The 55,784-nt window shown below is 64.3% G+C and carries 52 protein-coding genes and 1 rRNA gene (1 of these 53 running past the window's edge); 21 read left to right on the top strand and 32 right to left on the bottom strand.

Annotated elements, in window-relative coordinates:
• A protein-coding gene (locus PSEMO_RS14595) for a hypothetical protein (protein WP_075803703.1) crosses the window boundary here: on the top strand, positions 1-135 show its 3' portion. The gene continues 48 nt to the left of window position 1, outside the view; the window shows 135 of its 183 coding nt (coding positions 49-183); the start codon falls outside the window, past its left edge; it ends in the stop codon at positions 133-135.
• Positions 136-202: 67 nt separating this feature from the next.
• Here PSEMO_RS14595 and PSEMO_RS14590 read toward each other — a convergent pair whose 3' ends face one another.
• From PSEMO_RS14590 to PSEMO_RS14560, 7 genes are all read right to left on the bottom strand, one after another.
• Positions 203-742, bottom strand: coding sequence for a DUF2058 domain-containing protein (locus PSEMO_RS14590; RefSeq protein WP_075803702.1), 540 nt, complete (start codon positions 740-742; stop codon positions 203-205).
• Positions 743-769: 27 nt separating this feature from the next.
• Entirely contained in the window at positions 770-1,600 is an 831-nt protein-coding gene (mazG, locus tag PSEMO_RS14585; RefSeq protein ID WP_075803701.1) for a nucleoside triphosphate pyrophosphohydrolase, read from the bottom strand.
• Between the two features lie 50 nt (positions 1,601-1,650).
• The gene (gene relA, locus PSEMO_RS14580) at positions 1,651-3,891 is read right to left on the bottom strand and encodes a GTP diphosphokinase (protein WP_075803700.1); all 2,241 of its coding nucleotides are present in this window, start codon (positions 3,889-3,891) and stop codon (positions 1,651-1,653) included.
• A 99-nt stretch (positions 3,892-3,990) separates the two neighbouring features.
• Positions 3,991-5,349 carry a 23S rRNA (uracil(1939)-C(5))-methyltransferase RlmD gene (rlmD, locus tag PSEMO_RS14575; protein WP_075803699.1) on the bottom strand — a complete coding sequence of 453 codons (1,359 nt, stop codon included), beginning with the start codon at positions 5,347-5,349 and terminating at the stop codon, positions 3,991-3,993.
• The gene (gene cysM / locus PSEMO_RS14570) at positions 5,349-6,251 is read right to left on the bottom strand and encodes a cysteine synthase CysM (protein ID WP_178392006.1); all 903 of its coding nucleotides are present in this window, start codon (positions 6,249-6,251) and stop codon (positions 5,349-5,351) included. The genes rlmD and cysM overlap by 1 nt, the downstream gene beginning before the upstream one ends.
• A 94-nt stretch (positions 6,252-6,345) precedes the next feature.
• Entirely contained in the window at positions 6,346-7,674 is a 1,329-nt protein-coding gene (locus PSEMO_RS14565) for a sensor histidine kinase (protein ID WP_075803981.1), read from the bottom strand.
• A gap of 43 nt (positions 7,675-7,717) precedes the next feature.
• A complete protein-coding gene (locus PSEMO_RS14560; RefSeq protein ID WP_075803697.1) occupies positions 7,718-8,434 on the bottom strand; it encodes a response regulator transcription factor in 717 nt (238 codons plus the stop codon).
• A 172-nt stretch (positions 8,435-8,606) separates the two neighbouring features.
• Between PSEMO_RS14560 and PSEMO_RS14555 the strand changes: the two genes are divergently transcribed.
• From PSEMO_RS14555 to PSEMO_RS14540, 4 genes are all read left to right on the top strand, one after another.
• Positions 8,607-11,360, top strand: a complete 2,754-nt coding sequence (locus PSEMO_RS14555) for a response regulator (RefSeq protein WP_075803696.1) — start codon at positions 8,607-8,609, stop codon at positions 11,358-11,360.
• A 67-nt stretch (positions 11,361-11,427) separates the two neighbouring features.
• Positions 11,428-12,417: a 2-hydroxyacid dehydrogenase gene (locus PSEMO_RS14550; protein ID WP_075803695.1), complete on the top strand. Its 990-nt coding sequence runs from the start codon at positions 11,428-11,430 to the stop codon at positions 12,415-12,417.
• A 30-nt stretch (positions 12,418-12,447) separates the two neighbouring features.
• On the top strand, positions 12,448-12,885 hold the full coding sequence (locus PSEMO_RS14545; protein WP_075803694.1) for a hypothetical protein: 438 nt from the start codon (positions 12,448-12,450) through the stop codon (positions 12,883-12,885).
• A gap of 11 nt (positions 12,886-12,896) precedes the next feature.
• Positions 12,897-13,286: an META domain-containing protein gene (locus PSEMO_RS14540; RefSeq protein WP_086937234.1), complete on the top strand. Its 390-nt coding sequence runs from the start codon at positions 12,897-12,899 to the stop codon at positions 13,284-13,286.
• 159 nt (positions 13,287-13,445) lie between these two features.
• Here PSEMO_RS14540 and PSEMO_RS14535 read toward each other — a convergent pair whose 3' ends face one another.
• The gene (locus tag PSEMO_RS14535; RefSeq protein ID WP_075803692.1) at positions 13,446-13,910 is read right to left on the bottom strand and encodes a TlpA disulfide reductase family protein; all 465 of its coding nucleotides are present in this window, start codon (positions 13,908-13,910) and stop codon (positions 13,446-13,448) included.
• A gap of 86 nt (positions 13,911-13,996) precedes the next feature.
• On the opposite strand from PSEMO_RS14535, the gene arsC reads away from it, so the two are divergent.
• Genes arsC through PSEMO_RS14520 form a run of 3 tightly spaced genes read left to right on the top strand, consistent with a single transcriptional unit; the run spans position 13,997 to position 15,361 of the window.
• Positions 13,997-14,350, top strand: a complete 354-nt coding sequence (gene arsC, locus PSEMO_RS14530) for an arsenate reductase (glutaredoxin) (protein WP_075803691.1) — start codon at positions 13,997-13,999, stop codon at positions 14,348-14,350.
• Positions 14,347-14,952 carry an NAD(P)H:quinone oxidoreductase gene (gene wrbA / locus PSEMO_RS14525; protein ID WP_075803690.1) on the top strand — a complete coding sequence of 202 codons (606 nt, stop codon included), beginning with the start codon at positions 14,347-14,349 and terminating at the stop codon, positions 14,950-14,952. Before arsC ends, wrbA begins: the two co-directional genes overlap by 4 nt.
• Entirely contained in the window at positions 14,945-15,361 is a 417-nt protein-coding gene (locus tag PSEMO_RS14520) for a DUF2069 domain-containing protein (protein WP_075803689.1), read from the top strand. The genes wrbA and PSEMO_RS14520 overlap by 8 nt, the downstream gene beginning before the upstream one ends.
• 102 nt (positions 15,362-15,463) lie before the next feature.
• Here the strand turns inward: PSEMO_RS14520 and PSEMO_RS14515 are convergent, their stop codons facing one another.
• Both PSEMO_RS14515 and ttcA read right to left on the bottom strand, forming a co-directional pair.
• Positions 15,464-16,135, bottom strand: coding sequence for a DNA-3-methyladenine glycosylase I (locus tag PSEMO_RS14515; RefSeq protein ID WP_075803688.1), 672 nt, complete (start codon positions 16,133-16,135; stop codon positions 15,464-15,466).
• Positions 16,136-16,138: 3 nt separating this feature from the next.
• Positions 16,139-16,963, bottom strand: a complete 825-nt coding sequence (gene ttcA / locus PSEMO_RS14510) for a tRNA 2-thiocytidine(32) synthetase TtcA (protein ID WP_075803687.1) — start codon at positions 16,961-16,963, stop codon at positions 16,139-16,141.
• Positions 16,964-17,233: 270 nt separating this feature from the next.
• Here ttcA and PSEMO_RS14505 point away from each other — a divergent pair, with 270 nt between their 5' ends.
• On the top strand, positions 17,234-17,833 hold the full coding sequence (locus PSEMO_RS14505) for a Yip1 family protein (protein ID WP_075803686.1): 600 nt from the start codon (positions 17,234-17,236) through the stop codon (positions 17,831-17,833).
• 108 nt (positions 17,834-17,941) lie between these two features.
• The gene (locus PSEMO_RS14500) at positions 17,942-18,436 is read left to right on the top strand and encodes a SprT family zinc-dependent metalloprotease (protein WP_075803685.1); all 495 of its coding nucleotides are present in this window, start codon (positions 17,942-17,944) and stop codon (positions 18,434-18,436) included.
• A gap of 149 nt (positions 18,437-18,585) precedes the next feature.
• Here PSEMO_RS14500 and PSEMO_RS14495 read toward each other — a convergent pair whose 3' ends face one another.
• From PSEMO_RS14495 to PSEMO_RS14480, 4 genes are all read right to left on the bottom strand, one after another.
• Positions 18,586-19,914, bottom strand: coding sequence for a dicarboxylate/amino acid:cation symporter (locus PSEMO_RS14495; RefSeq protein WP_075803684.1), 1,329 nt, complete (start codon positions 19,912-19,914; stop codon positions 18,586-18,588).
• A gap of 296 nt (positions 19,915-20,210) precedes the next feature.
• On the bottom strand, positions 20,211-21,557 hold the full coding sequence (locus PSEMO_RS14490; protein ID WP_075803683.1) for an ATP-binding protein: 1,347 nt from the start codon (positions 21,555-21,557) through the stop codon (positions 20,211-20,213).
• Positions 21,554-22,231, bottom strand: coding sequence for a response regulator transcription factor (locus PSEMO_RS14485; protein WP_075803682.1), 678 nt, complete (start codon positions 22,229-22,231; stop codon positions 21,554-21,556). Before PSEMO_RS14485 ends, PSEMO_RS14490 begins: the two co-directional genes overlap by 4 nt.
• Positions 22,232-22,314: 83 nt before the next feature.
• The gene (locus PSEMO_RS14480; protein ID WP_075803681.1) at positions 22,315-22,914 is read right to left on the bottom strand and encodes an outer membrane protein; all 600 of its coding nucleotides are present in this window, start codon (positions 22,912-22,914) and stop codon (positions 22,315-22,317) included.
• 142 nt (positions 22,915-23,056) lie between these two features.
• On the opposite strand from PSEMO_RS14480, the gene PSEMO_RS14475 reads away from it, so the two are divergent.
• Together PSEMO_RS14475 and PSEMO_RS14470 are read left to right on the top strand one after the other, a co-directional pair.
• On the top strand, positions 23,057-23,845 hold the full coding sequence (locus PSEMO_RS14475) for a dienelactone hydrolase family protein (RefSeq protein ID WP_075803680.1): 789 nt from the start codon (positions 23,057-23,059) through the stop codon (positions 23,843-23,845).
• Positions 23,846-24,005: 160 nt separating this feature from the next.
• Complete coding sequence (locus PSEMO_RS14470; RefSeq protein WP_075803679.1) at positions 24,006-24,707, top strand: 4'-phosphopantetheinyl transferase family protein; 702 nt, start codon at positions 24,006-24,008, stop codon at positions 24,705-24,707.
• 3 nt (positions 24,708-24,710) lie between these two features.
• Here PSEMO_RS14470 and PSEMO_RS14465 read toward each other — a convergent pair whose 3' ends face one another.
• Both PSEMO_RS14465 and PSEMO_RS14460 read right to left on the bottom strand, forming a co-directional pair.
• Positions 24,711-26,321 (bottom strand): ATP-binding protein, encoded by a 1,611-nt coding sequence (locus PSEMO_RS14465; protein ID WP_075803678.1) that lies wholly within the window; start codon positions 26,319-26,321, stop codon positions 24,711-24,713.
• Positions 26,318-27,043: a response regulator transcription factor gene (locus PSEMO_RS14460; protein ID WP_075803677.1), complete on the bottom strand. Its 726-nt coding sequence runs from the start codon at positions 27,041-27,043 to the stop codon at positions 26,318-26,320. Before PSEMO_RS14460 ends, PSEMO_RS14465 begins: the two co-directional genes overlap by 4 nt.
• 764 nt (positions 27,044-27,807) lie before the next feature.
• Here PSEMO_RS14460 and PSEMO_RS14455 point away from each other — a divergent pair.
• From PSEMO_RS14455 to PSEMO_RS14435, 5 genes are all read left to right on the top strand, one after another.
• Complete coding sequence (locus PSEMO_RS14455) at positions 27,808-30,714, top strand: ribonucleoside-diphosphate reductase subunit alpha (RefSeq protein ID WP_075803676.1); 2,907 nt, start codon at positions 27,808-27,810, stop codon at positions 30,712-30,714.
• Between the two features lie 177 nt (positions 30,715-30,891).
• Positions 30,892-32,139, top strand: coding sequence for a ribonucleotide-diphosphate reductase subunit beta (locus PSEMO_RS14450; RefSeq protein ID WP_075803675.1), 1,248 nt, complete (start codon positions 30,892-30,894; stop codon positions 32,137-32,139).
• A 193-nt stretch (positions 32,140-32,332) separates the two neighbouring features.
• Positions 32,333-32,845: a BRO-N domain-containing protein gene (locus tag PSEMO_RS14445; RefSeq protein ID WP_075803980.1), complete on the top strand. Its 513-nt coding sequence runs from the start codon at positions 32,333-32,335 to the stop codon at positions 32,843-32,845.
• Positions 32,846-33,070: 225 nt separating this feature from the next.
• The gene (locus PSEMO_RS14440; RefSeq protein WP_256721140.1) at positions 33,071-33,376 is read left to right on the top strand and encodes a helix-turn-helix domain-containing protein; all 306 of its coding nucleotides are present in this window, start codon (positions 33,071-33,073) and stop codon (positions 33,374-33,376) included.
• The gene (locus PSEMO_RS14435; protein ID WP_075803674.1) at positions 33,376-34,599 is read left to right on the top strand and encodes a type II toxin-antitoxin system HipA family toxin; all 1,224 of its coding nucleotides are present in this window, start codon (positions 33,376-33,378) and stop codon (positions 34,597-34,599) included. The genes PSEMO_RS14440 and PSEMO_RS14435 overlap by 1 nt, the downstream gene beginning before the upstream one ends.
• 126 nt (positions 34,600-34,725) lie before the next feature.
• Here the strand turns inward: PSEMO_RS14435 and PSEMO_RS14430 are convergent, their stop codons facing one another.
• From PSEMO_RS14430 to PSEMO_RS14375, 12 genes are all read right to left on the bottom strand, one after another.
• Complete coding sequence (locus PSEMO_RS14430; protein ID WP_075803673.1) at positions 34,726-35,592, bottom strand: prohibitin family protein; 867 nt, start codon at positions 35,590-35,592, stop codon at positions 34,726-34,728.
• A gap of 126 nt (positions 35,593-35,718) precedes the next feature.
• Positions 35,719-36,462: a class I SAM-dependent DNA methyltransferase gene (locus PSEMO_RS14425; protein WP_075803978.1), complete on the bottom strand. Its 744-nt coding sequence runs from the start codon at positions 36,460-36,462 to the stop codon at positions 35,719-35,721.
• Between the two features lie 117 nt (positions 36,463-36,579).
• A complete protein-coding gene (katG, locus tag PSEMO_RS14420) occupies positions 36,580-38,718 on the bottom strand; it encodes a catalase/peroxidase HPI (protein ID WP_075803672.1) in 2,139 nt (712 codons plus the stop codon).
• A gap of 245 nt (positions 38,719-38,963) precedes the next feature.
• Positions 38,964-39,542, bottom strand: coding sequence for a TerD family protein (locus PSEMO_RS14415; RefSeq protein ID WP_075803671.1), 579 nt, complete (start codon positions 39,540-39,542; stop codon positions 38,964-38,966).
• A gap of 21 nt (positions 39,543-39,563) precedes the next feature.
• Complete coding sequence (locus PSEMO_RS14410; RefSeq protein WP_178392005.1) at positions 39,564-40,562, bottom strand: TerC/Alx family metal homeostasis membrane protein; 999 nt, start codon at positions 40,560-40,562, stop codon at positions 39,564-39,566.
• Between the two features lie 45 nt (positions 40,563-40,607).
• Positions 40,608-41,057 (bottom strand): tellurite resistance TerB family protein, encoded by a 450-nt coding sequence (locus PSEMO_RS14405; RefSeq protein WP_075803669.1) that lies wholly within the window; start codon positions 41,055-41,057, stop codon positions 40,608-40,610.
• A 50-nt stretch (positions 41,058-41,107) separates the two neighbouring features.
• Positions 41,108-42,280 (bottom strand): TerD family protein, encoded by a 1,173-nt coding sequence (locus tag PSEMO_RS14400; protein ID WP_075803668.1) that lies wholly within the window; start codon positions 42,278-42,280, stop codon positions 41,108-41,110.
• Positions 42,277-42,867, bottom strand: coding sequence for a TerD family protein (locus PSEMO_RS14395; RefSeq protein WP_075803667.1), 591 nt, complete (start codon positions 42,865-42,867; stop codon positions 42,277-42,279). Before PSEMO_RS14395 ends, PSEMO_RS14400 begins: the two co-directional genes overlap by 4 nt.
• Positions 42,851-43,816 carry an HpcH/HpaI aldolase/citrate lyase family protein gene (locus PSEMO_RS14390; RefSeq protein WP_075803666.1) on the bottom strand — a complete coding sequence of 322 codons (966 nt, stop codon included), beginning with the start codon at positions 43,814-43,816 and terminating at the stop codon, positions 42,851-42,853. The genes PSEMO_RS14395 and PSEMO_RS14390 overlap by 17 nt, the downstream gene beginning before the upstream one ends.
• A complete protein-coding gene (locus PSEMO_RS14385; protein WP_075803665.1) occupies positions 43,813-44,910 on the bottom strand; it encodes a cysteine protease StiP domain-containing protein in 1,098 nt (365 codons plus the stop codon). The genes PSEMO_RS14390 and PSEMO_RS14385 overlap by 4 nt, the downstream gene beginning before the upstream one ends.
• Positions 44,903-45,661 (bottom strand): trehalose phosphatase, encoded by a 759-nt coding sequence (locus PSEMO_RS14380; protein WP_075803664.1) that lies wholly within the window; start codon positions 45,659-45,661, stop codon positions 44,903-44,905. The genes PSEMO_RS14385 and PSEMO_RS14380 overlap by 8 nt, the downstream gene beginning before the upstream one ends.
• Positions 45,651-46,778 (bottom strand): phosphoribosyltransferase domain-containing protein, encoded by a 1,128-nt coding sequence (locus PSEMO_RS14375; RefSeq protein ID WP_075803663.1) that lies wholly within the window; start codon positions 46,776-46,778, stop codon positions 45,651-45,653. Before PSEMO_RS14375 ends, PSEMO_RS14380 begins: the two co-directional genes overlap by 11 nt.
• Positions 46,779-47,035: 257 nt before the next feature.
• Here PSEMO_RS14375 and PSEMO_RS14370 point away from each other — a divergent pair, with 257 nt between their 5' ends.
• The 3 genes from PSEMO_RS14370 to PSEMO_RS14360 all read left to right on the top strand — a co-directional run bounded on the left by PSEMO_RS14370 (position 47,036) and on the right by PSEMO_RS14360 (position 50,959).
• Entirely contained in the window at positions 47,036-47,551 is a 516-nt protein-coding gene (locus PSEMO_RS14370; protein WP_075803662.1) for a sigma-70 family RNA polymerase sigma factor, read from the top strand.
• On the top strand, positions 47,548-48,492 hold the full coding sequence (locus PSEMO_RS14365; protein WP_075803977.1) for a FecR domain-containing protein: 945 nt from the start codon (positions 47,548-47,550) through the stop codon (positions 48,490-48,492). The genes PSEMO_RS14370 and PSEMO_RS14365 overlap by 4 nt, the downstream gene beginning before the upstream one ends.
• 76 nt (positions 48,493-48,568) lie before the next feature.
• Positions 48,569-50,959 carry a TonB-dependent siderophore receptor gene (locus PSEMO_RS14360; protein ID WP_075803661.1) on the top strand — a complete coding sequence of 797 codons (2,391 nt, stop codon included), beginning with the start codon at positions 48,569-48,571 and terminating at the stop codon, positions 50,957-50,959.
• 126 nt (positions 50,960-51,085) lie between these two features.
• Here PSEMO_RS14360 and PSEMO_RS14355 read toward each other — a convergent pair whose 3' ends face one another.
• The 3 genes from PSEMO_RS14355 to PSEMO_RS14345 all read right to left on the bottom strand — a co-directional run bounded on the left by PSEMO_RS14355 (position 51,086) and on the right by PSEMO_RS14345 (position 55,088).
• On the bottom strand, positions 51,086-53,542 hold the full coding sequence (locus PSEMO_RS14355; protein WP_075803660.1) for a TonB-dependent receptor: 2,457 nt from the start codon (positions 53,540-53,542) through the stop codon (positions 51,086-51,088).
• Positions 53,543-53,631: 89 nt separating this feature from the next.
• Positions 53,632-54,585, bottom strand: coding sequence for a FecR domain-containing protein (locus tag PSEMO_RS14350; protein ID WP_075803659.1), 954 nt, complete (start codon positions 54,583-54,585; stop codon positions 53,632-53,634).
• Positions 54,585-55,088 (bottom strand): sigma-70 family RNA polymerase sigma factor, encoded by a 504-nt coding sequence (locus PSEMO_RS14345; protein ID WP_075803658.1) that lies wholly within the window; start codon positions 55,086-55,088, stop codon positions 54,585-54,587. The genes PSEMO_RS14350 and PSEMO_RS14345 overlap by 1 nt, the downstream gene beginning before the upstream one ends.
• Before the next feature lie 195 nt (positions 55,089-55,283).
• Between PSEMO_RS14345 and PSEMO_RS14340 the strand changes: the two genes are divergently transcribed.
• Complete coding sequence (locus PSEMO_RS14340) at positions 55,284-55,583, top strand: hypothetical protein (RefSeq protein ID WP_081430261.1); 300 nt, start codon at positions 55,284-55,286, stop codon at positions 55,581-55,583.
• A gap of 99 nt (positions 55,584-55,682) precedes the next feature.
• On the opposite strand, the gene rrf is transcribed toward PSEMO_RS14340, so the two are convergent.
• Positions 55,683-55,784, bottom strand: a 5S ribosomal RNA gene (gene rrf / locus PSEMO_RS14335); the annotation flags it as partial.

Genomic DNA, 55,784 nt, shown 5'->3' with positions numbered 1-55,784 from the left:
GGTGTCGCCGCCGGCGTGCGCATCTGGGATGTGCACCAGCAGGGCCAGTTGGTCGGCATGTTCCACACTGAACACGAAGCCCACCGCTACCGCATGGAACTGGAAGTCTGGGAAACCCGCCGCAACCCGTCCTGACACCGCCCTCCCCCGCAGAAACGACAAACCCCGCCAAGGCGGGGTTTGTCGTTTCTGCGGAGTCAGATCACCACATCAGGTCATCCGGGATCACGTAGGCCGCGTACGGATCGTCGGCATCCGGCTCTTCCACCTGGGTGTTGAGCAAGAGGATGCGCTGCGGATCGCGCTCCTGGATCTTCACCGCCGCTTCCCGCGGGATGATCTCGTAGCCGCCGCCATGGGCGACGATGGCCAGCGAGCCGCTGCTCAGCTTGCTGCGCACCAGGGCGTTGACCGGGATGCGCTTGACCTTCTTGTCATCGACGAAGTTGTAGTAGTCCTCGGTGGTCAGCTTGGGCAGGCGCGAAACTTCGATCAGTTGCTTGATCTGCGCGGCACGGGCCTTCTGCTCGGCCTTTTCCTGCTGCTGGCGGTTGAGTTCCTGGTCGCGCGCGGCCTTCTCGGCCATCGCTTCCTTGGCCAGGCGCTGCTGGCTGTCGTCGACTTCGACCTGGCCTTTTTGCTCCAGGCGTTTCTGTTTCTTCTGGTCTTTGTTGACCTGCTTGACCTGCTTCTGGTTGACCAGGCCGGCTTTGAGCAATTGGTCGCGAAGGGAAAGGCTCATCGTGTTCACTCACTTAATGCATCGCGCTCAGCCGCAGCTGGGCAGGTTCTTTTCCTGACGCTTGGCTTCGCCCCAGAGTGCGTCCAAGTCTTCGAGGGTGCAATCTTCAATCGGACGCCCCATGTCGCGCAATGCCTGCTCGATAAAACGGAAGCGGCGTTCGAACTTGGCGTTGGCGCCACGCAGGGCGTTCTCCGGGTCGATCTTCAGGTGCCGGGCCAGGTTGACCGTGGCAAACAACAGGTCGCCCACCTCATCGGCCAGGGCCGCGGCGTCGTTGTCGGCCATGGCCTCCAGCACTTCGTCCAGCTCTTCGCGGACCTTGTCCAGCACCGGCAGCGGGCCCGGCCAGTCGAAACCGACCTGGGCCGTGCGCTTTTGCAGCTTGGCCGCGCGAGACAGGGCCGGCAGCGCCGCCGGGACGTCGTCGAGCAACGAAAGCTGCTCGGGGACGCCTTTCTCGGCACGCTCCTCGGCCTTGATCTCTTCCCAGCGCTGCTTGACCTGGTCTTCGTCCAGACGCGGAGCGTCCAGCGGCGCGTACAGCTCGCCGGTGGGGAATACGTGGGGATGACGACGGATCAGCTTGCGGGTGATGCTGTCGATCACCCCGGCGAATTCGAAGCGGCCCTCTTCCAGCGCCAGCTGGCTGTAATAGACCACCTGGAACAGCAGGTCGCCCAGCTCGCCCTGGAGGTGCTCGACGTCGCCGCGCTCGATGGCGTCGGCCACCTCGTAGGCTTCCTCGAGGGTATGCGGAACGATGCTCGCGTAGGTCTGTTTCAGGTCCCACGGGCAGCCGTATTGCGGGTCGCGCAAACGGGCCATCAGGTGCAGCAGGTCTTCCAGGGTGTACATCGTGGTCTCTCGCAACAGGCAAGGCCCGCCGTGCTGGCGGGCCTGCTCGGTCAAGGGGTGCGGTTGCGCCGGGTCTCGATGATGTTCGGCAACTGCGAGATACGCCCGAGCAGACGGCCAAGGGCGTCCAGGCCGGGGATCTCGATGGTCAGCGACATCAGCGCGGTGTTGTCTTCCTTGTTCGAGCGGGTGTTCACCGCCAGCACGTTGATCCGCTCGTTGAGCAGGACCTGGGAGACGTCACGCAGCAAGCCCGGACGGTCGTAGGCACGGACCACGATATCCACCGGATAGGTCTGCACCGGCACCGGGCCCCAGCTGACCTGGATGATCCGCTCCGGCTCGCGCCCGGCCAGTTGCAGCACCGAGGCGCAGTCCTGGCGGTGGATGGTCACGCCGCGGCCCTGGGTGATGTAGCCGACGATGGCATCCCCCGGCAGCGGCTGGCAGCAACCGGCCATCTGGGTCAGCAGGTTGCCGACGCCCTGGATCTGGATGTCGCCGCGCTTGCCCGGCTTGTAGCCGGTGGCCTTGCGGGTGATGAGGTCGATTTCCTCGATCCGCTCCGGCTCCACCAGTTGCTGGGCGGCGTTGACCAGGTGCGCCAGGCGCAGGTCGCCGGCACCGAGGGAGGCGAACATGTCCTCGGCGGCGCGCAGGTTGGCCTTTTCCGCCAGGCGCTCGAAGTCCACCTGGGGCAGGCCGAGGCGGTTGAGCTCGCGCTCCAGCAGGGTCTTGCCGGCGGCGACGTTCTGGTCGCGGGCCTGCAGCTTGAACCAGTGGACGATCTTCGCCCGCGCCCGTGAGGTGGTGACGTAGCCGAGGTTGGAGTTCAGCCAGTCGCGGCTCGGGTTGCCGTGCTTGCTGGTGATGATCTCCACCTGCTCGCCGGTCTGCAGGCTGTAGTTGAGCGGCACGATGCGCCCGTTGATCTTGGCGCCCCGGCAGTTGTGGCCGATCTCGGTGTGCACCCGGTAGGCGAAGTCCAGCGGCGTGGCGCCCTTGGGCAGGTCGATGGCGTGGCCGTCGGGGGTGAAGACGTAGACCCGGTCCGGCTCGATATCGACCCGCAACTGTTCGGCCAGGCCGCCGATGTCGCCCAGTTCCTCATGCCACTCCAGAACCTGGCGCAGCCACGAGATCTTCTCTTCGTAGTGGTTGGACCCGGACTTGACGTCGGTGCCCTTGTAGCGCCAGTGGGCGCAGACGCCCAGCTCGGCTTCCTCGTGCATGGCGTGGGTGCGGATCTGCACTTCCAGCACCTTGCCCTCGGGGCCGATCACCGCGGTGTGCAGCGAGCGGTAGCCGTTTTCCTTGGGGTTGGCGATGTAGTCGTCGAACTCCTTGGGAATGTGCCGCCACAGGGTGTGGACGATGCCCAGCGCGGTATAGCAGTCGCGCATTTCCGGGACCAGCACGCGCACCGCACGCACGTCGTAGATCTGGCTGAATTCCAGGCCCTTGCGCTGCATCTTGCGCCAGATCGAATAGATGTGTTTCGCCCGGCCGCTGATATCGGCCTTGACCCCGGTGGCCAGCAGTTCGTTCTGCAACTGGGCCATGACGTCGTTGATGAAGCGCTCGCGGTCGAGGCGGCGCTCATGCAGCAACTTGGCGATCTGCTTGTACTGGTCCGGCTCCAGGTAGCGGAAGGACAGGTCCTCCAGCTCCCACTTGATATGGCCGATACCCAGGCGATGCGCCAGCGGCGCATAGATGTCGAAGACCTCGCGGGCGACGCGGTGGCGCTTCTCGTCGTCGGCGCCCTTCACCGCGCGGATCGCGCAGGTGCGCTCGGCCAGCTTGATCAGGGCCACGCGCACGTCGTCGACCATGGCCACGAGCATCTTGCGCAGGTTCTCGACCTGGGCCTGGGAGCCCAGCACCAGGGAATGGCGCGGGTTGAGGCTGTCGCTGATGGCGGCCATGCGCAGCACGCCGTCGATCAGCTTGGAGACCACCGCGCCGAAGCGCTGGGCGACTTCGGAGAGGGTCGCCTTGCCCTCGCGCACGGCGCGGTAAATGATCGCGGCGACCAGCGAATCCTGGTCGAGCTTGAGGTCCGCGAGGATCTCGGCGATTTCCAGGCCGGCCTGGAAACTCGACGTACCGTCGGCCCAGGAGTGTTTGGCCTGGTTGCCCTTCTTCTCGATTTCCTGGGCGTACTCGCAGGCAATCTTCAGGGCTTCACGGTCCAGCGCTGCATCGACGCTGCATACGTGATCCAGCCATGCTTCGAGATTGATACTGCCGTCGGTGTTGACCGGCTGGTGCACTCTCACCTGTACCATCTTTGTTTACCTTTTCCTGCAGCGCATGCTCGATGCGCCTGATAACTCGGGTGCCGTGCCTATGAACGATGAAGGCACGACACCGGGCGATTAGCGGTGCTAACCCACCTCGAATAACGCCATGGCCTCGACATGTGCTGTCTGCGGGAACATGTCGAGGATCCCGGCCCTTTTTAACCGGTAACCCTGCTTGATCAATTCAAGCGTATCGCGGGCCAGGGTCGCCGGATTGCACGACACATAGACCAGACGCTTGGCACCCAGTGCTGCGATTTTTCTGACGACCTCGTAGGCACCGTCGCGCGGTGGGTCCAAGAGTACCGCAGAAAAGCCTTCAGCCGCCCACTCGGCAACGGCCAGAGGTTGGGATAAATCCGCCTGAAAAAAGCGAACATTATTCAAATTATTGCCAAGGGCATTGGCGGCGGCCCGATCGACCATCACCTGCACCCCTTCCACCGCCACTACCTCGGCGGCTTTCTGCGCCAGCGGCAGGGCGAAATTGCCCAGGCCGCAGAACAGGTCGAGCACGCGCTCGTCATTCTGCGGGGCGAGCCAGTCGAGGGCCTGTTCGATCATCGCCGTATTGACCCCGGCGTTGACCTGGACGAAGTCGCCCGGGCGGTAGGCCAGGGTCAGTTTCCAGGGCTCCAGTTCGAACCCGAGGAACTGATCCGGTTCCACCGCTTCAGGCTCGCCTTCACCTTGCAGCCAGAGCTGCACGCCGGCTTCGGCGCAGAAGGCGTTCAGCTTGCCCAGGTCTGCCTCGCCCAGTGGCGCGGTGTGACGCACCAGCATGGCCAGGGCGGTGCCGCTGAACAGCTCGACGTGCCCGACCACCTGGGGCTTGCCCAGGCTTTGCAACAGCAACGGCAGATGGCGCATCACCGATTGCAAGGGCTGTACCAGCACCGGGCAGTCGTCGATGGCGATGATGTCCTGGCTGGCTTCGGCGCGGAAACCGACGTCCAGCTTCTTCGCCTTCTGGTCCCAGCGCACCGCGATGCGGGCGCGGCGGCGATAACCGAATTCCGGACCGCTCAAGGGCGCGGCCCACTGCTCGGGAGCAACGCCGGCCACCCGCTGCAACTGTTCGGCGAGCAGGCGCTGCTTGAGTTCGAGTTGGTCGGCGTGGGGCAGGTGTTGCAGGTTGCAGCCACCGCAGCGGTCGAAGTGCTTGCAGGGCGCCTCGCGGCGCTGCTCGCTGGCCGTGAAAACCCGCTCCAGGCGCGCCTCGACCACCTTGCCATGGGCATTGAGCACCCGCGCCTCGACCTCTTCGCCACCCAGCGCGCCACTGACGAACCAGGTGCGGCCTTCGAGGAAGGCGATGCCACGACCGTCACCGGCCAGGCGCTCGATGCTCAGGCGCTGCTTCTTGCCCGTCGGCACCTGGGGCGCACGGCTGCCGCCGGCCGGCTGGAAGCGCAGGCCGCCGTTTCGTTTAGCTTTGGACATCAGCGATCCGCGTCGAAAATGCCGGTCGACAGGTAACGGTCGCCACGGTCACAGATGATCGCCACCATCGTGGCGTTTTCCACTTCACGGGACAGGCGCAGCATCGCCGCCACCGCACCACCGGAAGACACACCGCAGAAAATGCCCTCTTCCCGGGCCAGGCGGCGGGTGGTGTCCTCGGCTTCGCTCTGGGCCATGTCGACCACGCGATCGACGCGCTCGGCCTGGAAGATCGACGGCAGGTATTCCTCCGGCCAGCGGCGGATGCCCGGGATGGCCGAACCTTCCATGGGCTGCAGGCCGACGATCTGCACGTTGGGGTTCTGCTCCTTGAGGTAGCGCGAGCAGCCCATGATGGTGCCGGTGGTGCCCATGGAACTGATGAAATGGGTGATGTTGCCGCCGGTCTGGCGCCAGATCTCCGGGCCGGTACTGACGTAGTGGGCCTCGGGGTTGTCGCCGTTGCCGAACTGGTCGAGGACCAGGCCACGGCCTTCGTCACGCAGGCGCTCGGCCAGGTCACGGGCGCCTTCCATGCCCTCTTCCTTGCTGACCAGGATCAGCTCGGCGCCGTAGGCGGTCATTGCCGCCTTGCGTTCGGCACTGGAGTTGTCGGGCATGATCAGGATCATCTTGTAGCCCTTGATCGCCGCCGCCATGGCCAGGGCGATCCCGGTGTTGCCGGAGGTCGCCTCGATCAGGGTGTCGCCTGGCTTGATCTGGCCGCGCAGCTCGGCACGGGTGATCATCGACAGCGCCGGACGGTCCTTGACCGAACCCGCCGGGTTGTTGCCTTCGAGCTTTACCAGGAGCGTATTGCTGGTCTCACCGGCCATGCGCTGCAGGCGAACCAGGGGGGTGTTGCCGACGCAATCGGCGATGGTGGGGTACTGCAAGGTCATGGCGTTTTCGCAATCCAGACTCACGGGGCCGCCTATCATACCGGCAAACCGTCGCGCCCCATATCACGCAATCTGCGGGACTTATAGCGGATGGCTATAACCCCTTGCCCAGGCCAGCCGGATCGGCTGCGCGCAGATGGAAATTCAGGCGCAGGCCGCGGGCGCCGTTCTGCGCCCAGAGCCGTCCGCCCTGGCGCTGCATGGCATTGCGGGCGATGCTCAGGCCAAGGCCGAAGCCGCCATCACCCGGGCGTGAACCATCGAGACGGGTAAAGGCGGCGAAAATCCGTTCCAGCTCCGCTTCGTCCACCCCGCCCCCCTGGTCCTCCAGCCACAGCAGCCAATACTCGCCCTGGCGCTGGCCACCGAGGCGGATCACCCCGTCGGCGGGTGAATGGCGAATGGCATTGCGCAGGATGTTCTCCAGAGCCTGGGCCAGGCTGTTGAGATGGCCCTGCACCCAGCACTCACCGTCCAGCTCGCAGACCAGTTGCGCCCGCGGCCAGGCGCTTTCGAAGCTGGCGTCCTCGCAGAGCATTTCCCACAGCGCCGGAATCTCGATCGGCTCGCAGGGCAGCGGCGCACGCTCGGCATCCAGCCAGGCCAGTTGCAGGGCATCCTCGACCAGACGCTGCATGCCCTCCACTTCCCGGCCCAGGCGCTCGCGCAGGCGGGGCAGGTCTTCTTCCGTGTCGCTTGCCACCTGCAGGCGACTCAGCGGTGTGCGCAACTCATGGGACAGGTCGCGCAGCAGTTGCTGCTGCAAGGCCACCGTGCCTTGCAGGCGCTCGGCCATATCGTCGAAGGCGCGGCCCAGCTCGCCGAATTCGTCATGGCGGCTGGTGGTGGTGCTGGCGACCCGTGCGGTCAGACGCTCGGAGCGCCAGGCATTGGCCTGGTCACGCAACTGGTGCAGCGGGCGGATCAGCATGCGGTACAGGCCGACGCAGAACAGCAAGGTCAGCAGGCCGGGGATCAGGCCATTGGTGACCATGCGCCAGAACAGCAGGTTCCAGCGGTCGGGGATCAGCCGGTGCGGCAGCTCGATCACCAGGCTGCCGAGGGACGAATCACCGGGAAACGGCACGCGCATCCACGGCGCCGTGGACGAATGCCGGCTGACCGGACGATCCACGCCGCGCAGGTTGGTCAGGCGCTCGACCTGGCCATCGGTCAGCGGCAGGCTGCCCAGCGGTTGCAGGTCCGGGCCGATCACGCTGATAAAGCCCTGTTCGCGTTCGCGCATGCCGGTCAGCCACAGGTCGACGCCGGCCGTGCCACCGCTTTCCAGGGCCCGTTCGGCCTCGGCGGCGTAGCCTTCGAGCAGCGCCCGCGCCTGGGGGCCGAGGTAGGCGTTGCGCACCTCCATCTGCTTGCCCCAGGACAGGGTCAGGCCGATCAGCAGCAGGCAGAAGCCCACCATGAGGATCGCCAGCTTCCAGAACAGCGAATGACGGTTGGGCAACTCACTGGTCCTCGCCGGCGCTCAGGATGTAACCCTGGCCCCACACAGTGCGGACCTGGCGCTCCTGGTAGCCGATGGCCTTGAGCTTGCGGCGGATCTGGCTGACATGCATGTCGAGGCTGCGGTCGTGGCGCGAGTAACCGCGCTGCAGCACATGCTGGTAAAGGAAGGGCTTGCTCAGCACCTCGTCGGGGCTGCGCTGCAGGGTATCGAGCACCCGGTATTCGCTGGGGGTCAGCCCGGCCCACTGGCCGTCGTGGCAGACGTCACTGGCCTCGTCGTCGAAACGCAGTTCGCTGGCTGGCGCCTTGCTCACCGGCGAATAGCGCCTTTCCAGGTCGACCCGCCGCAGGATCGCTTCGATACGCACGCGCAGCTCGGTCATGCTGAACGGCTTGGGCAGGTAGTCGTCGGCGCCGCGCTGGAAACCGGTGATGCGGTCCGCCTCGGCGCCGAGGGCCGACATCATGATCACCGGCGTGCCACTACGCTCGCGCAACTGCACCAGGGCATCGAGGCCGGTCATGCCCGGCAGCAGGATATCCATCAGGACCACGTCGAAATGCTGCTGGCGCGCCTGGTCCAGGCCGTCCCGACCATTGCGGCACCAGGTCACGAGAAAGCCACTACGCTCCAGTTGCTCGTGCAGGTAGGCACCGAGTACCGGATCGTCTTCGATCGCGAGAATGTTGGGATTGCGGATGACGGCGGGATTCATTGGCGGCTGCTAGCAATTCTCAATCGCGCGATTATTGAGCAATAAATTGCCCCAGGCAACCCGACCCTAGTACAAAGGCCGGTTCGTCATGAAGCGATAAACCAGTGCAATACCTTGAAACACGCGGTAGCTTTCTTCCCATCCAGCGCCGCGCAGACACAGGAGACCGGGCGTGCTGAATCGATTTGGAATCAGGACCCGCGTGCTCCTGCTCGCCGTGGTGCCCGCCGGGGCCATGGCCCTGGTGCTCGGTGGCTATTTCACCTGGCTGCAGCAGAACGAGCTGCAGACCCAGTTGCTCCAGCGCGGCCAGATGATCACCGAAAGCCTGGCACCGCTTGCCGGCCCGGCCCTGGCCCGCAGGGACCGGGCGCAACTGGAGCGGATCGCCGCGCAGAGCCTGGAACAGGCCGATGTGCGGGCCGTGTCCTTCCTCGGACCGGACCGCGGCAGCCTCGCCCATGCCGGACCGAGCATGCTCAACATGCCGCCGGCCGGCGGTGGTACGCAGATGCTCCAGCGCTCGGGCAGCGATGCCACGCGCTACCTGCTGCCGGTGTTCGGCCATCATCGCGACCTCGCCGACGATCCGGTGCCCAACGAAGCCGATCGCCTGCTGGGCTGGGTCGAAATCGAAATTTCCCATAGCGGCACCTTGCTGCGCGGTTATCGCGCGCTGTTCGCCAGCATGCTGCTGATCCTCCTCGGGCTGATGGCCACCACCCTCCTCGCCCTGCGCATGAGCCGGGCGATCAATGGCCCGATCGGGCAGATCAAGCATGCGGTCAGCCAGCTCAAGGACGGCAACCTGGAAGAACGCCTGCCAAACATGGGCAGCTACGAACTGGACGAACTGGCGGCCGGGATCAACCGCATGGCCGAGACCCTGCACAGCGCCCACGAAGAGCTCCAGCACAGTATCGACCAGGCCACCGAGGATGTGCGCCAGAACCTGGAAACCATCGAGATCCAGAACATCGAGCTGGACATGGCGCGCAAGGAGGCGATCGAGGCGAGCCGGATCAAGTCCGAGTTCCTCGCCAACATGAGCCACGAGATTCGCACACCGCTCAACGGCATCGTCGGCTTCACCCACCTGCTGCAGAAAAGCGAGCTGACCCCGCGCCAGCACGACTACCTCGGCACCATCGAGAAATCGGCCGACAGCCTGCTGGGGATCATCAACGAAATCCTCGACTTCTCGAAGATCGAGGCCGGCAAGCTGGTGCTGGAGAGCATTCCGTTCAACCTGCGCGACCTGATCCAGGACACCCTGACCATCCTCGCGCCGCAGGCCCACGCCAAGCAGCTCGAACTGGTCAGCCTGGTGTACCGCGACACACCGCTGTCGCTGATCGGCGACCCGCTGCGCCTGAAGCAGATCCTCACCAACCTGGTGAGCAACGCGATCAAGTTCACCCGCGAGGGCACCATCGTCGCCCGCGCCATGCTCGAGGACGAGCGCGAGGATTCGGTGCAGTTGCGCATCTGCATCCAGGACACCGGGATCGGCCTCTCGGCCCAGGATGTGCGCGCCTTGTTCCAGGCCTTCAGCCAGGCCGACAACTCGCTGTCGCGCCAGGCCGGCGGGACCGGCCTGGGGCTGGTGATTTCCAAGCGCCTGATCGAACAGATGGGCGGCGAGATCGGCGTCGACAGCACCCCGGGCGAAGGCTCGCAGTTCTGGATCAGCCTGAGCCTGCCCCGCGCCCGCGACACCACCGAGGACCAGCCGCTGCCGGCCCTGCACCAGCGGCGCACGGCGATCACCGACAACCACGAACTGGCCCGCCAGGCACTGGAGCATCAACTGGAGGATTGCGGCCTGGCGGTGAGCACCTTCGGTTCGCCGGAGCAGTTGCTGACCGCAGTGCAAGCCGCGCACCTGGCCGGACAGCCGTTCGAGCTGGCGGTGCTCGGGGTCAACCTGCATGACATGGCCCCGGAAAGCCTCGGCCAGCTGATCCAGCGCCTGGAGCAGTTCGCCTGCCAGGCCCTGGTGCTCTGCCCGACCACCGAGCAGACCCTCTACCACCCGTTCCTGCCCAATGCCCACGGCCAGCTCTACGCCAAGCCGGCGTGCACGCGCAAGCTGCGCCGCGCCCTGCTCGAACTGGTCCAGCCGCGGCGCAGCCAGGGCGAACTCAAGGCCGTCCCGGGCCAGCGTTTGCCCAAGGTGCTGTGTGTCGACGACAACCCGGCCAACCTGTTGCTGGTGCAGACCCTGCTGGAGGACCTCGGCGCCGAGGTACTGGCGGTGGACAGCGGCAAGGCGGCGCTCAAGGCCGTGCAGCAGGACAGCTTCGACCTGGTCCTGATGGACGTGCAGATGCCGGGCATGGACGGTCGCGAATGCACCGAGCAGATCCGCCGCTGGGAAGCCGGGCATGGTGGCCAGGCGCTGCCCATCGTCGCCCTCACCGCCCATGCCATGGCCAACGAAAAGCGCGCCCTGCTGCATAGCGGCATGGACGACTACCTGACCAAGCCGATCAGCGACCGGCAACTGGCCCAGGTGGTGCAGAAATGGACCGGGCTGACGGTCAAGGTCACCCGCGACGACCGCAGCAGCGCCAACCAGTACGGCAGCAACGAGCTGAAAGTCCTGGACCCGGAGGAAGGCCTGCGCCTGGCCGCCGGCAAGCCGGATCTGGCGGCTGACATGCTGGCGATGCTCCTGGCCTCGCTGGAATCGGACCGCCATGCGATCCGCGCCGCCCGCGATACCGGCGACCGCGCCGCGACCATCGAGCGGGTGCACCGGCTCAATGGCGCCACCCGCTACTGCGGCGTGCCGCAATTGCGTGCGGCCTGCCAGCGCAGCGAGACCCTGTTGAAGCAGGACGATCCGGAAGCCCAGCAGTCCCTCGACGACCTGGAACGGGCCATCGACCGCCTCACCCACGCGGCGCGCCAGAGCGCCTGACCTGAGGCAAGGCGGGCGCGCGGCGCTCTGGCTACACTGGCGGTTCGACCGTTAGGGAGCTTGAACGATGCGCGTCCTGTTTTTCAGCAGCCAGTCCTATGACCAGAACAGCTTCACCGCTGCCCGCGCCGTGCGCGGCTTGGAGCTGCACTTCCAGCCCGCCCGCCTGAACGAGGACACCGCCGCCCTCGCCGCCGGCCATGAAGTGGTCTGCGCCTTCATCAACGACGACCTGTCGGCGCCGGTGCTGGAGCGCCTGGCCGCTGCCGGCACGCGGCTGATCGCCCTGCGCTCGGCGGGCTACAACCATGTCGACCTGGCGGCGGCGAAGCGCCTGGGCCTGAGCGTGACCCGGGTCCCGGCCTATTCGCCGCATGCCGTGGCGGAACATGCGGTGGCGCTGATCCTGGCCCTGAACCGCCGCCTGCACCGCGCCTACAACCGCACCCGCGAGGGCGACTTCAGCCTGCACGGGCTGACCGGCTTCGACCTGCACGGCAAGACCGTCGGCGTGGTCGGCACCGGGCAGATCGGCCTGGCCTTCGCCCGCATCATGGCCGGCTTCGGCTGCCAGTTGCTGGCCTACGATCCCTATCCCAATCCGCAAGTCGAAGCCCTGGGCGCCCGTTACCTGCCCCTGGACCAGTTGCTGCGCCAGGCCAATATCATCAGCCTGCACTGCCCGCTGACCTCGCAGACCAAACACCTGATCAATATCCACAGCCTTGCCGACCTGCAGCCCGGCGCCATGCTGATCAACACCGGGCGCGGTGCCCTGGTGGACACGCCGGCGCTGATCGAGGCGCTGAAAAGTGGCCACCTCGGCTACCTGGGCCTGGATGTGTACGAGGAAGAAGCGCAGATCTTCTTCGAGGACCGCTCCGACCAGCCTTTGCAGGACGACGTGCTGGCGCGACTGCTGACCTTCCCCAATGTGATCATCACCGCGCACCAGGCCTTCCTGACCCGCGAGGCCCTGGCGGCCATCGCCGAGACCACCCTGGACAACATCGCCCGATGGATGGTCGGCGAGCCGCAGAATCTGGTGGAGGGATAAGGTAGGATACGCGGCAAATTTGGAGGCCCCATGGTCGAACACGATTTCCGCTACACCCTCTTCAACCCGCAACACACCCTGATCGAATGCCGCGCGCTGGCGGCCGGTCGCTACCAGGTCACCGGCAACGGCGGCTCGATCCAGAAAGGCGACGTCCTGCTGGTGACCCTCAAGGGCAGCAAGGACCTGTCGATGCGCCTCAGCGTCGACAGCGTCCGCCACCTGATCAACCCGCGCGGTCAATGGGTCGCCACGGCCAACGGTCCGGTCTTCGGCGAGCTGGCGATCCACCAGTGGAAAGTGCAGTGCAATGCCTGCGACGCCGAGCTCGGATTCGAATTCGCGGTAGACGCCAAGCTGGGCAAGAAAGCCCAGCAGCCGGCGGCAGTGGCGCGGATTGCCGAGCTGGGTTGGGCGACCAAGGGTGAGAAACACCTGTGCCCGAAATGCCGGGAGCAGGCGCAGTGAACAAGCTGTTGATGAGCGGCGCGGTACTGGCGGCCCTGGCGGGCTGCGCGGCCGAGCCGGTGAAGCTGCAGAAGGAACGCAGCTATGTGCTGGAGTGGATCGGCGAACGTCCGCTGATGGACTACAGCCACCTGACCCTGACCCTGGCCGATGATGGCCGGGCCTATGGCAATGCCGGGTGCAACCACTGGTTCGCCCAGTACAGCCTGCAGGGTGACAAGCTCAGCTTTGGTACCGTAGGCAGCACGCGCAAGCTGTGTGCGCCGGCGTTGATGGAGCAGGAAAAGCGCTTCTTGCAGGCGCTGACCCAGGTCGAACGCTGGGATGTTTCGCCGATCGAGCAGGTCAGGTTCTGGCCGGCCGAGGGCAAGCCGCTGCGGTTCTGGCCTGAAGAAGGCTGATCTCCCTTCTCAAGGCCAGCACAAAACCCTGTGGGAGCTGCGGTTCGGCGCCCCGACTTGCCAGCGATGAGGCCGGCACTGACAAAGATGTTGCCAGATCGGGCCCAATCGCTGGCAAGCCAGCTCCCACAGGGGTCATGTGTTGCCTGCCAGAACTGATCAGGCGCCCTTGAGCGCCTTGATCTTCTCCACCAGCCCCGCCTCGGTCTGCTCACCCATCAACTGCTCGCGCACCTTGCCCTTGTCATCGATGATGTAGGTCACCGGCAGCCCCTCGGCACGCGGCAGGTCATAGCGCTCGGCCGGGTCCTGGGCCAGCACGGTGAAGCCGATGCCCATGGTTTCCACCGACTTCTTCAGTTCCTCACCCTGCAACCCGTCGAAGTTCACCCCGACCACGGTCACGCCCTGGGCCTGCCATTCCTTGGCGAAGTGATTCAGTTCCGGGATCTCCACCCGGCACGGGCCGCACCATTCGGCCCAGTAGTTGAGCACCACCCAGCGCCCGTCGAGTTGCTCGGCTTTCACCGTGTTGCCGTTCTGGTCGAGGCCGTAGTCCGCACCGCAACCACCGAGCATCAGGCTCATGCTGATGGCCAGGGCTGCTGCCAAACGCCTTGTCATGGGTCAATCCTTCTTCAAGATTCAGGCAAAATGCCGGTTTGCTGCGGTTAGAATACCCGCCACTCACAGCCGGATGCGACCCTGACATGACCGACCTGACGCTTTACCACAACCCGCGCTGCTCCAAATCCCGTGGCGCGCTTGAGCTGCTCGAAGAGCGCGGCCTCACCCCCACCGTGGTGCGCTACCTGGAAACCCCGCCGGACGCGGCGACCCTCAAGGCCCTGCTCGGCAAGCTGGGTATCGGCGCACGCCAACTGCTGCGCACGGGCGAAGACGAATACAAGAACCTCGACCTGGCCAACCCGGCCCTGAGCGACGAACAGTTGATCGCTGCCATGGCCGAGCATCCCAAGCTGATCGAACGGCCGATCCTGGTGGCCGGCGACAAGGCGGTGATCGGCCGTCCGCCGGAGAAAGTGCTGGAGATCCTGCCGTGAGCCAGCCGTACATCCTGATTCTCTATTACAGCCGCCACGGCTCCACCAGCGAAATGGCCCGGCAGATTGCCCGTGGCGTCGAACTGGCCGGCCTGGAAGCGCGCCTGCGCACCGTGCCGGCGATCTCCACCGAATGCGAAGCGGTGGCCCCGTCGATCCCCGAGACCGGCGCCCTGTACGCCACTCTCGACGACCTGCGCAACTGCGCCGGCCTGGCCCTGGGCAGCCCAACCCGCTTCGGCAACATGGCCGCGCCGCTCAAGTACTTCATCGACGGCACCAGCAGCCTGTGGCTGAGCGGCGGCCTGGTGGGCAAGCCGGCGGCGGTGTTCACCTCCACCGCCAGCCTGCATGGCGGCCAGGAATCGACCCTGCTGTCGATGCTGCTGCCGCTGATGCACCACGGCATGCTGATCATGGGCCTGCCCTACAGTGAGTCGGCGCTGATCGAAACCCGTGGCGGTGGCACGCCCTATGGCGCCAGCCACCATGCCGGGGCCGATGGCAAGCGCGACCTGGATGCCGACGAGATCGCCCTGTGCCGGGCACTCGGCCAGCGTCTGGCGAGCACCGCGAAACAGCTGGAGAACGGGCGTGGCTAAAAAGCCGAAGATCCTGCCGCCGATGCAATGGCTGGAACCCCGGGTGCGCCTGACCCGGGCCCTGAGCCTGGCGGCCTTTGCCAGCCTGGTGGTGCTGGTGGTGGTGAATACGCTGTTCTTTACCGACCTGCACGGCGCGCGCAGCTGGGTGATCCTCGGCGTGCAACTGCTGCCGCTGGCGCTGGTGGCGCCGGGGATGATCGGCGGCAGTGCCCGGGCCCATGCGTGGATGTGCTTCGTGCTCAACCTGTACTTCATCACCGGGGTGGAAGCGGCGTTCGACCCGGCGCGGGCGCTGTTTGGCTGGCTGGAGGTGGTGATCAGCCTGACGTTGTTCGTCAGTGCACTGCTGTATATCCGCTGGCGGTTTCAGCTGGATCGCAGGTTGGCAGGGGAAGGGTCGGTTTGACTTGAGGGCCTCATCGCTGGCAAGCCAGCTCCCACAGGGATCGCGTGCACCGCAAAACCTGTGGGAGCTGGCTTGCCAGCGATGAGGCCCGGAAGAACACCATCAATGATTGACGGTATGCGCCAGCATCACCGACAACTGGCACAGCGGCCGCCCACTCTCGGCATGCCACTGATTGAAAGCAGCCTGCACCAAGGCCAGGTCCTTCAGACTGGTCGGCTTCTTGTCGATCACTTCCTGGGCAATCAACGCCGCCATCATGTCATCGGTCGGAATGAACGTATCCTTGCCCACCATCCGCAGGAACCGCGGCGCCGACAACCCGCCCAGCTGATTGCCATGCCTGGCCAGGTACTTCCACAGCCCGGTGATATCGGTCACCGGCCAGTCGGCGATCAGCGCCGCGAAGCTGCCCTTCTCCTTCTGTACATCCAGCACCATCTGCGCATTGCGCGGCACGCTCTTGAGCTTGCCCAGGTGGCGGATCAGGCGGGTGTCCTGCATCAGCCGCTCCAGATGCTCGGCGCCCATCAGCACCACCTTCTCCGGGTCGAAGCCGAAGAACACCTGCTCGAACGCCGGCCACTTGGCGTCCACCAGGCTGTGCTTGAGCCCGGCGCGGAATACGCGCAGGGCCAGGGTCGAGAGGTAGCGGTCATCACTGATCGCGCGCAGTTGCGCCGGGCTCTTCGGCTGCGGCAGGTAGGCCTCCAGCGCGGCCGCGGAGCCGAAGCGGTTCAGGCAGTACTCATGCAGCCACTGGTAGTCGCGCATGGGTCAGATGTTCAGCACGTCGAGGAAACGCGGGGTGGCGTTCTCGTCGATGCGCAGGCTGGTGAAGTCGAACAGGTTGCGGTCGGCCAGTTGCGAGGGCACCACATTCTGCAGGCTGCGGAAGATGCTGTCGGTACGCCCCGGCATCTTGCGCTCCCACTCCACCAGCATGTCCTTGACCACCTGGCGCTGCAGGTTTTCCTGGGAGCCGCAGAGGTTGCACGGGATGATCGGGAATTCCTTCATGTCCGAGTAGGCCTGGATGTCCTTCTCCGAGCAGTAGGCCAGCGGGCGGATTACCACGTTGCGGCCGTCGTCGGCACGCAGCTTCGGCGGCATGGCCTTCATGGTGCCGTTGAAGAACATGTTGAGGAAGAAGGTCTCGACGATGTCGTCGCGGTGGTGACCGAGGGCCATCTTGGTCGCGCCGATCTCGTCGGCGAAGGTGTACAGGGTGCCACGGCGCAGGCGCGAGCACAGCGAGCAGGTGGTCTTGCCTTCCGGGACCAGCTCCTTGACCACCGAGTAGGTGTCCTTCTCGACGATGTGGTACTCGATGCCGAGGGTCTTCAGGTAGGCCGGGAGGATCTCCTCGGGGAAGCCGGGCTGCTTCTGGTCCATGTTCACCGCGACGATCTCGAACTTGATCGGCGCCACTTTCTGCAGGTGCAGCAGAACGTCGAGCATGGTGTAGCTGTCCTTGCCGCCGGACAGGCAGACCATGACCTTGTCGCCATCCTCGATCATGTTGTAGTCGGTGATGGCTTCGCCGGCGAGACGGCGCAGGCGTTTTTGCAGCTTGTTCTGATTGACCGAAAGGGTGCCCATGGCGCTTGAATCCGCGAGGTGTGACAAAAGGCGCGTATTTTACGCACAAACCGCCGCGCGACACAGACCCATCCGATAAAGACTGCAAGGAAATGAAGCAGCCCGCTGAGAGCGCGATTTGCTCTAAAAAAGCGGATTTGTGCAGCGAACGCCTTCCTATACTGCGACATAAGACCGCAACAATAGCGGCCTGTCCTGTCCGGCCCGTGCCTTGCGGGCTAGCGAGCGCTCCACTGGGGGGCGATTGGAAACGGCGTAGGAGTGATTGGCATGATCCATCACGTTGTTGGTCTGTTCACCCATCCTGACCAGGAATGGCGGGAAATCCGTGGCGAAGAAGAAACCATCAGCCACATGTACCTCACCCACACCCTGATACTGGCGGCGATCCCCGCCGTATCGGCGTTTATCGGCACCACCCAGGTCGGCTGGGTCATCGGCGAGCGCGCCCCGGTCATGCTGACCATGGACAGCGCCCTGTGGATGACCATCATGTCGTACATCGCCATGCTCGCCGGCGTTGCGGTGATGGGCGCCTTCATCCACTGGATGGCGCGCACCTACGATGCCAACCCGAGCCTGGCGCAGTGCATCGCCTTCGCCACCTACACCGCCACCCCGCTGTTCATCGGCGGCCTTGCGGCGCTGTATCCGCACCTGTGGCTGGGGATGATCGTCGGCACGGCGGCCATCTGCTACACGGTGTACCTGCTGTATGTCGGGCTACCGACCTTCATGAACATTCCGTCGGACGAAGGCTTCCTGTTCTCCAGCTCGGTGCTGGCAGTGGGGCTGGTGGTGCTGGTCGCCATCATGGCCTTTACCGTGATCACCTGGGGACTGGGCGTGGGGCCCGTCTACACCAACTAGAAAAGATGCCAGCATAGGGGCAACACCTCGGGCCGCCTTCGGGCGGCCCGATTTCGTGTGCAGACCGGGTTTGCGGCATAATCGGCCGCCTCAGGAGTACCGTCACGCATGCCAGAGCTGCTCAGAACCCGCGTCGAAGATTGCTACAAGCAAGCCGAAACCTTTTTCAAACGCCCCTTCCAGCGCCCCGAGGTCAGCTTCAAGCTGCGCGGGCAGAAAGCCGGTGTCGCTCACCTGCACGAGAACCTGCTGCGCTTCAACCTGCAACTGTACCGCGAGAACAGCGAGGACTTCCTGCGCCAGACCGTGGCCCACGAGGTCGCACACCTGGTGGCCCATCAATTGTTCGGTGACCGTATCCAGCCCCATGGCGAGGAATGGCAACTGATCATGCGCGGGGTGTATGAGCTGCCGCCGAATCGTTGCCACAACTATGAGGTGCAGCGGCGCACGGTGACCCGGTATATCTACCGGTGCCCGTGTGCGGGGAGTGATTTTCCGTTTTCGGCGCAGCGGCATGGGCTGGTGCGCAAGGGTAGGCGGTATTTGTGTCGGCGGTGCCGGCAGACGCTCGTGTTCACTGGAGAGGTTCGGATGGAATGAGGGCCCTATCGCTGGCAAGCCAGCTCCCACAGGGTTCGCGGTGCACACAAAACCTGTGGGAGCTGGCTTGCCAGCGATGAGGCCCTGGAGGACAACACAAATGAAAAAGCCCATCCGAAGATGGGCTTTTTTTGCATCACGCGATTCGCTTAGCGAACAGCAGGACCTTCAGCCACGCCCAGGTCGTCGACCGGACGGCTTTCAACCAGCGGCGAACCACCGGAATCCAGTTCCTTGTGCAGCTTGTCTTCGTCCAGTTCCTTGACCCACTTGGCCACGACCACGGTCGCTACGGCGTTGCCGATCAGGTTGGTCAGGGCGCGAGCCTCGGACATGAAGCGGTCGATACCGAGGATCAGGGCCAGGCCGGCAACCGGCAGGTGACCTACGGCCGACAGGGTGGCCGCCAGGACGATGAAGCCCGAACCGGTAACGCCCGCAGCACCTTTGGAGGCAACCAGCAGCACCAGCAGCAGGGTGATCTGGTGGGTGATGTCCATGGTGGTGTCGGTGGCCTGGGCGATGAACACCGCGGCCATGGTCAGGTAGATCGAGGTACCGTCGAGGTTGAACGAGTAGCCGGTCGGGATCACCAGGCCAACCACGGATTTCTTCGCACCCAGGCGCTCCATCTTGGTCAGCATGCGTGGCAGGGCGGATTCCGAGGAGGAAGTACCCAGCACGATCATCAGTTCTTCACGGATGTAGCGGATCAGTTTCAGGACGCTGAAGCCGTGGGCACGGGCGATACCGCCGAGGATGACCAGGATGAACAGCACGCAGGTGATGTAGAAGCAGGCCATCAGGTAGCCCAGCTGCACCAGCGAACCCACGCCGTACTGGCCGATGGTGAAGGCCATGGCACCGAAGGCACCGATCGGGGCCAGCTTCATGATCATGTTGATGATGTTGAACATGACATGAGCGAAGCGGTCGATCATTTCCAGCAGCGGCTTGCCGTAGGAACCCAGGCGATGCAGGGCGAAGCCGAAGATCACCGAGAACATCAGCACTTGCAGGATGTCGCCGTTGGCGAAGGCACCGACCACGGTGGCCGGGATGATGTTCAACAGGAAGCCGATGGTGGTCTGCTGCGCACCGGCGGCGGCGTAGGCGGCCACGCTGCTGGCGTTCAGGGTGGACACGTCGATGTGCATGCCGGCGCCCGGCTTGACCACGTTGACGACAACCAGGCCGATGATCAGGGCGATGGTGGAGACGATTTCGAAGTAGAGCAGCGCGTAGCCGCCGGTCTTGCCTACCGACTTCATGCTCTGCATGCCGGCGATACCACTCACCACCGTACAGAAGATGATGGGGGCGATGACCATCTTGATCAGTTTGACGAAACCATCACCCAACGGCTTGAGGGCGACACCGGTTTCAGGAAGGTAGTGGCCGAGCAGGATACCGATGGTGATCGCTACCAACACCTGGATATACAGCGATTTGTACAGTGGCTGACGGGCTGTCGTCATGGCTATGTTCCTCAAGGGTACCGGCCGGTCCTTCCCAGGACGCGTGGCACCTGAATCGCGAACCCTCCTGCACTGGAGGGATTTGTTGTGTCGAGCTGCGTGGCAGAACTCTGCGAGGTTCATAGCAAGCCCGATGCCAATTTGCGCTTTCGCGGTGCAGACCCCGTGTTTACGGGGTTTTCTCGCACAATCAGGTGGCACGCTTGAAGATCAGGGTTGGCGGATTTCCGCCCGGGGCGGAATTTCGCCAGCCCAGGTTGGCGGATATCCGCCTACGAAACGCAGGGAATTAGCCGTCAGTCGGCGGTGAAGCGGATGCGGAACGCGGCGCCGCCCAGCGGTGAATCGTCGAGGGTCAGGCGCGCGTCATAGCTGTCGATGATGTCCTTGGCCACCGCCAGGCCGATGCCCTGCCCCGGGTACTGGCGGTCGAGGCGCTCCCCGCGCTGGAGGATGCGCTCGCGCTGGTCAGGCGGCACGCCGGGGCCGTCGTCCTCGATACACAACTCGAGCGCGCCCTCCGTCTCGTGCAGGCTGATGCGCACCTGGCCCAGGCACAGGCGCCAGGCGTTTTCCAGCAGGTTGCCGAGCAATTCCATCAGGGCGCCCCGCTCCATCGGCACCCGGGCATCGTCGGCCAGGTCGAAGGCGACCTCGACCTGCTTGTCGCGATAGACCTTGGCCAGGGTGCCGCACAGGCTCTCCAGCAGCGGCCGCAACTGCACCTGATGGCGCACCAGGCCGCTTTTGCGCAGGCTGGCGCGCTGCAACTGGTAATCGATCTGCTGGCTCATGCGCTCGATCTGGCTTTGCAGGACCCGCGCCTGCTCACGGTCCGCAGGCCGTTGGGCCATGCCTTCGCTGACGCCCTGCAACACCGCCAGCGGGGTTTTCAGGCTATGGGCCAGGTCGCCCAGGGAGTCGCGGTAGCGCCCGCGCTGCTCGCGCTCGCTGCGCAGCAGGCGGTTGAGAGAGCGGGTCAGGCGCAGCAGCTCGCGGGGATGCTCGCCGCTGAGGCCTTCACGGGCGCCGGACTCGATTTCGTCCAGCTCCACGGTCATCCGCCGCAGCGAGCGCAGGCCCCAGGTCAGCCCGGCCCAGAGCAGCAGCATCAGGACCAGCAGCGCTGCACCGAAACCGAGATAAAGCTTCTCGCGCAGGCCATTCAGGGTTTCCCGGTATTCGCGCACCGGCTGCAGGGCGACGATGCTGTAGGCCGCATTCTTGCCACCGAGCAGCTTGACCTCGACGTCATAGACGAAGAACTCCTCGCCATCGTCCTGGTGGATCCGTGCGAACTCGTTGCCACGCCCGTCATAGCGCGGCTGGTAGTTGATGTTCTCGTTGGCGGTGGCCCGCGAGCGCCAGACCAGGCGGCCGTCGCGGTCATAGATGTAGCCGAGCAGGCGGCTGTCCGGCAGGTTGAAGCGTTCGTCCGGCAGCAGCACCGGCATCATCAGCCGGTTGTTCTCCACCCGGGCGGCGGAAATCAGGGTGGTCACGTCCGAGGCCAGGCGCTGTTCGATGGACTCCTGCAGGGCCAGGCTGAAGGTCTTCTGCAAGGCCGGCAGCAGCGCCAGCATGAACAGCAGCGCCAGCAGCGCCGCCGCCAGCATCAGGCGTACCCGCAGGGAGCGGATCATCGGCAGCGCTCGGTGAACAGGTAGCCGAGGCCGCGCACGGTGTCGATCGGCTTGAAGCCGCAGTCGCCCTCGAGCTTGCGCCGCAGGCGGCCGACCAGCACTTCGATGACATTGGGATCGCGTTCGTCGTCGTTGGGGTAAAGCTGCTCCATCAACCGCTCCTTGGCCACCACCTGCTGGTGATGGCGCATCAGGTATTCGAGGATGCGGTATTCGTAGGCGGTCAGCGCCAGGGGTTGCTCGTCCAGCACCGCCTGCTTGCGGTTCAGGTCCAGGCGCAGGGGGCCGGCGGTGATGGTCGCCTGGGTGAAACCGCTGGAGCGGCGCAACAGGGCATTCAGGCGGGCTTCCAGCTCTTCGAACTGGAACGGCTTGACCAGGTAATCATCGGCCCCGGCGGCCAGGCCCTCGACCTTGTCCTGCCAGTTGCCGCGGGCGGTGAGGATCAGGATCGGGAAGGTCTTGTCGAGGGCGCGCAGGCGGCCGATCAGTTCCAGGCCGCTCATGCCCGGCAGGCCGAGGTCGACGATGGCCAGGTCGTGGTTGAACTGTTCGGCCTGGTACAACGCCTCCTCGGCATCGCCCACGGCCTCGACCACATGGCCGCCTTCGCTCAGACGGCTGTAGAGGTGGTGGCGCAACAGAGCTTCATCCTCGACCACCAGCAATTTCATTGGCATCGCTCCTGGGTAGTGCGTGACGCGCAGAATAGCAGCGAACCGGCCCGTTCCTAGGGGCCGGTTCAGGCAACTGTGGCTCAGAATTTGTAGTTGGCCGACAGGTAGGTCTGCGCGCTGCTGGTCAGGCGCAGGGCGCCGAGCTTGCTGTCGCCGCGCTCGCCCAGGTCGGTGCTGGCGTTGCTGCGCAGGTAGCGGTAGCCCAGCTCCACCGAGGCATTGTCGGTGACTTGCTGGAGCACGCCGCCCTGCAGGCCGACCGCATAGCCGATGTCGCTATCGCGGCTGGCGCCTGGCGAGTCCTGGGTCAGCTTGGTCAGGCCGGCGCTGGCACCGCCGAACAGCTTGGTGGTGCTGCCCACGGGGTAGAACAGGTCGTAGCTGCCGAGGAGGTTTTCCTGACGCAGCTTCAGGCCGTTGTGGGTGCCGGAAACGTTGTCGTAGGTGGCGTAGTAGCGGCCCTCGTCGTTGATCCGGCCGAGGCGGATGCCCCAGGTATCGTCCTTGCCGATGATGCCGTCGGTGTTCTGGTTGCCGAGGTTCTGCTCCAGGCCGCTGGACTTGCGGACCTTGTCGCTGGTCTGGCCGTAGGTGAGGCCGCCGAAGGTATCGTCGGCCTGGACGCTCATGCTTGCGCCGAGGACGGTCAGCGCGGCCAGCAGGGTGTTGATGCTTTTCATGATGATGTTCTCCACGGTGATGCGCGGTTGGGGTATGGGCGCTAGAGTACGAAGCCGGCCCTGAACCGCGGCTGAACCCCGCCTGAACCTGGGCTGAACGAGTTTTCGCTTCTTCATGATTTAGAGAACAGGAGTACCGATCATGCGTTTGATGCTTGCTGCCGCCCTGCTGGGCGCCGCCGGACTGGCCCAGGCCGCCGTGCAGACCCGTGAAATTCCTTATCAGGACGCCGACGGCAAGCGCCTGGTCGGCTACTACGCCTACGACGATGCGGTGAAGGGCCCGGTGCCGGGCGTGGTGGTGGTGCATGAATGGTGGGGCCTGAACGACTACGCCAAGCGCCGCGCCCGCGACCTCGCGGCCATGGGCTACAGCGCCCTGGCCATCGATATGTATGGCGACGGCAAGAACACCGAGCACCCGGCGGATGCCATGAGCTTCATGCAGGCGGCGCTGAAGGATCCGGCCGCGGCAGCCAAGCGCTTCGATGCCGGCGTGGCACTGCTCAAGCTGCAACCGCAGACGGACAAGGAACGGATCGCAGCCATCGGTTACTGCTTCGGCGGCAAGGTGGTGCTGGATGCGGCGCGGCGTGGGGAATCGCTGGCGGGCGTTGCCAGCTTCCATGGCGCGCTGGTGACCAGCACGCCGGCGACGCCCGGTAGCGTGAAGACGAAGATCCTGGTGGAACATGGCGCGGCGGACAGCATGGTCACGCCGGAGCAGGTGCTGGACTTCAAGAAGGAGATGGATGCGGCCGGGGCGACCTATGAGTTCGTCAGCATCCAGGGGGCCAAGCATGGCTTTACCAATCCGGATGCCGATCGCTTGAGCCATGGCGAGCATGGTGGGCCGGATATTGGCTACAACAAGGCGGCGGACGAGAGCTCGTGGGCGGATCTGCAGGCGTTCTTCAAGAAGATCTTCTGACTCCGGGTACACAACAAGACCTGTGGGAGCTGGCTTGCCAGCGATGAGGCCATCAATGACAACATCGGTGTCAGGTCGGGCCCTATCGCTGGCAAGCCAGCTCCCACAGGGTTCTCTGCCAGCCTATCCAGCCAGCATGGCCCACGGCACAATACCCGCCATGAACCGACTCCCCACCTGCTGCTCCCCGCTCCAGCATCACTGGCCCCTGCCCCGCCCGGTCCCCGGCGCGCAGCTGGTCAGTTGCACCTTCGACCCGGCCGCCCTGCGCGCCGACGATTTTCAGCGCGCCGCCATCGAACAGACACCCGCCCTGCAACGCTCGGTGGCCAAGCGCCAGGCCGAATACCTCGCCGGCCGCGCCTGCGCCCGCGCCGCCCTGCAACACCTGGATGGCCGCCTCTACGTCCCCGCCACCGGCGATGACCGAGCCCCCGTCTGGCCAGCCGATATCGCCGGCTCCATCACCCACGGCAAGGGCTGGGCAGCTGCGGTAGTTGCCTACAAGAACGACTGCCAGGGCCTCGGTCTCGATCAGGAAACCCTGCTCGACGACGACCGCGCCGCACGCCTGGCCGGCGAAATCCTCACCGAAGCCGAACTCCAGCGCCTCGACCCGGCTCGCCGCAGCCTGGCCGTGACCCTGACCTTCTCCCTCAAGGAAAGCCTGTTCAAGGCCCTCTACCCGCTGGTGCTCAAGCGCTTCTACTTCGAACACGCCGAAGTGCTGGAATGGTCCGACGACGGCACCGCGCGCCTGCGCCTGCTCACCGACCTGTCGCCAGAGTGGCACCACGGCCGCGAGCTGGAAGGCCAGTTCTGCCTGATGGGCGATCACCTGCTCAGCCTGATCGCGGTCTGAACGCTATTCCCCGCCCGGCCCCTGCTGCTCCCGCGGCCAGCTCAGGCTGAAACAGGCGCCGCCGAGCCGCTGGCTCTGGCCCACCAGCGCCCGGCCGTTGTGCCAGTAGATGATCCGCCGCACGATCGACAGCCCCAGCCCATGCCCGCCGGACGAGCGGGTACGGCTGTCGTCGAGCCGGGTAAAGGGCGTGAAGATCCGGTCCCAGGCGCTTTCCGGAACCCCGGGGCCATCATCCTCGACATCGATCCGGCAACGCTGCAGGCCCAGTTGATAGCTAAGGGTCACCTGCGACTCGGCATGGCGCATGGCATTGCTCACCAGGTTCTGCAAAGCGCGGTGCAGATAGCGCGGCTCGGCCTCGACCCAGGCGCCCTCGCCGCCGCCCTGGGACACCCCGCGCAACACCTGCACTTCACGGCGCAGCGGCGCCAGCTCGGCAATCACCTGGTCAAGCAGCGCATCCAGGTCGACCCGCTGAAAATGCAGGGCCGGCGCGCCCTGTTCGAGGCGGGCGTACATCAGCATCTCGTCGACCAGCTTGTCGAGGTCCTGGATATCGCTGTCCATCCCGGCCAGGTGCTTGTCCCGGGCCTGCTCGGTGCTGGCACTGGCGATCATCTCCAGGCCGAAGCGCAGGCGCGCCACCGGGGTGCGCAGCTCATGGGACACCGCACGGACCAGTTCGCGCTGGATGGTCAGCGAGCGTTGCAGGTGCTCGGCCATGCCATTGAAGGCCTCGGCCAGGCGCCCCACCGAGTCGGCGCCCTCGGCGACCACCCGGGTGTCGAGGCTGCCTTGGGCGATCTGGGTGGCGGCCACCTCGACCTGGGACAGGCGCCGCTCCAGCTGGCGCACCAGCAGGTAGACCACCAGGCCGATCAGGCTCAGGCCAAGGGCGGCGATCAGGATCAGCAACTGCGGCGGATAGGGGTTCATCTGGTACAGCGGGCCGATTTCCAGGACCCAGGGCGTGCCGGCGATGCCGGCGAAGACACGGATCGAGTCACCGTCCTTGCCCAGGGCCATCACCGTGTCGCCCTCCTCGACCCGACGGCGCTGATCGTCATCCATATCGGCATCGTTCTGCGCCAGCAGGCGCAGGTCGAAGCCGAAGCCCTTGCTCTCTTTCAGCTCCGCCAGGCGCCGGCCCTGCTCGGCCACGGGATACCGCACCAGCTCGTCCACCAGCAGGTAGATGGTGGCCCGGGCCAGCTGCTCGCTGATCTGCTGCACTTCGCCGGTCAGCACCAGGTCACGGTTCTTGAGCTGGGCGACGATCCGCGCCTGATGCGGACCGAGGTGCTCGACCAGCACCTGGCCGCGTTGCAGGCGGGTACGCTGGCCGCCGTCGAGGTGGGCGTCGGTGCTGCTTTGTACATTCAGCGGAATACCCAGCAAGCGCTCCCACAAGGCCAGGGCGCGGGTGCGCTCGACGCCGTTCATCCGCGCCAGGTTGTCGGCCATCAGGGTGAAGGTACCGTGCGCCAGGCGCTCGCGGTACTGCCCGGCGCGCACTTCGTTAAGCAGGTGCAGGCTCAGGGTGCCGAGCACCGCCACCAGTACCAGGACGCCGAGCATGCCGCCATAGATGCGCAGGAAGATCGAGTTCATGCCTTGCTGCCCAGGGCCTCGGCGGCCTCGCGGACGAACAGGTAGCCCTTGCTGCGGATGGTCTTGATCATGCGGGGATGGATCGGGTCGTCGCCGATCTTCGGACGGATACGCGAGATGCGCACGTCGATGGAGCGGTCCTGGCCGTCATAGCCGACGCCGCGCAGGGAGGTGAAGATCTCTTCCCGGGAGAGGATGCGTCCGGCATTGCTGATCAGCAGCCAGAGCAGGTCGAACTCGGCGCCGGTGAGCTCGATGCCGGCCTCGTCCAGCCAGGCCTCGCGCAGGGTGTTGTCGACCCGCAGCGGGCCGAACTGCACGCTGCGCACCTCTTCCTCGACCGCTGGCGGCTCGGCCCGGCGCAACAGGGCGTTGATCCGCGCCAGCAGCAGGCGCGGGCGCACCGGCTTGCACACATAGTCGTCGGCGCCCAGATCCAGGCCCTGGACCTGGTCGAGGTCGTCGCTGCGCGCGGTGAGCATGAGGATCGGCCCGGGGTAGCGCTGGCGTACCTTGCGGCAGATGCTCAGGCCGTCTTCGCCGGGGAGCATCAGGTCGAGGATCACCAGGTCCGGCTGTTCATTGATGATGCGCGCCGCAGCCTTGGCGCCATCGCCTTCGACCTCGACGCTGAAGCCGTTGGCCTGGAGGTATTCGCGGGTCAGTTCGGCGAGCCGCTGGTCATCCTCGACGATCAATACCTGACAGCTTCGCTGCTCCACGGCCCCACTCCTGCGTCGTTGTTATTGGAATAGTGTCGCCAAAGGGCAACATCGGCCACGGATACTACGTGGCGCCCCGGGTACTGCCAACCGCCCGACCGGGTAAGGCAAATTGCCTGCCAGACGCGGCGGCAAGGCGCGCTTTTTGTGATAGGGTTCGCGCCCGCCAAAATCTCTCAGTCGCCTTTTCCTACATGAAAAAAGGATGACAGGCGGCGCGCTCTTGATAGGACGGGGCCTACAGCCAGTTGTCCCGATTCACACACAATCTACTCACAAGTTATCCACAGATCGTCGCCTTGCAATAGGCCCGATACCGCATTATCTTGTATCTCACGCACAACAAAACACTACATCTTGGGTTTTCATCAAAATCCCAAGCACAAGTCAAGCAGCGAACTCAAGCCCTTCAGCGGCTGTTTTTTTTGCTTGAACTTTAAGTGAATCCAGCAGCCAAACCGCTCCTGCGGAGGCGACCGTTGCAAGCCCTCGGGGGGCCTTGTTCCGGGTATGGATGCAGCAGGCCAGTGCCGCGCATCCGCACAGCAACAGATTTTGGGTTTTCGACCCAGGACTTTTGACTTCGGCCAGGGAGCGGCATGCGAATGCCCCTTTTTCCTGATCCGTCCCGAAGTCGGGTACACGCCCTGCCGCGGCGCGAGTGCTTTCGAGCCACGCCTGCGCCAGGTGCCTGTCGGACCTTTGGATGGAACGGTGGGCGCCCAAAAGGCGCCTGAACAAACATAGAGAACGTGGAGACACCCATGCACACCGACACAACTCGCGAGAACCCGCAGGCCAAGGCGCCGCAGGCCGCCGATTCGACTCAGGATCTGGCAGCGACCGCCCCTGGCCAACTGCGCGTGATCAAGCGTAACGGCACTGTCGTTCCGTACACCGACGACAAGATCACCGTAGCCATCACCAAAGCGTTCCTCGCAGTTGAGGGCGGCACCGCTGCCGCCTCGTCGCGCATCCACGACACCGTCGCGCGCCTGACCGAACAGGTCACCGCCACCTTCAAGCGCCGCATGCCGTCCGGCGGCACCATCCATATCGAAGAGATCCAGGACCAGGTCGAACTGGCCCTGATGCGTGCCGGCGAGCAGAAAGTCGCCCGTGACTACGTGATCTACCGCGAGCAGCGTTCCCGCGAGCGTGCCACCCGTGGCAACAATGGCGACGCCGCCGTGCAGCCGCACCCGAGCATCCGCATCACCCTGGCCGACGGCAGCCTCGCGCCGCTGGACATGAACCGCCTGAACACCATCATCTCCGAGGCCTGCGAAGGCCTGGCCGAAGTCGATGGCGACCTGATCCAGCGCGAAACCCTGAAGAACCTCTACGACGGCGTGGCCATCAAGGACGTCAACACCGCCCTGGTGATGACCGCCCGTACCCTGGTCGAGCGCGAGCCGAACTACTCGTTCGTCACCGCCCGCCTGCTGATGGACACCCTGCGCGCTGAAGCCCTGGGCTTCCTCGAAGTCACCGACAGCGCCACCCACCACGAAATGGCCGACCTGTACGCCAAGGCACTGCCGGCCTACATCGCCAAGGGCGTGGAATTCGAACTGCTCGACCCGGCCCTGGCCGGCTTCGACCTGGACCGCATGGGCCAGGCGATCAACCACGAGCGCGACCAGCAGTTCACCTACCTGGGCCTGCAGACCCTCTACGACCGCTACTTCATCCACAAGGATGGCGTGCGCTTCGAACTGCCGCAGGTGTTCTTCATGCGCGTCGCCATGGGCCTGGCCCTGGGCGAGAAAGACCGTGAAGCCCGTGCGATCGAGTTCTACAACCTGCTGTCGTCCTTCGACTACATGGCCTCGACCCCGACCCTGTTCAACGCCGGTACCCTGCGTCCACAGCTGTCGAGCTGCTACCTGACCACCGTTCCGGACGACCTGTCGGGCATCTACCACGCGATCCACGACAACGCCATGCTGTCGAAATTCGCCGGTGGCCTGGGCAACGACTGGACCCCGGTCCGTGCCCTGGGCTCCTACATCAAGGGCACCAACGGCAAGTCGCAAGGCGTCGTGCCGTTCCTGAAAGTGGTCAACGACACCGCCGTCGCGGTCAACCAGGGTGGCAAGCGCAAGGGCGCGGTCTGCGCCTACCTGGAAACCTGGCACCTCGACATCGAAGAATTCATCGAGCTGCGCAAGAACACCGGTGACGATCGTCGTCGTACCCACGACATGAACACCGCCAACTGGATCCCTGACCTGTTCATGAAGCGCGTCTTCGAAGACGGCAAGTGGACCCTGTTCTCGCCATCGGAAGTGCCGGACCTGCACGACCTGACCGGCAAGGCCTTCGAAGAGCGCTACGAGTACTACGAAGCCCTGACCGAGTACAACAAGATCAAGGTGTTCAAGACCCTCCAGGCCAAGGACCTGTGGCGCAAGATGCTCTCGATGCTGTTCGAGACCGGCCACCCATGGCTGACCTTCAAGGATCCGTGCAACCTGCGCAGCCCGCAGCAGCACGTGGGCGTGGTCCACAGCTCGAACCTGTGCACCGAGATCACCCTGAACACCAACAAGGACGAGATCGCGGTCTGCAACCTGGGCTCGATCAACCTGCCGAACCACATCGTCGACGGCAAGCTCGACCACGCCAAGCTGCAACGCACCGTGCACACCGCCGTGCGCATGCTGGATAACGTGATCGACATCAACTACTACTCCGTGCCGCAGGCGCGCAACTCGAACATGAAGCACCGTCCGGTCGGCCTGGGCATCATGGGCTTCCAGGACGCGCTGTACCTGCAGCACATCGCCTACGGTTCCGACGCCGCCGTCGAGTTCGCCGACCGTTCCATGGAAGCGGTCAGCTACTTCGCCATCCAGGCCTCCTGTGACCTGGCCGACGAGCGCGGCGCCTACGAGACCTTCCAGGGTTCGCTGTGGTCCAAGGGCATCCTGCCGCTGGACTCGCAACAGATCCTGATCGAAGCCCGTGGCGCCAAATACATCGACGTCAACCTGGACGAGACCCTGGACTGGGCACCGGTCCGCGAGCGCGTCCAGAAAGGTATCCGCAACTCGAACATCATGGCCATTGCGCCGACCGCGACCATCGCCAACATCACCGGCGTGTCGCAGTCCATCGAGCCGACCTACCAGAACCTGTACGTGAAATCGAACCTGTCCGGCGAATTCACCGTGATCAACCCGTACCTGGTCCGTGACCTGAAGGCCCGCGGCCTGTGGGACTCGGTCATGATCAACGACCTGAAGTACTACGACGGTTCCGTGCAGCAGATCGAGCGTATCCCGCAAGAGCTGAAAGACCTGTACGCCACGGCGTTCGAAGTGGAAACCAAGTGGATCGTCGACGCTGCCAGCCGTCGCCAGAAGTGGATCGACCAGGCGCAGTCGCTGAACCTGTACATCGCCGGCGCTTCGGGCAAGAAGCTCGACGTGACCTACCGCATGGCCTGGTACCGTGGTCTGAAGACCACCTACTACCTCCGTGCCCTGGCCGCGACCAGCACCGAGAAGTCGACCATCACCACCGGCAAGCTCAACGCCGTGTCCAGTGGTGGCGACAGCAGCGCCCCGGTCCAGGCCAAGGCCGCACCGGCCGCAGAACCGGCTCCAGCGCCAGTGCCTAAGGCCTGCGCGATCGACGAGCCGGACTGCGAAGCCTGCCAGTAAGGTGATCCGAGGCGTCCTGCGGGGCGCCTCGTTGCCGTACCAGGCCAGACACAACAAGACCGAAGCCAGCGCTTCGGCACTCAGATTCTGCGTGCACTGCTGTACCCCGACGCAAGCAACGCAACCAAGATCCACCGGCCATACTTTTCAACATGGCCCTCAAGCAGGAGACCCATCATGCTGAGCTGGGACGAATTCGACAAAGAAGACGGCGAAGCCGTCGCCAAGACCGGCGCTGCCGGCCAGTCCGCCGCTGCCGGCATCGACAAGCTGGACAGCGCCGGCGGTGCTGCCGCCCTCGAAGCCCGCGCCGTCACCTCCAACGACTCGGCTGCAGTGATGCGCGCCAAGGCGGCCCTGGACGAACTGGACATCGCCGAAGGCCTGGCCGAGCTGGAAGGCTCCGCTGCCCGTGTCGCGGTTGACGAAAAGCGCATGATCAACTGCCGCGCCGACCTCAACCAGCTGGTCCCGTTCAAGTACGACTGGGCCTGGCAGAAGTACCTGGACGGTTGCGCAAACCACTGGATGCCGCAAGAGGTCAACATGACCGCGGACATCGCCCTGTGGAAAAGCCCGGAAGGCCTGACCGACGACGAGCGTCGCATCGTCATGCGCAACCTTGGTTTCTTCTCCACCGCCGACTCCCTGGTTGCCAACAACCTCGCGCTGGCCGTGTACCGCCTGATCACCAACCCCGAGTGCCGCCAGTACATCCTGCGCCAGGCCTTCGAGGAAGCGATCCACACCCACGCCTACCAGTACTGCATCGAATCGCTGGGCATGGATGAAGGCGAGATCTTCAACATGTACCACGAGATCCCGTCGGTCGCGAAAAAGGCCGCCTGGGGCCTGCGCTACACCCGCGCGATCTCCGACCCGGAATTCGACACCGGCACCGTCGAGACTGACAAGGAACTGCTGCGCAACCTGATCGCCTACTACTGCGTCTTGGAAGGCATCTTCTTCTACTGCGGCTTCACCCAGATCCTCTCCATGGGTCGCCGCAACAAGATGACGGGCGTGGCCGAGCAGTTCCAGTACATCTTGCGTGACGAATCCATGCACCTGAACTTCGGTATCGACGTGATCAACCAGATCAAGATCGAAAACCCGCACCTGTGGGATGCCGAGATGAAGGAAGAAGCCACGCAGATGATCCTGCAGGGCACCCAGCTGGAGATCGAATACGCCCGTGACACCATGCCGCGCGGCGTGCTGGGCATGAACGCAGCGATGATGGAGGATTACCTCAAGTTCATCGCCAACCGTCGTCTGTCGCAGATTGGTCTGAAAGAAGAGTATCCAGGGACTACCAACCCGTTCCCTTGGATGAGCGAGATCATGGACTTGAAGAAGGAAAAGAACTTCTTCGAAACGCGAGTGATCGAGTATCAGACGGGTGGGGCGTTGAGCTGGGATTGATGGGCTTGCACCACACTGCTCTATGGAAAAGGCTGCCTTCGGGCAGCCTTTTTACTTTGTGTTTCAAAAGGCCCTCGGCAGGTTGACTGTTTGGTTTTGCTTTTCTAGCTTTGGTCCTCAGCGCCTAAGAACGCTCACGCGGCGGCAATCCGTTCCCGACAGAAACGGCTCTTCCATTACTGGCAGGCCGATCATGACCACCCTCTACGAACCAACCCTCTTCACCCGCCACAACCGCCCTCTCCACACCCTCTGGCTCGAATCCCAGGCCTGGTTCTGCGCCCGCGAACTCGGTCGCCTGATGGGGCGCTTCGTGGATGAGCGCTGTATCGGCCGGCTCGATCCGGATCAGTGGCGCACCCTGAAGCTGCTGCGCTACGGCCGGGAGGTGGAGGCGCTGATGGTTAGTGAGTCCGGGGCCTATACGTTGTTGGCACATCACTATGTGCCGGAGAACCGGTCGTTGCGGCATTGGCTGACCCATGAGGTGGTGGCGGTGTTGCGGGATGGGCAGGGAGCGGCTGGGGATGATGGACCGAGGTTGGGGCAGATGCGTTGGGGTGGGGAGCGGGTGGTGAGTTTGTTGTATTGGCAGAGCGAGCCTTGGGTGAGGTTGCGGGATATGCCGGTGGTGGTGGATGAGGTGGGGCCTGAGCTGCGGGAAACACGGTGGCGCGGGTGGGTGGGGCGGGTTTTGCGGTTTTGACGTCAGCTATAGGGTGAGGGCATTGCGCGGACCCTGTGGGAGCTGGCTTGCCAGCGATTGCGGTAGTGAGCCCACCATCGTAATCGCTGCGGTTCGGCGGTCCGACAAGCCAGCTCCCACAGGGACCGCGTGCGCCGCATCACCTGTGACAGCCGCCAAAAAACCATTTTGTAAGAGCTGCTATAGTCAGCCTTAAATTGATTAAGCCATGCTAAAAGAGCTCTTATGATGACCATTTTCCCGCTCGCCTGCGCAGACAGGCTAGAGAAAATAGGCCTGTTGGTCAAAACCCGGCGCCTTGAAAGGAAAATCCGGCAAAAGGACCTGGCGGCTCAAACCGGTCTGTCGACAGCAACCTTGGGCAAGATCGAATCCGGCGCCCCGAATGTAGAAATGCGCAGCTACATGACTGCCCTGTGGCACCTTGGTCTGCTGGACGACGCGTTCCAGGATCCCGGCGTTCCCGTCGTGGCGCCGCGAGTGACGGAACACCGGGTTCGGCTGCGCAAATTCTCGGAGGATGACTTCTGATGGCGTCCGTCTATATCTACATGCAAGTACCCAATTCGGATGAGGTCACCACACTGGGTCGGCTGGACGTCAACAATGGCGTAGGCCAGTTCGTCTACAGCCCCGCCTGGGTCGAAGCCGGTGGTTGGGTACCCGATCCGGTCAGGTATCCGCTGCGCTCGGCGCCCTACGTTCGCATCACCAAAAACCGTGGTGTTCCCGGCTTCATTCGTGACTCCGCCCCTGACGGCTGGGGCGAGCGACTGGCTTCCCGGGAATTCGGCGGTGAACTCGATGCCGTGGGCTTCCTGCTGAAATCTCCCAACCATGACCGTACCGGCAACCTGATGGCTGGCACCGGTCGAACACCACCGCAAGGCGTAGGCCAGGCCGGGCTGGGCACTATCACCCAGCTCGATGAGTTCATCCAGTTCGCCGACGGCGTACAGGGAGGATTTCCACCGGATGCAGACCGAGCCACTAAAGCGACCCTGCAACAGCGCTCATCGCTCGGTGGGGCTCGCCCCAAATGCACCTTGATCCACGAGGGACGGCTGATACTCGCCAAACCCAGGGATCGTCATGATCTCTACGATATTCCCGCCCTGGAATACGCCTGCATGTCCTTCGCTGCGGCAAAGGGCCTGACTACCGCTGGAGTACAACTGCACCGTGGCCGGGTGAATACGCTGCTGGTGGAGCGCTTTGACCGGGCGGCCACAGCGGATGGGCCTTTCCATCGCGTCCCGATGCTCAGCGGACTGACCTTGCTCGACAGCGATTGGAACTCACCCGGTGCTTGGGCCCGGGAATGGCATTACGGTTATCTGGCAGACGAAATGGGCAGGCGCGATGTCCCGGCGGAGGATCGGCAGGAACTGTTCAAACGCATCTGCTTCAACATTCTCGTCGGCAATGATGATGATCATCCGAAGAATACCGCGGTGCTGTTGCGCAACGGCGGATGGCGTCTTTCACCCATGTATGACGTGGTGCCGACTACCGAGGGTCAGGCACCCAACAGGCTGGCCATGGCTATAGGTCGGTATGGACATGAACTGTCGAAGCGCAACCTTCTGAGCCAGGTGGAACATTTCGGTTTGAGTGAGGCCGAGGCGGAGGCGATTATCGAGGAAGTTGCGGGTTGGGCGCCCCAGTTGGAACAGCATTTTCGGGAACACCTGCCAGAGCTGGAACTGGGGCTGGCAATAGCGGCGATGGGGGCCGGGAAACTACTGCGATAGCACTCGCCCGGGTCAGTAGAGTGCCTGAAAGTTATCCAGGAATTTGAGGGCCTCATCGCTGGCAAGCCAGCTCCCACAGGGTCCGCGCCGAACACAAACCCTGTGGCTGACTCGGGTGTTACAGCCTCACTTCCTGGCATCAATAAACGGCATGGTCCCACCCGGCAGCACGGTGGTCGGCAGCTTGCCGTCCCAGCGCTCGGCCTTGGTCAGCTCGACCAGGTTCTGGTTGCTGGCCAGCGCTTTCGCCCGCACCTCGATCGCCGCCGCCTCGGCATTACCGCGCAGTTCGATGGCCTGGGCTTCGGCCTTGGCCTTGGCCAATGCGGCATCCGCTTGAGCCTGGGCCTGGGTGACGCTGATCTGCGCCTGGATCTTCTCGGTCTCCAGTTGCTGCTCGCGGGTTTTCACCGCGACCTCGGCCTTCATGCGCTCTTCGATGGACTTTTCATAGGCATCGCTGAAGTCGATGTTCTCCACCTGGACGCTGTCGATCACCACCGGGCCGGTGACACTCGCCTTGATCGCCTGGGACATCGCCGCCACCAGCTCACCACGCTTCTGCACCGCATTGACCGCCGTGTACTGGCCGAACACGTTTTCCACCTGGGTCGGCACCTGCCGGGCAATGGCGCGGGACAGCAGGCCGTCGAGGTCGCTGTAACCCTTGTAGACATCCGCCACCTCGCCCGGGGTGACATGCCAGGAGACCGACACCACCAGTTGCGCAGCCTGCTGGTCACGGCTGTAGGCCTGCAGACCTTCCCACTTGGACGCCTGGTTCTGGATGGAGATCTCCTTCACCGTGTCGATGAACGGGATCTTCCAGTGCAGGCCCGGCTCCGCCACTTCGATGAAGGCGCCGTTGCGCAGGACGACCCCGCGCTCCTTTTCGTCCACGGTGTAGAAACTGCCGAGGATTGCAGTGAGCAAGGCCAGGCCCAGAACGACGGAAGCACTGGTCGCAATCCAGCGGCGGTTGGGGTTTTGCATCTTCAGTTCCTTTTGAAGGTAAATCGAATGACCTGTCTATTCCGCGTTGCGCGGCAAGGTCGAGCATGCCACGACACACTAGGGTGCGGGCCTGCTTTCTTGCAGAATCGTGTCGTGCCGCTGATTTCAGCGCTTTACGCAGGCGAACAAACCATTCCCGGAGACGCCATCCCACGGCGCCAGCTTCTCGTAGTCATGCTCCAGCACATGCACGTCGAAATACGGCGCCAGCAGCTCCCGCAGCTCATCGAATGTCACCGCCACCATCGGGTGCTCGTCATTCCAGACCTGCGTCTCCCCCGCCAACGTGCGCTCGATGTACAGTCGCAACGCTTGGCGCTCACCCTCCCCCGGATAATTCCAGGCCGAGCGGAAAGTGAAGTGCGCATCATCCAGCATCGCGGTGTGAGACACGAACGAACCATTGTCGATCCGCCGCCGGTCCACGCTGTTGAAACAGAACACCCCACCCTCCTCCAACGCCCCATGCACGCTGGCGATACAGGCCTTGAGCCGTTCAACAGAACCGCTGTAGTGCACCGAATAGAGGAAACAGGTAATCAGGTCCACCGGCTCCGCCACGCTGAAACCGCACATGTCACCCAGCGCGAACTGCGCCTCGGGGCAGCGCAACGCCGCCTTGTCGAGCATCGGCTGGTTGATATCCAGACCAGCACTTTGATAACCCGCATCGATGAAGTGGCGGACATGCGGCCCGGTCCCGCAGGCGAGGTCGAGGTGGCGCTGGCCGCCATTGCCGAACAACTGCTGCAGACGATGCACGCAGTGGCTTTGCGCGCGATAGTCGATATCGGCGCACATCAGGTCGTAGTAGCCCGACAGGTCGGTGTAGAGGGCATTGCCGGACATGAGCACCTGGACGTTCAAAGGGGTTCGAGGGGGCGGCATTGTAGCCGGAAGCACGGACGAAAAAAGGCCCGGTGAAGCAGAACTTCACCGGGCCTTGGTTTACCTCAGCACATCACCTCAAGCGAGGTCGAAACGGTCCAGGTTCATGACCTTGGTCCAGGCCGCGACGAAGTCCTTGGCGAACTTCTCCTTGGCGTCGCTGCTGGCATAGACCTCGGCGTAAGCCCGCAGGATCGAGTTGGAACCGAACACCAGGTCGTTGCGGGTCGCGGTGTATTTCACTTCACCGGTTTTGCGGTCACGGCCTTCGAAGACTTCGGTGGTCTCGTCCGCCGCTTTCCAGACAGTGTTCATGTCCAGCAGGTTGACGAAGAAGTCGTTGCTCAGCTCACCGACCCGATCCGTGAACACACCGTGCTGGCTGCCATCGAAGTTGGTGCCCAGTACCCGCAGGCCACCCACCAGCGCAGTCAGTTCCGGCGCGGTCAGGGTCAGCAGTTGCGCACGGTCCACCAGCAGCGATTCGGTGGTCGCGGCGCTGCTGCTTGCACGGTAGTTGCGGAAACCATCGGCCAGCGGTTCGAGGAATTCGAAGGACTCGACGTCGGTCTGGTCCTGACGCGCATCGACACGGCCCGGTGCGAACGGCACCTGGACGCTGACACCCGCTGCCTTCGCCGCCTGCTCGACACCGACCACACCGGCCAGCACGATGACGTCAGCCAGCGAGGCCTTGCCCGATGCCTGCTGTACCGCTTTCAGGCGATCCAGGGTACCGGCGGCGATCTGGTTGACCGCCCAGTCCTTCTGCGGCGCCAGGGCCAGGCGGGCACCGTTGGCGCCACCACGCTTGTCACCGCCGCGGAAAGTCGAGGCCGAAGCCCAGGCCACCGAGACCAGTTCACCCACCGACAGGCCGGCCTGGGCGATCTTCGCCTTGAGGTCGGCGATGTCCGCCGCGCTCGGGTTGTGCACCGCCTTGGGCAGCGGGTCTTGCCAGATCAGTTCTTCACGCGGCACTTCCGGACCGAGGTAGCGAGCCACCGGGCCCATGTCGCGGTGGGTCAGCTTGAACCAGGCACGGGCGAAGGCTTCGCTGAAGGCCTGCGGGTCGTTGAGGAAACGACGGGAAATCTTCTCGAAGCCCGGGTCGAAGCGCATGGTCAGGTCGGTCACCAGCATGGTCGGCCGGCGCTTTTTCGACGGGTCGAACGGGTCAGGCATGATCTCCGGGGCGTCAAGCGCTTCGAACTGGATGGCACCGGCCGGGCTGCGGGTCTGGGTCCATTCGAACTTGAACAGGTTTTCGAAGAAGTTGTTGCTCCACTGGGTCGGGGTCTGCGACCAGATCACTTCCAGGCCGGAAGTGATGGCGTGGGCGCCGACGCCGCTTTCATAGCCACTGGCCCAACCAAGGCCCTGGGACTCAATACCGCCAGCTTCCGGATCGACACCGACATGGCTGGCCGCAGAGGCGCCGTGGGTCTTGCCGAGGGTGTGACCGCCAGCGATCAGGGCGACGATTTCCTCGTCGTCCATGGCCATGTTGCCGAAGGTGGCGCGAATGGCTGCCGCAGCGGAGGCCGGGTCACCACTGGCGTTCGGGCCTTCGGGGTTCACGTAGATCAGGCCCATTTCGGTGGCCGACAGCGGATTCTTGGCCAGGGTTTCCGGGTTGCGGTGGGTCAGCCAGGCTTTCTCGTCGCCCCAGTTGACGTCGTAATCCGGTTCCCAGACGTCTTCACGCCCGGCACCGAAGCCGAAGGTGCGGAAGCCCGAGGCCTCCAGGGAGACGTTGCCGGCGAGGATGATCAGGTCGGCCCAGGAGATCTTCTGGCCGTACTTCTGCTTGATCGGCCACAGCAGGCGACGGGCCTTGTCCAGGCTGACGTTGTCCGGCCAGGAGTTCAGCGGCGCGAAGCGTTGCTGGCCACGACCGGCGCCACCACGGCCGTCCACGGTGCGGTAGGTACCGGCGCTGTGCCAGGCCATGCGGATGAACAGGCCGCCGTAGCTGCCCCAGTCAGCCGGCCACCAGTCCTGGGAATCGGTCAGGAGCTTCTTCAGATCGGCTTTGAGCGCGGAGTAGTCGAGCTTCTTGAACTCTTCGCGGTAGTTGAATTGTTCCCCGAGCGGATTCGAACGATCCGAGTGCTGGTTGAGCAGGTCCACACGCAGTTGATTCGGCCACCAGTCGCGGTTGCTGGTACCACTGCCGGATGTATTGTGGAACGGGCACTTACCTTGGTTCGACATTGCTGCTTTCTCCTTTTTCCTCAGCAGACCGGCCCTGTGCTGCGACCGACGATAGGCAAAGACTAAAACGGCAACCTTTATGGAACAAATTTATGAATATTATGGGATCGATAGCGATTTTCTTCTTTGCACCCGATCCGTAAGTTCCATTGCATCGTGGGAAGTCACGACAGGCGGTAAAGGTTGCGGGAGAAAGTAAAGCAGAGCCCCGGACATTCGGGGCTCGCCAACAGGACGAATACGGCTTAGCCGATACTCACCCCGTACGCTTCGGCCAGCGGCTTGAGACCGCCGGCAAAGCCCTGGCCGATCGCCTTGAACTTGAACTCGTCGTTGTGCCGGTAGAGCTCGCCGAAGATCATCGCGGTCTCGGTGGAGGCGTCTTCGGACAGGTCGTAGCGGGCGATTTCCTTGCCATCCGCCTTGTTCACCACGCGAATGTAGGCGTTGCTCACCTGGCCGAAGGACTGCTTGCGCGCCTCGGCGTCGTGGATGGTGACGGCGAATACCAGTTTCTTCACTTCGGCCGCCAGCCCGGTGAGCTTGACGTTGACCTGCTCGTCGTCACCTTCGCCCTGGCCGGAGCGGTTGTCGCCTTGATGCTCGACGGAGCCGTCGGCGGAGAGCTTGTTGTTGTAGAAGATGAAGCTGGCATCGTTCAGGACCTTGCCGCTTTCACCGGTGATGAACACCGACGCGTCGAGGTCGAACTCGGTACCGTCGGTGACGCGCGGGTCCCAGCCGAGGCCAACGATGATTTCGCTCAGGCCAGGTGCTTCCTTGGAGAGGGAGACGTTGCCGCCTTTGGACAGACTTACAGCCATGTTGTGTTTCCTTTATGAGTGCTACTGGGGATTGGCCGGCGACTCTTCCTTCTGCGGGAAGATCACGCTGGCGAGGATGCCAAGGGTCAGGACGACCATGACCACCAGCAGGCTGGTGTTCGGGTCGATGCTGATACCGTGGTGGAAGAGATGGTCCGTGGCGTTGAGGCCGAGCTTGGCGGCAATGAAGAACAGCAAGGCGACCACGGCTTTTTCCAGGTGGACCAGGTAGCGCTTAAGCGCTTCGAGCACGAAGTACAGGGTGCGCAGGCCGAGAATGGCGAAGAGCATCGCCGAGTAGACGATCAGCGGCTCGCGGCTGACCGCGATCACCGCCGGTACCGAGTCGAAGGCGAACAGCACGTCCGACACCTCGACGACCACCAGACAGAGGAACAGCGGCGTGGCGAACAGACCGCCCCTGGCGGCCAGGGTCATGCCCTGGTGCTCCGGTTTGCGAATCTCTACTTCGAGCGTCTTGCGGCTGACGAAGAAGTTGTTGCCATGGAGCTTCGGCCAGACCGGAAAGAGCTTCCTGGCAAAGCGACAGGCGATGTGGTCGGAGTAGTCCTCCTCCTTGTCGTCGTCACCACCGCCCCTGAGCATCATCACCGCCGTCCAGGCCACGATCAGGGCGAAGAGGATCTCGACCCAGGGACCGAATGCCAGCAGGCCGGTACCGATGACGACGAACACGCCACGGAACACGATGGCGCCGATGATGCCCCAGTACAGGATGCGGTGGCGCAGGCCGTCGGGGACCTTGAACCAGGCGAAGATCGCCATGAAGACGAACAGGTTGTCGACCGAGAGGACCTTCTCCAGGGCATAGCCGGTGACGAACAGGCTGGCCACCTCTGCACCGTGCTGGACGTAGAGGAAGCCGGCAAAGGCCAGGGAGATGGCCACCCAGAACACCGACCAGAGCGAGGCGCGCAGGAGGGTGATGGGTTTGTCGTTCTGGTGGGTGAGCATGTCCAGCAACAGCGCGGCAAGCGCCAGGCCGACGAAGACCGCCATGGTCAGCGGTGGAAAACCGAGAGTCGTTTCCAAGGGGGGCGTTCCTTACAATTGAAAATCGGCCGGGTTCAGGCCCAGCTCCAGGCAGATCACGCGGCCGACCGCCTTCTCTTTCGCATCGAAGTCGCCATCGGACGCACCGACGGCGCAGACCACCCGCACCAGCAGGCGCGCCTCGCCGTCCTTGCCCTTGATCCTGCCGATAGCCTTCAGGGCCTCGGCCTGGCCGATCTGGAAGTCGAATTCGAACTTGCCGCAAGCCGCGCTGAACACCCCGATCACCTCGTCGAGGTCGAACACCTTGAGTTCGGCGGAGCCCTTGATGAAGCCGGTCATCTTCAGCTTCTCTTGCGACTTGATCTCGCCGTCGGCTGCGGACATCAGCGCGCAGCCGTTGGCGACGGCCTCCATGAACGTGCGGTTGCGGTACTTCGCGACTTCGGCCGCCAGGGTTCCACGGGCCTTGGCCGCATTGGTTTTAAGCCATTCGAGCATTCAGGTTTTTCCTCGATGGACGGCACCAGGCAGGTCCCGCCCGGTCACTGTCATTTGGAGCCGGCCGTCCAGCGCATGCCCCAGTCATAAGCACGATCCAGGTCCTTGTGGCCCCGGTGGAAATCGATCCGGCGCGACACCTTCGCCGCGCCATCGATGTTTTCCAGCAGGGCGATCGCGCACATGCCGTGGCGCCCGCCCTCCTCGTTCATGCGCACTTCGATGTCCGGCTGGCCGGGGACGTGGAGCGTCACCACGCCGTCGGTGGCCTTCCAGTCCGGCGCGCCCTCGTAGATGTAGGCGAAGATCAGGATCCGCCGGATCTCGCTCCATTTCTGGCCGTTGATATGCAGCCACTCGCCACCCGCCAGCGAGCCGGTACGGTCATCACCCATCAACTTGATGTAGGGTTCGAAAACCAGGTCGCCGAAGCTGTTACCCAGCGCCTGGACCACACCCTTGTAGCCGTCCCGCAGTTCAAACAGGCAACCCAGGTCGAGGTCGACCGCCGTGCTGCGCTTGCCCAGCAGGCCGCCAAACAGGCCTCCCTTGGCTCTTTCAGCGCCAGGGCTGCGCTTCCAGTCCAGGTTGACGCGGATCTCGCCGAAGCCGGTGGGGGACTTGTCCAGGCTGATGCTGGAGCGGGTCTTGTCGAGGGAGACCTTGCTCAGGCTGACGCTTGCCGTCGGGGCCGGAGTTGGAGTTGGAGTTGGAGCTGGCGCCGGGGTCGCGATATCGACACCAAAGTGCCGTGCCAGCGGCTCAAGGCCACCGACAAAGCCCTGCCCGACACAGCGCAGTTTCCAGTTGCCCTGACGGCGGTACAGCTCACCCAGGATCAATGCACTTTCACTCATCCCCCGGGTCGGGATCTGCGCGTCGATGCCACCGGTCACGCTCAGCGCGAGCGTGGCGAGCTGGTCGAAACAGCCTTTGTTCTCGTGAAAGGTGGCGGTCAGGGCGATCTTTTCTACCTGCGGGTCAAGGCGTTGCAGATCGATATCGAACTGCGCCTTGCCCGCAGCGTTGGCGCCGAGCTGCACGGCACCGCCAAGAATGCTGGGCTGGCCGTAGAAACACATGTCGTCATCACCCCGCACCTTGCCGCTGGCGTCGAGGGCGAAGGCCGAGCAATCGAGGTCGATGCCTGGGCTGAAGTGCACGGCAACCCGCAGTTGCCCGCCCGTCACGGCAACGTTGCCACCTGGGGTGAGCGTGCTCATCCGCGCACCGCCTGGACGGCCAGGCTGACCAGGTCGTCCACGGTCCGGCCAAGGGTGCAGCGGCCAATGGCCGTGAAGATCCAGTCGCTGCCGCTACGGCTCAGGCTGGCCATGACGACACCGGTATGCGCACCTTTTTCCGCCAGGTCGAAGCGCGCCAGCTCTTGCTGCCCACTCTGGTCGACGACGCGGCAACAGGCATTCTCGACCTTGTCGAAGGTCTGCCCGCGAAAGCTGTTCACGGTGAAGACCAGGTGCTGGACCTTGGAGGGCAGACGTTGCAGGTCGACCTGGATCACCTCGTCGTCGCCGTCACCCTCTCCGGTCAGGTTGTCACCGGAGTGACGGACGGCGCCGTCACGGGAGCTCAACTGGCGGAACCACACCAGATCGACCTGCGCCAGCGCGCTGTCCAGCAGAATGCACGACGCGTCGAGGTCGATGGCCGTGCCGCCGCCCAGCATCCGGGAAAAGAGACCTGTCGGCTTGACCGGGTCCCAGCCCAGCCCGAGGCTGACCGCCGTCAGGCCACTGCCGGCAGTTTTTTCCAGGGAAATGCTCTGGTTCTTGCTAAGGGTGAGTGCCATGTTCAGGCTCCATGTCGGTCATTGTTTTTTGTTGCTTGCCGCACAGGCCGCCGGGCTTGAGCCCATGCCACCTGGCGCGTTCGAGAATGTTGAGTGCCCATTGGCAATGGGTGGCCGGCTCGCACATGGCATCGTTGTGGCGGAACACCGCGGGGGCTGCGTCGGTGGTTATCCGGCGCGCGCTGTCGAGGTCTTCGCGGGACACCCGCAGGGCATCCTGGATAACGCCGATCTGGCTGGGATGGATCGCGGTCTTGCCGACCAGGCCATGGGCCAGGTCCAGTGCCAGTTCGTCTTCCAGCAGGCGAGGTGAGCAGAGCTGCTCGAACACCGGCGCGGTAAGGGCGAAGCCCTGGGCCCCCATCACGCCGGCAAGCATCGGTATCACGTAGCCCAGAGGAGTGCTGTAGAGCGTGGTCGCCGGGTTGCGGCGCAGCCCGAGGCATGCCAGCAGGTCGTTGCCACCGATGCGCAAGGCGACGATGCGCTGGGCCAGCGTGCTTTTCAGGGCCAGGCCGAGTTCGACCATCGCCCCCGGTTGGTAGACCTCAGCAGTCTCCAGGGTCGGCATCAGGCACAGCCGCGGATCGCTCACCGCAGCGGCCCAGGCCGGCAGCGACACAAGGGTCAGCTTGGGCACGACGAAACCGTCGACATGCGTCATCAGGGGCCAGTCGTTGAGCTGCGCAGCCATCTGCGCATCGCGCGGACGAACGAACAGCAACGGGCCATGTCCACTGCGGCCACCCCGTGCGTCCAGATCCTCCAGAAGAGTACGCAGGCTGGCCAGGCCATGCTCGACATCACCTGCCGACACGGCGTCCTCAAGGCACACGACCAGCGAGCGCAAGCCAGGAATCCGCAGGCCACGGACCACATCCAGCAGATCGCGGCGGGTGGCCGGCATATACAGGGTCGCACCCAGGGCGAAGGGCGAAATCGTGCTCATCGATTCGCGCTCCGGATCAGGGTCAGTGCGCGGTACGGCCCCAGTTCGGTACCCGTCTCCTCGACTGCCACATCCAGGCTGCGGGCCAGGTGCAGGAGCAACTGAACGTCGGGGTCGCGGCGATCACGCACCAACACCCGCTCGGGGACACGCCGCAAGACGGCCCGGGTCGCCTCGGCGATACCGGGCTTCACCCGGTTCGGGTTGTCGATGCGAAAGCGTTCGGAACAGCTGGATACCACCGTGTCAGCCGCCGCCTGCTGGGCTTCGCGCTGCGCGTGGGTCCAAGGCCGGGCCCGCTGGATGGCACCGAGACTATGGCGCTCCGATTCGATGCGCTCGATGAATGCCCGGGTGACGTCATGTCCACGCAGGTGCTCGTACATCAGGCAGCCATGCAGGCCCCCGGCAGCGGGCCAGATCGAGCGCGACAACAGTCCGGATACCGTGGCCCCGAGCAGGCCGGAAGGAATCACCCAATCCTCGGCCGAAGCCGCCATCCAGGCGCGTCCGCAAGGGTCGGCGAGCACCACCAGGCGCGGCCTGCCGGGGAAGCGCGGATCGCCCGCGAGGCTGCGCTCCAGCTCACCGGCAATCGCGCCCTTGCCGGTCCAGCCGTCGACGAAGACGATATTTTCAGCACCATGCGCCAGGACGATGGCCTCTAGCGCTACCTGGTCGATACCCCGGTCACGGACGATGCTGATGCCGTAGTGATGCACCTCGCGTCCCAGGTCCAGCAATGCCCGGCGCAGCAACACACCCAGGGGCAGGCCGGCGCGGACCAGGGACACCAGGACGATGGCCGGACCAACGCAATCCGGGGCCAGGGCCAACGCCAGCCCCTGGACCTCGGCGGCCATGCGTGCACCATTGCGCGCCAGCGCGCTCACGTACAGCTGCTGGTGCAGCTCACCGGGCGCCAGCTCCTGGCCGATCATTTCCGAATAGTGCTTGCGGTTGGTCTGGATCAGGCGTTCCTTTTCCCGGACGTCGGTCACCGGCAGGCATACCGGTCGCAGCAGGACATGCACGTCATCGCGGGCATAGCTGCCGCTACCGACGGTTTCGAGGGAAGCGATGGCTTCAGTCACCGAGCAGATCCTCCACTGCCTGGGCCAACTGGCTGCGTGCTGGTGTCGCCCAGAAATGACAGAGGTCCATGAAGCCGAGGTCGGTGATGCTGTCACCGATGCCCATGACGGGACGATCACCGTGGCAGGCGCACGCGCGGCGTAACCACTCGGCAACCGCCAGGCGCTTGCCCAGGCCCTTGGGCAGGAATGCCAGGTTGTTGCCGTTGGCATGGACCAGCAGGCCGTCCAGCAGACCTCGTGCCCGGGCACGGGCCAGCACCTCGGCGAGCACGGTATCGTCGCTGCCGTTGTGCTTGGTCACCAGGTAGTGACGCAGGCCGGCCTCCCCCACCACCCAACTGCGCAGCGAGTGGCCCAGTTCCTCGCCGATGTCCAGCAAGGCCTGGCTCAGCACCGACAAGCGCGCCTGTACATCGCCCAGGGCATCGCACATCTGGGCATGCCAATCGCGGTCCAGCGAACCATCGGAATGCAGCAGGCTGCCGCCGTGGGAGCAGATCGCGCCGTGACGAAACGGCAGCCTGACCCGGCTGAAGGCTTCGCTGCTGCGGGCAGTGACCGGCACGACATCGGCGCAGGACAGCAACCAGCGAACCCACTGGTCCTGTACCGGATTCATGAAACCGTTGGGCTGCCCCTGCACATCCAGGCTGGCGACAATCCGTGGCTCGCCTTCGGGCATCTTGCGGGCGGTCTGGAACAGGGTGTCGTCGAGGTCGACGAATATCAGCGGGCGCTCAGTGACCATCGACGATCACCTCGGCGCCCAGCAACCCGACCAGCTCGACGGATACCGCCGCAGCAGGCGTTTCGCTGCACAGCAGGACCCGGTCGAACTGACCGGGGCGCACGTTGTAGAGGAAGTTGGGAATCCCCTGGCCATAGTTGTCCGGGAACGACAGCGCATGCCCGATGGCATGCCCCAGGGCGATCGGCGAACGACTGGTCGCGCTGAAATGCACCTCGGCTCCCGCCCGCTCCAGGCGCTCGGCCAGCAGGAAGGGGCGCCAGACGAACTCGCCGGTACCGAGCACCAGGACTTTCTCGCCAGCCTGGACCTGCAGGCCCGGCGCCAGGCTGTCGTCGACATGGCGCACGCCCAGGCGCCCCCAGTCGTTGCGCGGGTCGATGGGCCACTCACCCACGGACACCGCAGCGACCTCGGGCATGTCCGGCAAGGCAGCCGCCGGATCTTCATGGAAACGGTATGCGCCCTTTACCAGCGAGACGCTGCTCACCCCTCCGCCGATCGCATCGCCAACCGCCCCTGCGGACCAGTCCGTCAGTACGCAGGTGACCACCCGCTTGATCCGTGACAGGCCGGCGCCGACCAGGGCCCGGTGCAGGTTGACGAAGGTCTTGCCGGTGGAGATTTCGTCATCCACCAGGATCAGCGAACGGGCGGACAGTACCGCTTCGCGAAGCCCCGGGTCATCGGGCAGGTGGATAAGGTGGGCGCTGGCGTGGCTGTGCTCCTCCTCGAAACGACAGAGCAGTTCGCCACCCAACGGGTACCGGGTAGTGACAAGATAGACGCTGTCGCCACGGCGCTTGCTGTAGGCACGGTGCACGCCGGCACCGAGCCCGACGGCAGTTTCCGCCAGGCCCAGGACCAGCACCGGACCGGGCAGGTCGGTGGGAATCCCCGCCGCCAGGCGTTCGAAACTGGCCGCCATGACTGCGGGCCGTACCGGAACATGCCGACCCAGCACCCGGGAAACGAAGAGGAACGCGCGCCGGGGATTGTGCCGCTCGGCGATGCCGAACAGGGCTTGCGCCGAGTCCGCGTCGCCATCGACGAAGACCTCCAGCAACCCGCGCTTGAGCCGGGTGCCAAGGGTGGGAGCGACTGCGTTGGTGTCCATACGGCTTCCTGTTGGAGATGACGCACTGGCGGCGTTCATTCGGGCGAACAGGGTAAGCCGTATGCCCTTGGACGGGCCGTAGGACGATTCCGCAAGACAGTGGCGAAAAGGGGATTTTCGTGGGGACCGCCTCCCCGGTAACGGTCCCGGGGATAAACATCGTCCGCCAGGGCAAGGCCGCAACAGGTCATTGCCAGCGTTCCCGGCAAGACCATAGAATGCAACCCATTCTCAAATAGCAGTTCCAGCCCTGCCCTATGCCACCACCACCGCATCACGCTCCCGTGCAACAGCTCTACCGCAGCCATCACGCCTGGCTGCTCGGTTGGCTGCAGCGCCGCGTGCAAAACCATTGCGATGCGGCGGACCTGAGCCAGGACACCTTCGTGCGCCTGCTCTGCGCACCACAGCCCGAGCCGCGCTTGCGTGAACCCCGGGCCTACCTGGCGACCATCGCCAGGCGCCTGCTGGCCAACCTCTACCGCCGGCGCTCGCTGGAGCGGGCGTATCTGGAGGCACTGGCAACGCTGCCGGAGGAAGAGGCCCCGAGTGCCGAGCACCATGCGGCGATCCTCGAAGCGCTGAATGCAGTGGAGCAGGTGCTGGCACGTCTTTCGCGCAAGGCCCGCCAGGCCTTCCTGCTGTCGCAGATCGAGGGCCATACCCAAGAGGAAATCGCCGTGCTGATGGCGGTCAATGTGCGCTCGGTGCAGCGCTGGCTGGTGCAGGCCTACGCGGAGTGCATCGTGCTGGCATCGGGTGGATGGGCATGAGCGCTGCGCCCATTTCCCGGGAAATTGCCCACGAGGCCGCGCACTGGTTCATGCGTCTGCAAGCAGCCGATGCCGACCCGCAGGCACACGCGGACTGCGCCCGCTGGCGAGCCGCAAATAGCGAGCACGAACGCGCCTGGCAACTGGCGAGCCGCTTCAGCAGCCAGGTGCGCTGCATACCGACCGCCATCGGCCGTTCCACCCTGCAACGCCCCGCCAGCCTGGACCGGCGGACCGCGCTCAAGGCCCTGACCTCGTTGGTGGTGCTGGGCGCGCTGGGCCTGACGCTTTCGCGCAGCGGCACCTTCGACACCTTGATGGCCGACGCCAGCACCGGGGTCGGCGAACGCCGGCGCATCAGCCTGCCCGATGGCACTGAACTGCACCTGAATACCGACAGCGCCGTCGATATCCATTTCAACGCGGACATACGCAGCGTGCGACTACGCCGTGGCGAAGTCTTCGTGAAGACCGCCGGCGATCCCCGGCCTTTCCTGCTGACCTCCGACCATGGTTCGTTCCGTCCGCTGGGCACGCAGTTCTCGGTGCACCAGCAGGCCGGGAACGAGCTGTTGAAGGTGATCGAAGGCGCGGTAATGGCCACTCCGCGAGAGGCCAGCCACGGCGGGCTGCGCATTGCCGCCGGCGAACAGGCGACACTGACCGCACGGCAAGTGACGAAGCTGACCACGCCGGTGAAATCGATGGACTGGACCGATGGCGTCCTGCGCGTGGAAAGGATGCGTCTGTCAGATTTCGCCGAGGAACTGAACCGCTACCGCCATGGCTGGATCCGCTGTGCACCGGAGCTGGCGGAGCTGCGGATTTCCGGGGCCTTCCAGCTGGCTGATACGGATGCCGCCCTCGCCGCCCTCGCCCTGGCCTTCCCCGTGCGGGTGCAGTACATGACACGCTATTGGGTCACCCTGGTAGCCGCCTGAAAAAACCGTGTCGGGTTTTTCCGGAGCGGGGTGTCCTCTTCCTGAAACCGTCATTTTTCGCGATCAGGAATCCCCCATGCGCAAGCCCGTTCCGACTTCTTCCCTGTTCCGCCTGGCCCTGCTCGCCCGGGCCATCGCCACACCGCTGCTGACGGGTGGCAGCCTGCTGGCCGCGCCCCTGGCCCTGGCCGAAGGCACCCAGCGCTATGCCATCGCTGCCGGCCCGTTAAGCGAAACCCTGGCTGCCTTCGCCGCCCGCGCCGGAGTCAACCTACCCCTCGATCCGGCCATGCTCGGCGACCTGCGCAGCCCTGGCCTGCAAGGCGACTGGAGCATCGCCCAGGGCTTCGAGCAATTATTGCGGGGCACGTCGCTGGAGGCCGTACCACAGACGGGCAATACCTGGATCCTGCGCTCGCGCGCCACATCTTCGGCGCTGCAACTGGACGCGACGACCATCTCCGGCCTGCACGGTGTGCAGCACTCGGCCATCGGCCCGTTGACCGGCTACACGGCCTCGCACAGCACGGTCGGGACCAAGACCGACGCCGCCCTTCGCGATATCCCGCAGTCGATCCAGGTGGTGCCGCGCCAGGTCCTGGAGGACCAGCAGGCCAACAGCATGGCCGACGCCCTGAGCAACGTCAGCAGCATCCAGCGCGGCAATACCCATGGCGGCAGCGTCGAAAGCTTTATCGTGCGCGGCTTCCAGGGCACCACCTATGCCATCGACGGGATCCTCACCAACTCCCTGGCGGTGCGCCCGGAGATCCTCACCGACCTGGTCGGCGTCGAGCGCATCGAAGTGCTCAAGGGCCCGGCCTCGGTACTGTACGGGCGGGGTAATCCGGGTGGGCTGATCAATATCGTGACCCGCCGGCCGACGCTGACGCCCGAGGCGCAGGTCAAGCTGCAAGCCGGCTCCTTCGACTATCAGCGCGGCCAGGCCTGGCTCAGCGGCCCGCTGTCCGCAGAGCACGGTCTGGCAGGAAGCCTGGCCATGGCCTACCAGACCGAGGGCAGTTTCCGCGATCATTTCCGTGACAGTCATCGCCGTCACTTCGCCCCTTCCCTGTCCTGGAACCCGGACGACAGCACGCGCCTGGACATGGGCCTGGAATACACCGAGACCGACGCGCCCTACGACCGCGGACTACAAGTGATCGGCGATCGGGTCGATTCACGGCACAAGGTTTTTCTCGAGGAGCCGTGGTCCCACAGCGACAGCGACAAGCGCGCCGCCTGGTTTCGCCTGGAGCACGACCTCAACGACTGGCTGACCCTGCGCCAGATTACCCGCTGGGACGAGTCGAACAAGACCATGCTGAATATCTCCCAGCGCACCTTGCAGGCCGACGGCCGCACCCTGGTGCGGCGCGCTACCGACTTCGACGAAACCGCGCGCTCCCTCAGTGCCCAGTTCGAAGCCGTCGCCCGCTTCGACACGGCCGGGTTGCACCATCAACTGCTGGGTGGCGTGGAAACGGTCAAGGGGCGCCGCGCCGTGACCATGCTGCGGGCCTCCGTGGCCTCCATCGATATCTGGAACCCGGTGTACGGCGCGCAGCCGGGGCCGTTCACCTTCGGCGAGGACTCGCGCTTCGATCAGGAAAGCTACGGCGTGTATCTGCAGGATCAGATCGACCTGACGGAACAGTGGAAGCTGTTGCTCGGCGTGCGCTGGGACCAGGTCACCCAGCGCAACCGCAACTACACCGCCAGTGGCAGCTACAGCGATATCCATATCGATCCGTCGGACACTTCGCCCCGGGCGGGAATTGTCTGGCAGCCCAGTGAGAGATTGGCCCTGTATGCCAGCTACAGCACCTCCTTCGCCCCACAGAATCGCCTGACCCGGGATGGCAGCGTGATCGATCCGGAGACGGGCGAGCAGTACGAGATTGGCGCCAAGTACGAGCTGATTCCTGAGCGGCTGGCGGCCACCCTGTCGGCCTTCGAGATTCGTCGTGAGAACCTGTCCACTACCGATCCGCTGGACAGCAGTTACTCGATCCAGACGGGTGAACAGCGGGTGCGCGGGGTGGAGCTGGATGTCAGCGGCGAACTACAGGATGGCTGGAACGTTATCGGAAACATCGCATTGCTGGATGCGAAGCTGGTGAAGGACACCCGGCTGGAGGAAGGCAATCGACTGGAGGGGGTGCCGGTGGTGAGCGGGTCGTTGTGGTCGACCTATCAATTGCAGGAAGGGCCTTGGCGCGGGTTGGGCGCCGGTGCCGGGGTGTTCTTTGCCGGCAAGCGCTATGGCGACCTGGCCAACAGCTACAGCACGGGTGGGTATGCGCGGGTGGACATGAGCCTGTTCTATGACATCAACGAGCACCTGCGGGTGTCGTTGAATGCGCGCAATGTGCTGGATCGGGATTACATCGAGACGATTGCCAGTTCGGGGAATTATGCGGGAGAGCCGGCTTCGGTGGTGGCTTCGATCAGCGCTGGATTCTGAGATATTCTGGTTGACACAAAACCCTGTGGGAGCTGGCTTGCCAGCGATGAGGCCAACACTGACAACATCTGTGTCAGATAGGGCCCTATCGCTGGCAAGCCAGCTCCCACAGGGTCAGCGGATCGTTCAGAAATCCACGGTTGCCGATAGCTTCACGGTCCGCGGCTCACCTTGGGTCAGGTAGTTGTTCGCCGTCGACGCCGACGCCCAGTACGCCTTGTTCGCCACGTTCTCCACATTGGCGCGCAGGGTGATGTACTTGTCGTCCGCCTTGAAGCCATAGCGGGCGCCGAGATCGACCCGGGTCCAGGCCGGAATGCTCAAGGTATTCGCCGCATTCACGTATTCACCGCCCGTGCGCAGCAAGCGTCCGCTGAGCGCGGCGTCTTGGATACCCGGCACATCCCATTCGCCACCGAGGTTGAACTGGAAGCGCGGGACGCCGGCGGCGCGGTTGCCATCGGTGGCGCCATTGGCCGTGTTCTTCTGCTCGGTGTCCATCCAGGTTGCACCAGCCAGCACCCGCAGGCCCTCCAGCGGCTCGCCGAAGACATTCAGCTCGACGCCCTTGTTGATCTGCTCACCATCGACATTGAAGGTCCCCAGAGCCACACCCGGGGTGTAGCTGGTGGAGTTGTTGGGCTGCTCGATACGGTACACGCCGAGGGTTGCGCCGTAGCTGTCCCAGTCCAGCTTGACCCCGGCCTCGGTCTGCTTGCTGCGCTTGGGCGGGAAGACCTCGCCAGGGTTGGTGACGTTGGTCAGCGGCGCGGTCGGGCCCTGGGCCAGGCCTTCGATGCGGTTGGCATAGAACGACACATGCTCCCACGGCTTGAGCACCAGGCCGTAGACCGGAGTGGTGATGGATTCGGAATAGTTGCTGTTGCGCGCCCCGGTGGCGGTGTTCCAGGCATCGACCTCGAGGGTCTGGCGACGCACGCCGAGGGTCAGCAGTACGCGGTCGTCGATAAAGCCGAAGGTGTCGGACAGGGCGACACTCTTGATGCGGTTCTTGCCGACGATACGCGGGTCGTGGATATCACTGCCGAAATAGGTATTGGTCGGACGCGGCACCGGGATCGGGTCGTACAGGTTGCCCACCGGGCGATTGGCCACCAGGATCGCCTCGTACGCCGAACGCTGCTCGCCCCACATGCCGGACAGGCCCAGGTTCATCTGGTGGCTGACCGAGCCGGTGTTGAAACGACCATTGAGGCCGGCGACCGCGCTCTTGTTGTCTTCGTCATGGGGCGGATAGAGAAAGCCCGTACGACCGCTGCCGTCGTTGCCCACGTACAGCGAGGAATAGATACCGTTCTCCCGGGTGTGCTTGGCGCCAATGCCGGCGTAGGCCGTCCAGTTGTCGTTGAGGTCGTACTCGCCGTTGAGCATGCCGTAGGTGTCTTCCAGCTCCGACCAGCTCCAGTCCTGGGCGTAGTTGTTCTTCGCCGAGGGCGCATGGGGAACCTTGGTGCCATTGGGGTAGACCACCGCACGGCCGTTGTCGATGCGCTGCTTCTGGTAGCCGAAGTCGGTGGACAGGCGCAGGCGCTCGCCGCGGTAGTCGAGGCCGACGGCAATCAGCGAGGTCCGTTTTTTCTCGTCATCGATGGCGGTTTCTCCTCCGCGCTGGGCCAGGTTGATCCGCGCACCGAAACGGTTGTCCTCACCGAAGCGCTGGCCGAGATCAAGGTGTCCGCCAGCCTGGGTGTCGCTGGTGTAGTCCAGGGTCACGCTGCGGGTCGGGGTGTCCTCGGCGCGCTTGGGCACCAGGTTGACGCTGCCGCCAATACCGCTGCCCTGTGGGGCTACGCCGTTGATAAAGGCATTGGGGCCCTTGAACAGCTCGACCCGCTCGACCGCCTCGGTATTGATGATCTGCCGGGGCAGAACGCCGTAAAGCCCATTGAAGGAAATGTCGTCGCTCTGCAGCGGCAGGCCGCGGATGGTGAAGACCTGGGAGAAGTTGCCGAAGCCGGCCGACTGGCGCACGGCGGCATCATTGAGCAGGACGTCGCCAACGGTGCGGGCCTGCTGATCGGCGATGGCCTTCGAGGTGTAGCTGACGACGCTGAAGGGCACGTCGTTGATCGAGCGGTTGCCCAGTACACCGAGATGCGCGGTACGGGCCACTTGACCACCGGCATAGGTATCGTCGGCGAAGCCGGTGGAAGCATTGACGTTGGTGGCGTCCAGTTGCAGTACACCGTCGCTGGCGGCCGGAGCCAGGGTATAGCCGTTACTGCCGAGGCTTTGCAGAACGTAGCCGCTGCCCTGCAGCAGTTGTGCGAATCCGCCTTCCACGCTGTAGCTGCCTTGCAGGCCGGCGCTGTGCCGGTCGTTAAGCAGCTTGGCATCGAAGGACAGGGGCACGCCGGACATCACGGCGAACTGGGCCAGGACATCACCCAACGCACCCGGGGCGATGCTGTAGCTGCAAGTGACGCTGTTCTGCTGCGCTTCAGCGGCGGTAACGCTGTAGGCAGGGATCAGGGCCGCCAGGGCGACAGCCAGGCTCAGCGCCTTCATGGCAACACGTGGAGGGCTGATTCGGGAAACGGACTGCAACGGCCTGGACGTCATGCAAAGCTCCTGTCGGCAAAAGGAAAAGTGAGGATTCACTTCCTCACCGAAGGAGCTGGAAAAAGGTATCAGGCCAATCGCGATTTATTTCAGCGCGGCTCGATCGCCACCCAGTAACGGGTCAGGCTGCTGATGCGGATCGGCAGGGTGTCCTGGAGCAGGCGCAGGCTGGCGTCGGTGTCTTTCAGGGGGAAGGCACCGGAGACGGTCATCCCGGCGACCTCGTCGTGGCAACGCAGCACGCCGGAGCGGTAGCGGCCAAGCTCGGAGAGCAGATCGTCCAGGCGCATGTTGCGCGCGAGCAGCATGCCGTGTTCCCAACTGAGGGTGGCGGCGTCCAGGGGCTGCGCCGCGGCAAGCGCTTCGCTGCTGAAGGTGCTTTGTTCCCCCGCGTTGACGATCAGCGACTTGTCAGCGTGGGCCGGGCGCATTTCCACGGCACCTTCGGTGACGACCACCTGACTGTGCTGTCCATCGACCCGGACACTGAAGCGGGTGCCCAGCGCACGTGCAGTGCCGTGGCAGGTTTCGACGATAAAGGAGCGAACCGGGTCCTTGGCCGTAGTGATCAGGATTTCGCCCTCCAGCAGCTTGATCCGCCGCTGCCGGGCATCGAAGACGATGTTCACGGCACTGCCGGTGTTGATCAGCAGCTGCGTGCCATCCGGCAGGACGAGGTTTTTCTGCTCACCAGTGGCGGTGCGCTGGTCGGCACTCCACTGCTGCCAGGGAAGTTCGCGATAGGCCATCCACAATGCAGGTCCTGCCAGCAGGAACAGGCCAAGGCGGTGCAGGGCCTGGCGGCGACCCATACGCTTGCTGGTGTTCAGGCGCTGGAAGGTCTCGCTGGCAAGACTGCCGGGGACCGCGCGCAGATCACCGAGCAGGGCTTCGGCACGTTGCCAGGCAAGGGCATGTTGCGGGCTGCGGTTGCGCCACAACTGGATGGCACGGTGGTCCGCCTCGGTCGCGGCGCCGGATTGCAATTGCACCAGCCAGTCGGCCGCTTCGCCGAGGATCAGCGGGTCGATGTTGGGACTCATCAGGCGACGCTCAGGCAGGCGATGAAGGCGTCGCGCATATCGCGTTTGACCGTGATCAGCGATACGCCGAGCTGGTCGGCAATCTGCTGATAGGTCAGGCCGTCGATCTGCGAGAGAAGGAAAGTCTGGCGCGTGCGCCCGGGCATTTCGCGCAGCATGGCGTCGATGCGCTGCAGCGCTTCGAGGATCAGCCAGCGGGTTTCCGGCGACGGCACTTCCGCCTCGGGCAAGTGGGCAATGCTTTCCAGGTAGGCGCGTTCGACATCCTGGCGTCGCCAGCGGTCGACCACCAGGCCTTTGGCGATATGGGTCAGCAAGGCCCGGGGCTCGCTGCCGAAGCTGCGCGTCGGTCTGACCAGGAGGCGAATGAACGTATCGTGGGCCAGGTCAGCAGCATCGCAGGTGTTGCCCAGCTTGCGCTGCAGCCAGCCATGCAGCCAACCGTGATGCTCGCAATACAGGGATTCGATATGCGGATGGGAGGCGCGATCAGTCAACGACATAGAGACCACTGGGCGCCGGCTGAAGGGACGGCATTAATGTAAGTAAGAATTGCTATCAATTCTATCTGTGCCGAGGCCGCGCTGGCAATTGCAACAAGATGAGTACAGACCGACGGGACGCGGCATCTCGTCGCCCGGCTGTGAGAAAATGCCCGGCTTTTTTGTTCCGCAGCATGGAGATGTACTGTTTTGGTAATGCATTACTCAACGAATGGCGACAGCGTCGCCTGTGGTCGCGTCGGTAACAGCCTGAGCGTCAGCGCGGTAGAAGCCGAAGTGGATTGCAAATCGTGCCAGCGCTCGCTGGCCAAGGTGGAGGCCGCGCCGGTGAGGAAAGCACCGTCCCTGGCTGAACTGCGCAAGCAGCGCCAGGTGAGTCAGGTACAAGCGAAAGCCGCCGCCTTCTGCTTCAGGGCCAACTGGCGCACCCGCCTGGCCGCCCTTCCCGATCGTTGCCGTCTGCCACGAGGCGTTGCGCCCCAGGCATTCGTATAAATCTCACGGGGCCCTCAAGGCCCCGTGTTTTTTTGCCTTTTCGGGCCGGAAAAGACAAAACCCCTACCTGCATTCGCAGATAGGGGTTTCGGAATTGAATCTTGACGATGACCTACTCTCACATGGAGAAGCTCCACACTACCATCGGCGATGCATCGTTTCACTGCTGAGTTCGGGATGGGATCAGGTGGTTCCAATGCT

This window comes from Pseudomonas putida (assembly GCF_001941965.1).
GTDB classification, from domain to species: domain Bacteria; phylum Pseudomonadota; class Gammaproteobacteria; order Pseudomonadales; family Pseudomonadaceae; genus Aquipseudomonas; species Aquipseudomonas putida_L.
The sequence above is the reverse complement of the archived record's forward strand: the minus strand, read 5'-3'. Positions and strand labels throughout refer to the sequence as shown.

Coding starts and splice junctions, on each gene's coding strand:
- PSEMO_RS14515 (WP_075803688.1), bottom strand. CDS start 16,135: ATGCGCGACTACCAGTGGCTGCATGAGTACTGCCTGAACCGCTTCGGC.
- PSEMO_RS14540 (WP_086937234.1), top strand. CDS start 12,897: ATGAGCGGCGCGGTACTGGCGGCCCTGGCGGGCTGCGCGGCCGAGCCG.
- PSEMO_RS14430 (WP_075803673.1), bottom strand. CDS start 35,592: ATGCAAAACCCCAACCGCCGCTGGATTGCGACCAGTGCTTCCGTCGTT.
- PSEMO_RS14395 (WP_075803667.1), bottom strand. CDS start 42,867: ATGGCACTCACCCTTAGCAAGAACCAGAGCATTTCCCTGGAAAAAACT.
- PSEMO_RS14440 (WP_256721140.1), top strand. CDS start 33,071: ATGATGACCATTTTCCCGCTCGCCTGCGCAGACAGGCTAGAGAAAATA.
- PSEMO_RS14370 (WP_075803662.1), top strand. CDS start 47,036: ATGCCACCACCACCGCATCACGCTCCCGTGCAACAGCTCTACCGCAGC.
- PSEMO_RS14445 (WP_075803980.1), top strand. CDS start 32,333: ATGACCACCCTCTACGAACCAACCCTCTTCACCCGCCACAACCGCCCT.
- PSEMO_RS14415 (WP_075803671.1), bottom strand. CDS start 39,542: ATGGCTGTAAGTCTGTCCAAAGGCGGCAACGTCTCCCTCTCCAAGGAA.
- PSEMO_RS14470 (WP_075803679.1), top strand. CDS start 24,006: ATGAACCGACTCCCCACCTGCTGCTCCCCGCTCCAGCATCACTGGCCC.
- PSEMO_RS14350 (WP_075803659.1), bottom strand. CDS start 54,585: ATGAGTCCCAACATCGACCCGCTGATCCTCGGCGAAGCGGCCGACTGG.
- PSEMO_RS14500 (WP_075803685.1), top strand. CDS start 17,942: ATGCCAGAGCTGCTCAGAACCCGCGTCGAAGATTGCTACAAGCAAGCC.
- rlmD (WP_075803699.1), bottom strand. CDS start 5,349: ATGTCCAAAGCTAAACGAAACGGCGGCCTGCGCTTCCAGCCGGCCGGC.
- katG (WP_075803672.1), bottom strand. CDS start 38,718: ATGTCGAACCAAGGTAAGTGCCCGTTCCACAATACATCCGGCAGTGGT.
- PSEMO_RS14360 (WP_075803661.1), top strand. CDS start 48,569: ATGCGCAAGCCCGTTCCGACTTCTTCCCTGTTCCGCCTGGCCCTGCTC.
- cysM (WP_178392006.1), bottom strand. CDS start 6,251: ATGACCTTGCAGTACCCCACCATCGCCGATTGCGTCGGCAACACCCCC.
- PSEMO_RS14480 (WP_075803681.1), bottom strand. CDS start 22,914: ATGAAAAGCATCAACACCCTGCTGGCCGCGCTGACCGTCCTCGGCGCA.
- PSEMO_RS14545 (WP_075803694.1), top strand. CDS start 12,448: ATGGTCGAACACGATTTCCGCTACACCCTCTTCAACCCGCAACACACC.
- PSEMO_RS14435 (WP_075803674.1), top strand. CDS start 33,376: ATGGCGTCCGTCTATATCTACATGCAAGTACCCAATTCGGATGAGGTC.
- PSEMO_RS14560 (WP_075803697.1), bottom strand. CDS start 8,434: ATGAATCCCGCCGTCATCCGCAATCCCAACATTCTCGCGATCGAAGAC.
- PSEMO_RS14590 (WP_075803702.1), bottom strand. CDS start 742: ATGAGCCTTTCCCTTCGCGACCAATTGCTCAAAGCCGGCCTGGTCAAC.
- PSEMO_RS14390 (WP_075803666.1), bottom strand. CDS start 43,816: ATGAGCACGATTTCGCCCTTCGCCCTGGGTGCGACCCTGTATATGCCG.
- PSEMO_RS14405 (WP_075803669.1), bottom strand. CDS start 41,057: ATGCTCGAATGGCTTAAAACCAATGCGGCCAAGGCCCGTGGAACCCTG.
- PSEMO_RS14355 (WP_075803660.1), bottom strand. CDS start 53,542: ATGACGTCCAGGCCGTTGCAGTCCGTTTCCCGAATCAGCCCTCCACGT.
- PSEMO_RS14505 (WP_075803686.1), top strand. CDS start 17,234: ATGATCCATCACGTTGTTGGTCTGTTCACCCATCCTGACCAGGAATGG.
- PSEMO_RS14380 (WP_075803664.1), bottom strand. CDS start 45,661: ATGGTCACTGAGCGCCCGCTGATATTCGTCGACCTCGACGACACCCTG.
- PSEMO_RS14475 (WP_075803680.1), top strand. CDS start 23,057: ATGCGTTTGATGCTTGCTGCCGCCCTGCTGGGCGCCGCCGGACTGGCC.
- PSEMO_RS14495 (WP_075803684.1), bottom strand. CDS start 19,914: ATGACGACAGCCCGTCAGCCACTGTACAAATCGCTGTATATCCAGGTG.
- PSEMO_RS14425 (WP_075803978.1), bottom strand. CDS start 36,462: ATGTCCGGCAATGCCCTCTACACCGACCTGTCGGGCTACTACGACCTG.
- PSEMO_RS14345 (WP_075803658.1), bottom strand. CDS start 55,088: ATGTCGTTGACTGATCGCGCCTCCCATCCGCATATCGAATCCCTGTAT.
- PSEMO_RS14465 (WP_075803678.1), bottom strand. CDS start 26,321: ATGAACTCGATCTTCCTGCGCATCTATGGCGGCATGCTCGGCGTCCTG.
- PSEMO_RS14410 (WP_178392005.1), bottom strand. CDS start 40,562: ATGGCGGTCTTCGTCGGCCTGGCGCTTGCCGCGCTGTTGCTGGACATG.
- PSEMO_RS14400 (WP_075803668.1), bottom strand. CDS start 42,280: ATGAGCACGCTCACCCCAGGTGGCAACGTTGCCGTGACGGGCGGGCAA.
- PSEMO_RS14375 (WP_075803663.1), bottom strand. CDS start 46,778: ATGGACACCAACGCAGTCGCTCCCACCCTTGGCACCCGGCTCAAGCGC.
- PSEMO_RS14490 (WP_075803683.1), bottom strand. CDS start 21,557: ATGATCCGCTCCCTGCGGGTACGCCTGATGCTGGCGGCGGCGCTGCTG.
- PSEMO_RS14450 (WP_075803675.1), top strand. CDS start 30,892: ATGCTGAGCTGGGACGAATTCGACAAAGAAGACGGCGAAGCCGTCGCC.
- relA (WP_075803700.1), bottom strand. CDS start 3,891: ATGGTACAGGTGAGAGTGCACCAGCCGGTCAACACCGACGGCAGTATC.
- arsC (WP_075803691.1), top strand. CDS start 13,997: ATGACCGACCTGACGCTTTACCACAACCCGCGCTGCTCCAAATCCCGT.
- PSEMO_RS14535 (WP_075803692.1), bottom strand. CDS start 13,910: ATGACAAGGCGTTTGGCAGCAGCCCTGGCCATCAGCATGAGCCTGATG.
- PSEMO_RS14455 (WP_075803676.1), top strand. CDS start 27,808: ATGCACACCGACACAACTCGCGAGAACCCGCAGGCCAAGGCGCCGCAG.
- ttcA (WP_075803687.1), bottom strand. CDS start 16,963: ATGGGCACCCTTTCGGTCAATCAGAACAAGCTGCAAAAACGCCTGCGC.
- PSEMO_RS14485 (WP_075803682.1), bottom strand. CDS start 22,231: ATGAAATTGCTGGTGGTCGAGGATGAAGCTCTGTTGCGCCACCACCTC.
- PSEMO_RS14365 (WP_075803977.1), top strand. CDS start 47,548: ATGAGCGCTGCGCCCATTTCCCGGGAAATTGCCCACGAGGCCGCGCAC.
- PSEMO_RS14550 (WP_075803695.1), top strand. CDS start 11,428: ATGCGCGTCCTGTTTTTCAGCAGCCAGTCCTATGACCAGAACAGCTTC.
- mazG (WP_075803701.1), bottom strand. CDS start 1,600: ATGTACACCCTGGAAGACCTGCTGCACCTGATGGCCCGTTTGCGCGAC.
- PSEMO_RS14340 (WP_081430261.1), top strand. CDS start 55,284: ATGCATTACTCAACGAATGGCGACAGCGTCGCCTGTGGTCGCGTCGGT.
- PSEMO_RS14565 (WP_075803981.1), bottom strand. CDS start 7,674: ATGGTGGGCTTCTGCCTGCTGCTGATCGGCCTGACCCTGTCCTGGGGC.